Source organism: Clostridium sp. OM02-18AC, assembly GCF_003481825.1.
Taxonomy (GTDB): Bacteria; Bacillota; Clostridia; order Lachnospirales; family Lachnospiraceae; genus Brotaphodocola.
Genome location: NZ_QULW01000002.1, coordinates 115,344 through 172,406, shown reverse-complemented (window position 1 = coordinate 172,406; position 57,063 = coordinate 115,344). Strand labels below are relative to the sequence as shown.

Sequence of the window (57,063 nt, the reverse complement as noted above, 5' to 3'; positions counted from 1 at the left end):
GACCAGGAAATGCAGAATTGTGCCGAAGGCTATGCTGCTTTCGTTATGGAAGAGTACGGCAAAATCAAGCAGACCTGTTCCGATGCAGATGTTCTCATCGAGCAGAGAGTCAGCTTCGCCCAATGGGTGCCGGAAGGCCTCGGTACTGCCGATTGCATTATCCTTGCAGACGGCGTGGCAGAGGTCATTGATTATAAACACGGTCTTGGCATTCTGGTGAGTGCCGAAACCGAGGAATTCGGCGGCAATCCACAGCTGATGTGTTACTGCCTTGGTGTTATCCAGATGTTTGACGGCATCTATGACATTGACACCGTAAAGATGGCAATTTATCAGCTGCGTCGGGATAACATCAGTATTCACACTATGACAAAGGCGGAGCTTCTCCGTTTTGCGGATGAGGTGCTTGCACCTACTGCACAGCTTGCCTTAAAGGGCGAGGGGGATTTCAAAGCCGGAAGTCACTGTCAGTTCTGCAAGGCAAAAGCCACCTGCCGCAAGCGTGCCGAATACAACCTGGAGCTTGCGAAATATGACTTTGCCATGCCCGCAGAACTGGAAGATTACGAAATCGATGCAATCCTTATGAGAATCGACCAGTTCACTTCCTGGGCAGCCGATGTAAAGGAATACGCATTAAACCAGGCTTTGCTTGGTACGGACTACGGTCACTTTAAGGTGGTCGAAGGCCGCAGCAATCGCAAATATGTAAGTGACGATGATGTTGCATCGGCAGTCCAAAAAGCCGGATATGACCCATACAAGAAAAAGCTCCTGGGTATTACGGCAATGACCTCGCTTCTCGGTAAGAAGAAGTTTGAGGAACTGCTTGGCAATCTTACTTATAAACCGCCGGGCAAACCAACATTAGTTTCTAAGACGGACAAGCGTCCGCCAATGAAAAATACAGCAGAAAATGATTTCAAAGAGTAAAGGAGACCACTATTATGAAAACTTTCACTAACCCTACTAAAGTCGTAACCGGCATCTGCACCTTCAGCTATCTTAATTGCTGGGACCCGAAGTCGATTAACGGCGGCACCCCTAAGTTCAGCGTTTCGCTGATTATCCCTAAGAGCGATACCAAGACCATTGAGAAAATCAAGGCAGCAATCCAGGCAGCCTACGAGGAAGGTCAGGCAAAGCTGAAAGGCAACGGAAAGAGCGTTCCGGCTCTCTCCGTTCTCAAGACTCCGCTTCGTGACGGCGATGCAGAGCGTCCCGATGATGAGGTCTAGGTCTACAGAAACAGCTACTTCATCAACGCCAACTCCGCTACTGCTCCCGGCATCGTAGATGCTGACCGCAATCAGATCATTGACCGTTCGGAGATGTATTCCGGTGTTAAGGGTCGTGCTTCCATCAACCTCTACGCCTTCAACTCTAACGGCAACAAGGGCATTGCCTGCGGTCTGAACAATCTCCAGAAGATTGCAGACGGCACTCCTCTCGGCGGCAAGTCCCGTGCAGAAGATGACTTTGCAACTGCGGAGGATGAGGATTTCCTCAACTAATAACAATCGCAACTATGACAATCCGGGTGGCAGGGAAACCTGCCGTCCACTATCAGAAAGGTAAGGTGACAACCTATGACAATGGAACTTGTAAACACACTGATTGACGCATCCATCCGGGGTACACTTCTTGGAATCACGATGTTTTTCTGGGGCTGTGCTTTGATTGCAGTATGGAAATGGCTCTTCGGACTTGCAAAGAGGTTCTTCCACTGGCTCTGCCCCAACTTCCGTAAAAACAAATCTGACAAGCAGTAATCCACACGGGGCGGCAGCCGAGCAAGCTGCCGCCCTTATTCTTATAGATCGGAGACAATCATGAACGATAAAATTATTTCACTCAGTATTGACCTGGAAACCTACAGCAGTGTGGACTTGAAGAAATCCGGGGTATATCCCTATGCGGAAAGCTCGGATTTTGAGATTCTGCTATTCGCTTATGCGGTAAATGAGGGCGAGGTGCAAGTCGTAGACATTGCCTGCGGGGAAAAAGTCCCCTATGAGATTTTGCAGGCACTGACCGATGATACGGTTACGAAATGGGCATATAACTGCCAGTTCGAGCGTGTGTGCCTGTCTTACTGGCTGAGAAGAAATTATCCGCAGTATTTCAGCAGCTACAGCATTGCGGAGGACTCCGTCGGAAACTATCTTGACCCGACTTCGTGGAAATGCTCCCGTATCTGGGGAGCCTATATGGGACTTCCATTATCCTTGAAGGGTATTGGTGCTGTCCTGAAACTTGACGAGCAGAAGATGGAGGAAGGCTCTGACCTTATCAAATACTTCTGCAAGCCGTGCCGCCCCACTAAAAAGAACGGTGGCCGTACACGGAATCTTCCAGCACATAATCCAGAGAAATGGGTGCTGTTCAAAAAATATAATAAGCGCGATGTTGAGGTGGAGCTTGCTATCAAAGAAAAGCTGGCAAAATTCCCTGTGCCGGATTTCGTATGGGACGAGTATCATCTCGACCAGGAAATCAACGACCGCGGCATCTTACTGGATATGCATTTCGTAGAACAGGCAATTACAGTAGATGCACAGACCAAGGTGTATCTCCGCAGTAAAATACAGGAGCAGACAGGACTTGAGAATCCCAACAGTGTAGTCCAGATGAAAGGCTGGCTTTCAGATAACGGTGGGCAGGCAGAATCTTTGGATAAGAAAGCCGTAAAAGAGCTGATCTCCAACAGCGAGGAACATATCGCTGATGTGCTGTCCTACCGACAGCAGCTCGCTAAATCTTCTGTCAGCAAATACACCGCCATGCAGAATGCTGTCTGTGCCGATGGCAGGGCAAGGGGTATGTTCCAATTCTACGGTGCCAATCGTTCCGGGCGCTGGGCAGGCAGACTGATTCAGCTGCAGAATCTTCCGCAAAATCATATGGACGATCTGGAAGAAGCACGAAACCTTGTCCGTGACGGCAACTTTGCCGCTTTGGAAATGCTCTACGATAACATTCCAAATGTACTGTCGGAGCTGATCCGCACCGCCTTTATTCCCAAACCAAGATACAAGTACATCGTTTCCGATTTCAGTGCAATTGAAGCTCGTGTGCTTTCTTTCCTTGCCGGGGAGCAATGGCGTGTTGATGTATTCAAGGCGGGAAAAGACATCTACTGCGAATCGGCATCACAGATGTTCTGCGTTCCTGTCGTGAAAAATGGCATCAACGGTCATCTACGACAAAAAGGCAAAATTGCAGAACTAGCTCTTGGCTACGGCGGCTCTGTCGGTGCTTTAAAGGCAATGGGTGCTTTGGATATGGGACTTTCTGAGGACGAGCTGCAGCCGCTGGTAAATGCCTGGCGTTCTTCCAATCCTCACATCACGCAGCTATGGTGGGATATTGATGCAGCGGTCAAAAAAGCTGTGATGTACAAAACCTCTGTGCAGTCACACGGTTTCAGGATTTATTACAAAAGCGGTATGCTGTTCATTGACCTTCCGTCCGGCAGACGGCTTGTGTATGTAAAACCCCGTATGGGTACAAACCAGTTCGGTTCTGACTCTGTTACCTACGAGGGCATCAATACCGGTAAGTGGACGAGAATCGATAGCTACGGTCCCAAATTTGTGGAGAACATCGTTCAGGCGGTCAGCAGGGATATTCTCGCTTATGCAATGAAAACCCTCTCGCACTGCTTCATCTGCGGCCATGTACACGATGAACTCATCATCGAGTGCAGTCCAGACGTATCGCTCTCCGCGGTGTGTGAGCAGATGGGTAGAACCCCTCCGTGGATTAGTGGCTTGCTGCTCCGGGCAGACGGGTACGAATGCAACTTTTATCAGAAACAGTAAAAATACGGCAGCAGTGCTGACCTTGGTTTGGTCAGTACTGCTGCCGCATTTCTGTTTAGGATTGCTCAAATATCTTCACAAATTCCTCTTCACTGTTTTTAATTTCTGCTACAAATTCCTTGTATTCACCAACATCGGTGGGGATTTTTAAACCGTGCTTTATAATGCTTACATCATCCCTCGGCGTTACATTTTCCTCATAGGTAGAACCACAATTCATCCTAAGCTTCATATCATCCGCACCTTTTGATTCTGGATAGAGATAATATCCGACTTTAGCATCAAAGCGAAACATATACGCCAGCACCTGCAAGTAGTCTCGGTTGCCAATATTCTCTGTTGGTTTATATTTAGCATCGGCAATCAGGCGATTTGTATTGCTCTTGCTTATAAAATCTGGATAGATCAAACCATTATTTCCTTCAAATAATCGCTGTGCCCCCTTGTCGTCCTTATTCATCGGATGATAGAATTTTTCACCAATCAGCAAATAAAGATACTCTTCCCACAACCAGGCACCATCAACTAAAATACCATATATTTGCTTGGAACCTGTACCAATTTGATGCTTTTGGCGTTGGAGGATTAAGATGCATAAACGCTGAAGTGAAAGATATTCTCTGTAATATGCATGATGAACCATATTCCGTTTATTCCGTTCTATAATTTTAGCTCTACTATATGGTTCATATTTTGCCGTCACATCAATGACAAGTTTTACTTCTTCCTTTGCTTTTGCAAGAATCTTGTTCCCATATGGTTTATGCTTGATAAACTCAATCGTATGTCGGACTAATTCCATCAGAGCATTATCATAGGAAAACTCTCGCTGCGTATATGCCACGTTTCCTGTAAACGGGGTGTTTAATCGAATCTGCCTTGCAATATCAATAGTTCCTTTTACATTTCCATCATTATATCTGCGGCTGATATATTCTTTATACAGTCCCTTTCTCATCGCAGATTTAAGATAATAGGGGAACAGAAACAACAAGAAATTGTAGATGCGGTTATCCTGATCCGCATCTGTTTCCAAATCCACAAGATTAGGAAATGCCATAACTTTTTCAAGTAAATATTGGAAAAAGTAATCACTATCTCCGCTAAAGCGTGATTCGATAATGAGTCGTTCATTTCCGCAGCCAAGGAACCCCATTACATTTCCCGACACATAATTATCATTCACGCTTTGCAATATTACCTGATCGCGTGTTATATCGGCTGCGTCCTTTACTATTTCAGGGAAAACAAATATACCTTCTCGTTCCAGCTGTTCTAAAGTCTTATCTACAATTTTGTCGGAAAGAGCTTTTATATCAGCAAAGGATTGTTTTTTCTGCTGTGAATTATCCTTAATCCTAAGCAGTTTCATTTTCATCACCGTCAGCTGGTTTCTGATAGCCATATGCTCTTTCGAATTTTGTCATAATTCCCTTTTCATCGTACATTCCCTGTATGTACTCTTGCAGAAGTGGCTGTAGATAATCCGTCCATAATCGTTCAAAATCAAGGGTCTTCAGCTTAAGAAAATAGGATGCACCGATCTGATAATTTTCATTCAAATCCTCTACTTCGGCAATGGCCTTGTTGAGTGCAGTCATCCTCTTGATGGCCTCGGCTTCCAATTCTTCATTATCCAGAGAAGCTAACATCTCAAGCCTGGCATCTGCCTTAATTTCCACAAAACGAAATCTTCTTCGCATTGCAAAATCGAAGCTATCCACAGAACGGTCAATATCATTCATGGTGCCGATGATGTACACATTTTCCGGGATATAGAATTTCTCATCCGGATTAGAATGCATATTTGCATATTGCGTAGAGATTTCACCCGATTTTCCCCGATACCCAGGATCAATAGCAAAGAACAATTCCCCAAATATCTTGGAAATCTCACCACGGTTTATTTCATCAATAATGAAAATGTACTTCTTCAGTTTTTCCAATCTGATAGGTGTCTTGGGTGCTGCAGCCTTCTTTGCCTTGATTGCTTTGTAGATAGCGAAATCATACGAAAATCCCTGTGTGGCAAAAGACTTTCCCAAAAATGTTGTAATATCCTTTATTTTTTCAAATTTCTGCCCGGACTCAAGCATCATTCGGACTTCATCTAAATTCAGTGAAAGCCTGTTAACAGTTGCATTACCCGGAATAGAAATATTAATATGGCTGTCATCCACGCTGGTTATAGTGAATTCGTTACCATTGATTGTCTTAAATGTATCCACGCCCAATTCGATACCTGAAAAGAACTCTGTCATGGATTCCTGAGCAGAATGTTCCTTTTCGATTGTTTCCTTGGATTTTAACGAGTCTTCATAATTTTTCCTTGCACGAGCCACGAATTTTTTGAAAATTCCATCCTGAAGTTCGAATCCCATCGTTCCGTCATCTTTGACAATTGGGCGCAAGCCTTCTACAAAATCAGCATAATCATAGCTTGGATGAAACTGCACAAATTCTACCTGTTTCTTCTGCTCGTCAGAAAGTAGCGTATAATCATCAAAATATCCATCACTAATGATGTCTGCTGCAATTTCCTTTGCAAGATAGGACTTACCTGTACCAGGCGCTCCTCTGAAAATCAGATTTTTTGATTCGATCAGCATGGAAGAATATTCGTTTCTGTATCCTTTGAACTGCTGCACAAGTTCCTCTTGAACAGCGGATTCCGTTTCTTCCGCTTTATTTTCCTTCTCGTCTTTTTCACGATATGTCAGGACAAATTGATCTCCACGATTTCCGAAACGCTTCAAGCACTCCTGCACAAAATAAACCGTAGAAAAGATATTCCAGCTATATATAACAAACTGTCTACCATTATCATAACCATAGGTGAGGTACTCGATGGTATTTCTATGCTTTTTGAATTCATCCACACTTGAATAAATGCCGCAAATCATTTCCTTTTCCGGATTATATTTGCAAACTGGAAAGCGTTCTTTATCTTCTACAGACATGGCAGATATTTGCTTTTCAAATACCTGAAATGCGATACGTGGCAGCGTCTGGTTTGTATTTCTTCGTTCGCCTTTGCTGTACGAACGCTTGATAATATCCCCATTTTCCTTTCTGAAATATGCATCGAGTGGCTTATAATTATCACCAAGGGATAGATTGTCCATAGTAAACCTTTCATCGGTCGATTGGACACTATCAGCAGTAATGAGCAATTCATACTTTTCCTGCCTATCTTTTCCTGAATCCATGCATCACCCCCCTGCTTATACATCATCATTTTCCATATGGTGCCGGTTCTTCAGCAACCATACTCAAATATTGCTTAGAATGATTTGTTGAAATAGTTGCTCTTTCACTCAAATCTGCAAGCTCTGCATCAAACTCTTTCATACGGTTTTCCTGATTAAAGAAATGGAGTCCCCAAATTCTGTAGTCATTGTCGTCCACAAAAGTGGTAGTTGGCACAGCATCTGCCTTTAACTGGAGCAGAAATTTTTCTTTCCACGCATCCTTTTCGAGGAGTTGTGTGCCCTTTGGCTCGATAAAAATCTGGAGTTGCTCAAATCCATCTGTTTTGTCCCTTTGCAGGAAAAGGACATAGTCAGGCTCGAAACGTTCACCATCTTCAAACGAATAGATGTGAAATTCCCGCTCGTTTCTGACAAGATAAATGCGGTTATACACCTTTCTTAAATCATCAACATATCCACGGAAGTAAGCGACAAATGCCTTCTCTTCCGAGGTTCCGTAGTTATCGGTATAGACAAACCAGTCCTCCGTGGTAAGATCGATTTTCCAATCGCTCTTTACGGACGGATCATTCTGTGAGATACCAACACCTCCATCGTGTGGATCGGTATAATTGACCGTCTTGTTGCGAAAAACATCTCTGATGTTCCTTGCCCTGAATGTCTTCGTTCCTCGGTATGTTTCTTCAATGCCGGAAATGGAACCCGCAATCTTTCCGAGTACATAGAAAACGGCCGAATAGAGAGTTTCCATAGTCGGATGCGCATCCTTGCTCTGAATGTCGATGCGGACAGCACCGAGGTATTCATTATCCGTGATGAACTGCCTCGTGGATGTAACATTAGGGAAATAGGAACGCAGGGTATTAAACTTAAAAATCGGGTATTTCATCAAAGCCTTGTTAACAATTGCATAATTAATGTCTGCGATTTCCTTGATGGTCATATGCGCTGTCTTCAAGTTGAAGGCAAGGTCGACACCCTGTGAGGTTTCTATCATAACAGAATCGATGCCGGAGGCTCCCGTTGCCGCTTGGAAACGATATATATCATCCCTTACGGTCGGCGAAAGGCCACGCACATCTCTTCTATCTTTTACCTCCCTGTCATTTAGGAAGATTAAGCCCTGTCGGTATATGTCGGTGGCTTTGAAATCATCTTTAAGAACATATTCACGCTGCACGATTTTGTCGGTATCCAGACCAATTTCACGCAGGGCATTACGCAGCTCCGTCACATAGCGATGGTCATTCTGACAATGATAATAGAGCGTCTCGCAGACACGCATTTCGCAGGTTATATCCTCGTCATATTTTCTCTGAAACTTCGGCTGCTCATCATCAAGCTGAAATGGGCAGTATCTTGCACCACGTCCGATTAGCTGTGCTTCCGCTATCGTGGCGGGAGCTATTTTTTTGCCGCTGGACTGCCTCGTTTCATAAAGGCGGACGATATCAAACAGGTTGAGGACATCCCATCCCTCATCCAACTTCTTGACCTCAAAGATTGCACGGTAAGGATTGTCCTCATCTTCAAGAGAATTCAAAAGTATCTGTTTCTGCGTGGCATCCTTATCATCATTTACGGAAACGCAATGCTCCTCGGAAAAGTCATCACGGAGCTCTGCAGCAAGCGTATCAAAAGAAATACCGTTGTTAGCGAAATAAGCAAAGGCTTTGTGCATGACCTCATTATTAACAGCAGTGGAAAGACTGCGCAGCTGTGCGCCGGTCAGCTTTTTCACTGTCTCTATAAACTCAACCATAAAGTCTTTACTGTCTGCAATCTTCGCAGCCTTAAAAAGTACAACAGGCTTAATCCCGAGACGATGATCCTGAAATACCTTCAAACGATATTGACTGAGTACAAGTGCCTGCAAAGCCCTCTCCATGACGGTCAAATCGGAACGTAACGTGATGATGTCCTTGGAATACCTATCACCATAAAACTTCGCCAGAGCATAGTCGAAGATGATCTTGTTCTCATATGCCGTACGGATTGCTGGGTTAGCAAGATCGCAAGTCGCTGTAAACTCCAGCAGGATGTTTTCAGCATTTCGGCTAAAAATATTCTTTACGGTCTGCTCCCAAGAATGATAGCTTGACTCCTCATCTGCTGACATTTTCTTTTTAGTATCAACGTTCAGATGGTGCGCCTCATCGGAAATCAGAACCACCTTCTGTTCGTCAAAGTCATCAAAGGACATACCATTTTCCTTTGCCATCCACATATCCATATGGAGTCCCTGAGTAGTGGTAAAGCAGATGTTGATGGCATTCTGGTCTGAGTACTGGAAATTGTCTACTTGATTGATGCGGATGCGCTCTCCGTCCAGCACAATCTCATCTGCGAAAAGATACTTTGAGGATATCGAATTGCAGAAATTCTCCCGTGTCTTTTCAAGAATATTAGAAAGGTTAACAAAGAACAGAAAATTCCGATACCCCTGTTTGTAGAGATACAGCATCAATCCCGCCATAATCAGCGTCTTGCCGCTGCCTGTCGCCATGTGGAAAAGCACCTGCGTAGGCTTCGGACGTTTACTACTCTCGAAATGTGTAATAAAGTTTTCAAACGCCTGTTTCTGATACGGGCGCAGCTCGAAATTTGGATTCAGGTTCTCCGGAATGTAGGAGGGGAGAACAGCACTGCTACCGTATTCACGCAAGGCGTCTATTTTTTCGTATAAGAATGCCATCGATTATCCCTCCCTGTAAAAGCTCCTCGTGAACGCTTTGTCCTCGTCGGAGATGCCGAACTCCGCATCATCAATATCGCAGTAGTTCACATACAGGAGATTTTTGTCCAAAATCTCCATAAGGAACCGCTTCTTGTCATCCAGCGAAAGTGCGGCGTAATCATCAGCAGCCGCATCGATATCAGCCGGATTCACCTTGTAGCTGATAAAGCCGGACTTTACCATCCTACCGTAAATATCGGACAAGTCAGCATCATCAGTAGCGGCTTCGATTTCTTCCACAATTGTCTGGTTGAGCTTTGCCAGTTCGCAATAGACAAAGGAACCGCCACCTTGCCACTTCACAGCCTTTGAAACTCCGGTGCTATCCCCTTTAATGACAGATTCAAGGCGAACAGTTGAGTCATCGTCTCCATATTCAAGCTGCTCAACCCCTATATACCTACGGCCTATCTTGTGTGCAACTGCACAGGTTGTACCACTGCCAAGATGATAATCAAGGACAATATCCCCCGGATTGGACGCCATCTCAAGGATTCGGCGTATGAGTTTTTCAGGTTTCTTTCCGCCTTTTAATGTCACGCCGCCTTCCCTTGCGATGCCCTCATATGGTGTGTCTGTCCAGATGTTAGAAACCTGCATTGATGGGACGAGTTCACCATCCACCTCATGCAGTTTTTTTGAATAAAAGGCAATCTCACGACCTTTATGAACATAAACCGTGTATTGTCCTTCTCGCTCAACTGTGAGTATGCGTTCGGGTTTCTTTTTAGACTGGTCGCGTGCTTCCACTACTGCTTGCCCAGCGTTATTTCCTATTGCAACAGATTGGAATACACAATCTGCGTGCTCAAATGCGAATTGTGCAACCATCTCATCTACGACTGGTTTACCAAGTTCATCACGCATCGCCTTTGCATCATTATAACCATGCTCCTCCGCCAACACATCGATAATATCCCTGATTATCCACTCGCTGGCAGGGGCTTCCTTATTGACCACAACAGACTTGTAGTTCGCGTCATATCCACTTTCAACATATTGAGGATTGTATTTCCATGCCCGTTTGCTCTTGGCAAATCCTAAAATATACTCGGCAGTTTCAAAGACACCGGGGTTTACCGATGCAAATCCTGACGGGGATTTTGTCTTCACGGTGATCTTGTTGATGAAGTTTTCGACACCGAATATATCTTTGAGGAGACAGTGAAGTTCACCTACACCATCGTCGCTAATCTGAACGAACAAAGCACCATCGTTAGATAACAGTCTCCGCGCAATTTCCAGACGATTCTTCATGAACACAAGCCAAGAAGACAACTTGAAGTTGGAGTTATATGCGAAAGTATCCTCATCTTTCTTCACATTGAAATAATAGGGCGGATCTATGTAAATGCACTTCACTCTTCCTTCAAACACCTTCAGCAGAGAACTTAATGCGAGCAGATTGTTGCCACGGATGATTAAGTTGTCATTGTCACGAAATTCCAAGGTGTCCTCAATACCATCTGCGGTATATCTCTTAGCGCCTCCGAGCACTTTAGGCATCAATAGTCTATCCACCTCTCCAGGCACTAAACTCTCATTATAAAAGACCTCATCGCGACCTTGCTCATTCTTCGTCTGACCACCTTCAAGAACACAATCTTTATAGGGGAAGACAAGCTCCACTTTACCAGAAGCAGAAATCAGCGCACCAGTTTCATCGGCAAGCCCAATCTTATTCTTGAAACGGGTATAACTATCCGGCAGGAATTGCCGATTGTTGACCACCCAGGCAAAGCCTATCTTGTCAAAGACCTTCACACCATTGACTTCTGCAAAGAAGCGAGTGCGTGTTTCATCGTTCGTAAGAAGAATCTGGATAAGATTCTCATCCATCTTCATTGCAGCCTCATAGACCGCATTACGCAGGAAAGTGCCATCCTCGGCAACAAACCTCTCGTCTGATTTCAGTACCGTCAGTACGGTTTCATAAAAATTCGTCATCTTATTCTTCTCCTTCATCTATAAACAGCTCAGGTACGTTGTACTGGATTTCTTCAGTGTCTCTCCTCACTAGTTCGTTAGGGCATTCCAACAGCGCCTTTTTCAGCAGCTTTGGATTGTCCAAAGTTCCTCGTATATACTTATCGGCATTTCGTCGGATGTATTCGGTTGAGTCCCGCTTAAAACCACTTCGCTGCAGAATGATTCGCAAGCGGTTTGTTGTTCCATACTCAACAAATTCGTACCAGTCGTTTGTGAACGGTTCATTAGGGTGTTGGTGTTTGTATTCCTCTGAAAATTTAAGGAAGTAGTTTGATAATCGAAATAAAAGTACATCCTCAATCGCCTCCAGCGTATCGGCAATGATTATGTTTTTATGTTTCTGTGAGCCGTCGAAGGGTTCCCATTTATTGTAGTCGACTTTTACCTCGCGCTTTTTCTTGTCATAATCATCTATACTTTGCCCGATGATATGGCTGAGTCCGTGCCCCTGCATCCACTGGGTCAGGAGAACGGTATACCATGTCAGCTTGGTATATGTTCTTCCTTCTCCCGCACCGAGTGTCCATTTTTCATAGATACGCCACTTAAATGCCACTGCCAGTTTGTTGAGAAACGCAAGCGTTTCATAATAATCCGCTCCGCGTTTCGGATCTTTGATCTCAGGGTAAGCCAGCCCGTCGCGGATGAGTTTTGCGATACCCTGTATCTGATCATACGAGACATTGATATCATCCTCCGGCTTTTTCTCTGGCACGGAAAAATGCTCCCGGATTATTGACTCAGTTTCAGGTGTCAGATACGGGGTAAACTCCTGTCTAATGCGGCTGTTCCTACCGTCCACAATATCTCCGACTAGGATCAACATCGTTTTTCGCATCAACTCGTAATTGTCTTCGCTCTGACTCTTCTTGGACTTGTGTATTTCTACACTGCCGGAAAGAAGTGTATCGATGATGAGCTTTTTCTGATTAACGTTCAATTCAGCTTCTATGGACAGCTTTTGTGGCGGCACATCACCCTTCAGCAGATCTTCAAATTTTTGCAGGTCTTCTTCACGTTCCTGTTTTTGAAGCCGAACAATAAAAACATTACCGTACAGATTGTATTTCGCACGACCGACACGGCCCACCAGATTCTTGAAGTCCACCTCGGAAAAGTTGTTTAAGCCCTTCTTGTAGCTTGTAATGAAGAGATTCTCCGCAGGAAGATTGACTCCCTCCAACAAGGTACTTGTGCAGAACATTGTCTTGATAAGACCTTCACGGTAATAGTCCTCAAGCTGCATCCTTATATTTGCAGGCAGATAACCGATATGGTATGCCACACCTCTTTCCACCAGTTCAGCGAGATAGTATTCCTTATGAACATCGCTGCGTATTGCCTCCGCAAATGCCTGTAGCTTTTTATCGCCAATTGGGATCTGCGTATCCGCATAGTCCCTTGCAAACCGAATGGCATCATTCTTTGATTTGCAATAAACGATGTTGTGCCGCTTATCGCCAATTCGAGCAATCACCTCACTCAACGAGTATTGATGGCTCATTTCGTGCAGCAGTATAAATTTCTTTGAGTATGAATCGAAGATACGGATATTGCGTTCCCATAGATCAACAATGTATTTTAGCTGACTGACAGGAGCATATCTGCACGCCACGGTAGCTTCTTCACCGATAGCCAAATCTCCCTTTGATACCGTATCGAGATAGACCCTCGGATTTGGAATATTCGGTGAAGCAAATATGATATGCGTATTGTTATTCCGTTCCTCTAACTTGTTGATGACCTTATAATAGAACGCACTTCTCTTATCACCGGAAGATATTTTATGAGCTTCGTCTACAAACAAATAATCGATCATAAGATCAGGATCATCAATCAGAATGTAAAGCATTCGCTCAGGTGTCAGGACGAAAATATAGTTATGCTTCGTCTCTAATGCCATCGAACCGGAGGATGTCACAATACGGTAATCCGTTTCCTTCAATAGAGTGGTGAGACTCTCGATTAATTCGCTCGTAACCTCGTTTATCAGTGCTTTCGTAGGGATGAGCAAAGCGAAATTCTTCTTTGTACCTTCCATAATCTGTTGCTTAATAAACGCACGCATCATAAAGGACTTTCCCATAGATGTGGGGGCGGAATAGCTGAAATATGGTCTAGACAGACTGTCATATATCTCTTTTTGTGCAGGAAAGAAACGAGCTCCACCATCGGATGGCACAGACAAGTAATCCATGTTGAAGTGCATGAACACACGCTCAAGCAGAGAAGCATTTTCAAAATCCGGTGTCAGCCTATTCATGCCGAGGAAATTCCCTGTATTGGCAAGAACAGAGCCAAGATAATACTTCACCTGCTCATCTTGAGGATACATATCATAAAGCAGTGCAACCATTTCCTGTGCACGAGTCTTATGAATATCCGACAGGTTTGTGCCGCAGGATTTTGAAAGCACATCTGCAAAGGTCAGAGCATCCCCAATGTTGACAAGCTGTTCCTCCATCTCATCAAAACTAAACAGGCGTTTAGAATAGTTGATAAGGATATTGTGATACAGCTTTTGCAGATAAGCATTATCATCTATTCTCGAAAACAAATGCTCCCCGAAGGTGACATTTCTAAAATTGCTCATGCTTGACCTCCTCCGGATTGCAACAGCTTATCCATGATATCTTTTTTGTCTTCGTCTGCATCAGCGAAGGAAAGCAAATAGATATACATAGAGTAGCCGTCGAATCCATACTGTGTGATTTTTGCTTCGATGAATGGCACATTGTTTTGGATGTCATTCCTGACCTGCTCAAGCACATCGTTCTGATATTCGTTTACGGGTTTTCCGTTTGCGGATACTCCGCTCAGGCTGTATCCCACGAACATACCAAACGCAGTGGCAGGCTTTTGACCGTTCGTTTCGGAAGGCAGGATTATTGCTTCAAGCTGATCATAAATCTTCGTTGGGAAAGAGGCCGCAAATATGTTTGACTCAACAAAACGTCTCTCGTCTTTCTTTCTGTTCTTTAGTTTCTGTGCATCTGCAAAGGCTGAATCTATTGCCGTTTGCAAGTCTCCTTTTATCATCGATGTTCCGAGAATAACCTGACTAAAAGGAACAGTTTCATTAGCAGTAAGAAGGTGGATGCCGGAACTTTCACTCGTCATAAGACCGCCGTGATTTCCTATTTCAACCTTGCTCATCAATTTCGGAGCAACGAGAACCTGCTCCAGAAATATATACAGCAAGAGTTCTCCGAGCTCATTGCCGGTCGGTAATTTTCCGTCAGCGATGGCTTTTTTGATATACGCTATTGCATCGTAAGCAAGTGCCGAAATCTCATCATCTTCCATGTAAGTCTCAATCTGTGCCCTGGAATAGACGTAATACCCGATATTGTTGCGAAGGTGCCTCCACAGACCGTGATAGTCGAAATCATAATCATCAAACTTCAAACAGAAAATTTGAAAGTCGTGTTTTGCGGATATGGAAAGCTTTTCGCTTGACACAGGCGTAAAAACTTTATCAAATTTCCCTTTGCTCGTCAGAGGTATTGCTGCCACAGGTTTCGGCTTTATTACTTCGTAAAACTTGATTGTGTCGGCCATTGGATTATAGGCCGCATAAAAATCCTTCTTGATAGATTTTGTGAATGTGGACTCTATCATGTTATCCGTTTTTGCGACAGCATAGATAAACACATCTGCCAAGAATTCAGAAAGCACAAACTCATTTTTCTTCTTAAGGTCATTCTTCGTGAGATTGCCAATGGTACCAAGCTGGGTAGTGTCGGCGATTGTAGCATCTTTCAGAATGACATTTTTCAATGCAAGCACGGCATTTTTCTTACGCGCCTCTTCCATTGCGGGGATGATGGTCTGAATAAAATACCGCTCGATTACATGGGCATCTTTCTTCAGGGCCATTTGCATAACTTCGGTGGGCAGATTCTGCCCCGCAGAGTGAATCTTATTATAATTAGTGTATGAGTAGGTGACTTCATACCCATCGGCTGAAATATATGAAAAGGCTGTGGCACCTAACGGGCATAACGATAACATGATTTTCTCGCAGAAGGAATCAAACTTGCGTTCTGCGGGAATAGCGCACGATGTCATAATTCTCACATATGAGCCAATGCAAAGATGCTCCATTTGGCTACCTCCTTCCGCCATAAATTTCGTTCACCTCAAATCAACCTTTTTTGATTACATCAACGATATCGCCTATATTACAATCCAAAGCCATACATATTTTACCGAGAACCTCCATACTCACCGCTTTGTTCTTTCCCATCTTGGCGATGGTAGATGATGTGATGCCAGTTTTTTCCATCAGATCTTTCTTCATCAAATTCTTGTCTATCAACAATTTCCAGAGCTTGTTGTAGTTATATTCCATCGGTGATCCTCCTTGCTCGAACATTATCTTATATCGTTGTATGGTCATATTATAGTATAAATCTTCACATACATCAAGCCTAAATCGAAAACGTTCGTGTTTGTCTTTGATTTCTCAAAGTTAATCCATTGTTCTGACATAAATTCAGAAAATTTGCTTTCTATTGAACGCTGCATGGTTTAGCCAAATACAATACCTTTTTATTCCAGGGCTTCCGTAACAAGCGGAAACCCACTTTTTTATTCCGAAAATCTTCTGATTTTCTTCTTTTTTCGTTCGTTTTTTCCATTTGTAAAACTAACTAAAATATAAGCATCAAGATACAAGGAGGTGAAAACATGGTAAGCAATAAAAAACAGACTAGCAAGAATGTGGCTAAAAAAGCAAGTCAAATCCTTAGGGACGGACGATACAGTCAAAAATCAAAATCTGTTGCAGGCAGTGCCTTAGCGCAGACCAAACCGAGCAAGGGCAAAAAATAATATCTTAACTCGATGGACGGCAACTTATTTTCCAATATGTCCGCCATCCCCCCTTTTAGTGAATCTCGTTATAAAGGTGCATCATTTGATCAATGCTGGCTCACACCCTATAACAAACAACTGAATACGAACAGCGAATCGATGAGCAGAGGAGCTGCAATCTGGAATGGAGAATATCTCCATGCGGACTGCGGTACGGATTTTTATTGCCTTTTCGCTGATTTGTCATGGATACCTCCATTCCCCACACCGAATGGAGGTATTTTTCATGACAAACAGAGTAAATTCAATCACACGCAACTATAACAACGAACCACTGAAGCCGGGCGAGGTCTTAGTGCCAACCATGTATGATGCAGCTTTTGCAAAGGCGCATTGTACCAACCCTGACTGCATCAAGATCATCACAATTGCAGGCAGAAACTTCAAAGTGCTGTACATGGCAGTTCCTGAGTCCGTTGCCAAAGCTGCTCGTAGCTCCTTTAATTTGGCACTGAACGAACAGCTCGGACATTACGCAGTACCAAGTTCCGTATCTATTGATCAGTTGGCTGACGATTACGATTTTGACCTTGCAACCGTACCGTCCCCGGAAGATATGATGATTGAGCAGGAGAACAAGGCAGAAACCGCCACATTATTTGCAAACCTTGTTCATCACCTTATCGACCGTTCTCCGAAGCATGGCCTTGCCGCACTACTTTTACTCAACGATGTCAAAGGTGCCGAATTCCACGAAAAAATGCACCTTGGTCACGATGCAGCAAACACCGTCCGCAAGCAATCTGCCGACCTTTTGAAAGCGGGTCTTGCGAATGTTGACATGGACAAGCTTCATATAAAGCAGTCCAAGCACAACGAGTATTACCGCACCGAGACATACCGCCTGTTGGATGCACTCTTGAAGCTGTACAACGCATAAAAAACGAATCTCCGGGGCAGCATTTGCCTCGGAGATTTTTATAATTTGATCGTAAAAATATACATCAAAAAATATCATACCTTAGTATCAAAACACCTTAACCGGAATATCCTCCTCCGGCTTCTTCCCGGAAAAATAATGTCCTTCAAGATACTCATTAAATTTCTCCCTGTGGATCATCCACCGGTTATCATTCCTCACAGCAAAGATGTTCTCACCATCTTCTGCGATTCGCCGCATTTTCTTGATTCCAATGCCGTAATACTCAGATGCCTCCAGTATCCGCAGCATATACTTTTCATTGATGTTTAATTTCTCTGCCATACAGCAATCAGCTCCTTGGGTTTTATGGTACTGACATTAACGCTCTACTCTGGGCAGAAGTCAACTTAATTTTCTCGATATGCGGAAATACTTTTTAACGGTATTATCGTTATAAAGTTTGCACCCACCTATAAAAATACCCGGATTTTCATCCGGGCACTTGTACATTTTTCTTTTTTAATCGTCTGAAACGTATACGAACAGTATGGTTATTGCTTTTACTCTGCCGCAGAAAGCCCCAGTTTGCCGCATTTATCTTTGATTTGAGGCATTTATCAAAGTCCTGCCGTGGCAGATGAATAGGACTTTTATCATTGTATTTTTCCTCCTGAAATGCTTCGTTTTGCCCTATTTTACGCACTTTTTTGGATTTCTTCAAGAGTTACAGTTTTCCGGAAACTGTAGTGAAAGTGGCAAAATACGGCAGTTCGAGACCAAGTGTAATAGTCTGTAGTAGTCAATTGGTAGTCAGTTTAGGGGGGGTGCAGACTACCGAGGTTTTTGAACCTTTTAACGATTATAAAGATAGGGGGTGCAGTTTTTTATAAGTTGATATGTAAAAATATTATTCCCTTATGACACCAGAAATAATTTCCTCTAATTCTGGATACGATACGATAGGAAATGCTATTTTTTTATATCTTGAAATCAGTACCTTATTCATACACATGTATGGTATTACTTTATATTCTGCATAATCTGCTCACCCAAGTTGCTGAATAACCTGAGCAGCATTCTCTTGTAAGTCCTGTATGGAAGAGAATATAGAAAACATCGTAGTATTTGTAGTACACATTATCATCATGGACGAACTTCAAAAACTTTTTCATCTGGTCCTTGGTTATTGCCTGCCTGGTATGTTCGGTATTTACAATAACTCCCGCCAACTCCTAATATTGCATTTTTATTATCACCTTTTCGTCTTTTCTCATAAGCATTTCTTATCTCATCTTCAGCACCTTCAAAATCTTCTTCCATTGTCTTTCCTCTTTCTTTATTACAACTGATCGTATTTTTCCGCTTTTCCTTTTGCCTTCTCTACCGGATACTTCGTCTCATTCTGAGTCATTTTCATATTCACAATCTCATCTGCATCAAGACCGAGTTTATCCAGCAGATTCTGACTGTACACCATTACGTCAGCCAGTTCCTCTTTGACATGCTGTAAATCATATTTCTCATCCGACCACTGAAAACACTCTAATAATTCTGCTGCTTCAATAACGATTGATTTTGCCAAATTTGCCGGTGAATGAAACTGATCCCAGTCCCGGTCTTCTGTAAATTTCCGGATTCTTTCTATCGTCTCCTGTTTCATAAATACTCCTCTTCTTTTGCTGCAGAAAGCAGCGCTGCCCGAAGCTCCGGATCACATGCATATATGTACATTCCATTTACTCCACGTGTCATGAGAACTCTCACTTCGTGCTGAATCAGGGTTTCACCAAATTTCTGTTTTGTTCCATCCGATAAAGTCCTGTTTCGAACTGCCTTTTCATTATGGCTGGCCGATGGATCAAATACAATCTTTCCATTTCTGTATTTTACGGAAGGTCCAAGAATTACTCCCGCATAATTTAAGTCAAATCCCTGAATCGTAAAAGTAGATCCCACTTCATTAATTGTCTGTGGCTGTTCTGCCCATGCTAATCCTTTTATACTTTGTTTTTCTTTTCTGGAAAGCCCGGTCTCCAGTTCCCTGTTCCATGGTTTGTGCCATTTTCCTATAAACACTTCCCAATATTTCATCATGCGATCTTCCGGCTTGTGATTCTTACTATATTCCCAATCATATGTTGCTATAACTCTTGATAATGCGGAATCATTCTCACTTGCCCTCTTTTTAATTTCCAGATCAAGCAATTCCGGTTTATCAAAAACTAAGATACTATATCCACCCGGCGTATTTGGTATCTTCTTTAATACTTGTTTTTTGGTAAACGAATCAATCCAATCCATGGTTTTTGCATCTACCTGCATACGCAGTTGTTTATCCAATACCATATAATTGTGCGCCATTTTCGCCTGTTTTCGGTATCGTTCCAGAGTCTGCGCTTCCCAAAACTGCTCTGTTGTAAGAATCTGATTTTCATCAAACATTACAACGGTCACTCGTGCCCTGTCAATAATATCCTTCAGCTGATTTTCTCCCCTGTATGATTGTTTGCCCTGAGTAAGCAGCAAGTGCGCTTCATCAATAAATGCTACATCTACCGGATCGTCCGCTGAATGATTATTAATAAACGTGGTAGGTTTACTAATAATGTTCCCATACTTTTCCGTCAAGCCCAGTTTTTCTGCAATTTGCTCATACACCGTGATCTGCTCGTCATGATTCACTAATAAATAGCAGTTCAATTCTTTATGATTTTCTTCTGCCTGGCAATACAGCTCGTAAAATGTACTGCTGTTAAGAACCGTCTTTCCTCTCCCAGATTATCAGCTTTTACAATATTCCATAAAATCTAATAGGACACTTACGTCTCCGGCCACAGCTTCCCCTCTTTATAATGCTTCCTGCAAAGTGCCACATAGCTTTCATTGGAACCAATCATAATCTGCGCACCTTCCCTTACAATTTTTCCATTTGCATATCTGGTATTGCACTGGGCACGTCTTCCACACCAGCAGACCGTCGGGACTTCCTCAATCACATCTGCAATCTCCATAAGACGCCGGGAACCCGGAAACAGATGGTTTAAAAAGTCTGTCCGCAGACCATAGCAGAGAACCGGAATTCCATAAAAATCAACGAGATCTGACAGGATATCGACTTCCCCCTCGGAAAGGAATTGCGCCTCATCCACCAGAACTGCATCCACTTTTTTCCCATGATACAAATGTTCCTCATGTTCCGGTTTCCAGTTTTCTGAAATTTCTTTTATAAAATCATCCACATATTCGGCCGGAGCAGAAAGACCCATACGGGATTTGATCTCACGTTCCCCATCTCTGTTGTCAGTCCTTGATTTTAGCAGCACGGCATATTGACCGCGCTCTTCATAATTGTAACGTACCATCAGGATGTTGGCAGATTTTGAGCTGCCCATCGCTCCGTATCGGAAATATAATTTTGGCATTTTTATCGTTTCTCCATCATTTATTTTCGTTTCTGGGATTGTCATATCCGTTCATTCCTGTGCTGCACGATCACAGAAAGTTCAGAAACTTGTGTTCTTTTTCATAAACCAATTCTATTATACTCTTAAAAAAGAAACTTCGTCAATCTTACATGCTTCTGCCAGATTAAATTGAAAATTTCAAAAGTAAATTCCACCGTCCGCTTATGCGGTGGAATTTACTCCTACATGAGTGGAGTTTAATCTTTCATATATTCGTGCTATGCTCATGAAGACCTTCTGACAGCAGTAGAAGGAGATCTCTATGAGTAAATATATTCCTGGTAACCAGAAACATCTTTCCCTTGAAGACCGTAAATACATTGAGCGTTCCCTGAATAACGGCAGCTCTTTTAAAGATATTGCCCGCTTCTTATGCAAAGATCCTACAACTATTTCGAAGGAAGTGAAACTCCATCGTGTAAGTGATTGGTATCATAAAGGATCCTTCCTTAACGCTCACAACTTCTGCATTCACAGATATCACTGCAGAAAAACAAATGTATGCAGGAAAATCATACTCTGCAACATTAAGTGTACTTCCTGTCCAACCTGTAACCAAACCTGTCCCGATTTCGTTAAAGAACAGTGTAACCGTCTTGATAAGGCTCCTTATGTCTGTAATGGATGTCCGAAAGCCATCCATCATTGTTCCATTGCTCATAAGTACCGTTACGATGCTGTCTTTGCAGACCGCAAATACAAGGAATGTCTGTCTTCGTCCAGGGCTGGCATAAACATGACAAAGCATGAACTGCGTCAAAAGGACATGGTCATTTCGCCTCTTATTTATCAGGGACAATCTCCCTATCAGATCATTACAAACCATCCTGAGTTGGATATGTCGGTCAGAACACTCTATTCCTACCTCAATGATGGCGTTCTTACGGCAAGAAATGTTGATTTGAAGCGCAAGGTAAAGTTTAAACCTCGCAAAGTTCATAAAACCCAGATCAAAGACCGTACTGTTTTTCAAGGCCGTCTGTTTTCAGATTTTCAAAAGCTGGAACTCGATCATTTTGCCGAAATGGATACCGTCCATTCTTCGCAGGAATCCAAACGTGTCATTCTCACCTTCTTTTTGACTCGTGAGAAGTTATTCCTGGCTTTCATTATGAACCGCTGCACTAAGGGCGCTGTACGGCTTATTTTTGATAAGTTGGAACATCAACTGGGAACCTATGATTTTCTCACTTTATTCAACACGATTCTAACGGACCGTGGATCAGAGTTCGGCGATCCCGATTCTTTAGAAACAGGATCTGAGGGTATTATCCGTTCAAGTATTTATTTCTGTGATCCCATGAGAAGTGGTCAAAAAGGTGGTATTGAACAGGCGCACACCATGTTGCGCATGGTTCTGCCAAAGAAAACCAGCTTTGAATTCCTCACTCAATGGGATCTGAGAACTATTGTGGACCATATCAACTCTACTCCCAGAGAAAGTCTTGGCGGTCGTACTCCATATGATGTCGCACTCGATAACTACGGCATTGACATTTTAAAAGCACTTCAGCTTAGGCCGATTCCACCCGACGAGGTCAATCTGACACCTAAGCTGATTCGCTTTAACCACTAACTTAGCATAAAAATCTGCTGTCAGACTGGAACTTAACAATTCACATTTTTTAGATGTGGCCTGTGGAATTTAGTCTTACACACCAGATATCCAGAGGTCTCTTTTCCATGTCACAAACTCAGATATTTTATGAGAAGTTAGCTTAATTATACCAGTTATCTAAAGATTTTGCTCATTATAATTCAATAAAATCAAGGAATTTTAATGTCCGGTGGAATTTACCACTGCACTGGAATTTAAAATTTCAAGTCAGCTGCCAGATTAAATTCAAAATATGTTTCGTGGAACGCAATTTCAATTTCCTAAGAAACAAAAAAGCGGCAAGACAATCTGCCTCACCGCTTACTTCCAACTTTTCCGTTTTTATTTTCTATTTTTCTGCAAATCTGCAAGATAGTCTATCGCAAACTGTACAAACATCGCCGCGCCCCGTTTCAAAGCGCTCTCATCCACACAGAATTTTCCATTATGATGACCATAGATGCAGCCTTTTTCCTCATTGCGGATTCCAAGGGATGGATAAATTCCAGGTACATGCTCCAGATAATCAGCAAAGTCATCGCTTGCGGTTACCTTTCCGGCATTCACCAGGAAATTCTCTCCATAAAGCTTTTTTGCTGCTTCCAGACCAATCTGCAATGTTTTTGGATCGTCATGGACGATTACACCGATTTTCGGAATATACTCCACTTCTGCCGTACAGCCGCACACGGCTGCTGCATTTTGTACGATTGAAGAAATCATATCTGGCAGTTTCTTTCTCAATTCATTTGAAAAGGTCCGGACAGTCCCTTCCAACCGTACTTCATCTGCGATGATATTGCGCTTCTGACCGCCGTTTATCGTGCCCATGGTAACGACCAGGGGATTTAACGGATCATTATGGCGAGAAACCAGAGTCTGCAGACACATGAGTACATTGCCGGCTGCAAGAACTGCATCGTGTCCGCGGTGCGGAGCGCTGGCATGCGCTGCATATCCGTGAATGATGATATTCAGATCGTCTGCACTGGCTGTTCGCGGACCGGGTTCCAGGTTAAAATACGGTGCTTCAATACCGGCTCCGACATGGCAGCCGTAAACTGCCGTGACCTCTTCCAGAACCCCTTGTCTGATACATGCCTGCGCGCCTTTTCCGCCCTCTTCTGCCGGTTGGAATAACAGGCGCACGGTTCCGGGAATTGCTTCCCGGATCTCCATAAAAATCTTTGCTGCCCCCAAAAGCATGGCCGCATGGCAGTCATGCCCGCATGCATGCATTTTCCCGGGAGTCTGGCTGGCATAAGGAAGACCGGTCATCTCCTGGATGGGAAGTGCGTCGATGTCCGCACGAAGCAGAACAACCTCGCTGCCATCCGCTTTTCTGCCTTTTATATCAACCCATAAGCCGGTATTTTCGTTTAAACGGTGCGGTGTCAGACCAAGACTTCTCAGTTCTTCCTCAATGCGGTCTGTCGTACCAAATTCCTCCCACGCTGTTTCCGGATGCTGATGAAAGTACCTTCTCAGTTCAATGATATCCTGCTCATACTTTTCTGCAAGTTCTGCGATGAGATTCATGCCTGCGCCCCTTTTTCTTTCTGAATCAGCTGATCCAGTTCGATCACAGACATAACATAAATCTTGATCGCCTCTAGGATCCCCTGGATATTTCTCGCCTCATCCGGCTGATGTACCCGTCCATGACCTGCCGGAAGGAAGGTTGCGCTCACACCATTGCCTCCGCCATACCCAACTGCATTTTTCAGTTTGCGGGCATAGGTTCCGCCGTCAATGATATACGGTTTTCTATCCGTATTGCCGGTAACCTCCTGGTAAACGTTCATGAGTGTCTGAACATAGTGGTCATCTTCCGGGATGTACATTGGATCATTGTTGGATACAATGCGGATCTCAAACATCTGTGAATCCACCGTTGCCTCCAGTGCATTCTCAATTCTCTCCCTGAAGTCCGTAACCGGATAACGGGCACTGAACAAAATGTTTGGAACATTCCCCTCTGTTCTCGCCATAACCGCAGAACATACCAGAGCACCTGACGGCTCATCCGACCAGTCGATACCAAGTGCGATGCCATCGGTATCGGAAAGCAGCTTTTCGTAAGCGGCTGCAATTTCGCGGTCATGATCCGGCAGTCCATCCACTTCTTTTAAGAATCGCATCAGCAGCCAGATTGCATTGACAGTGCCCTTCGGCATCGCACTGTGTCCACCTTTGCCCAATGCTGTGATACGGATCATTCCATCCTTTGCTTCTACACGGATATCCGGATGTGTCGCAACCAGGATTTTGCATACAGCAAACAGATTCTCATCAAATGAGATCAGCGCTTCCGCCTGTCCCGGTACCTTATTTTCTGCATCACCTGCAAAAACAGAATGGATTGCAGAAAAACCGGTTTTGGGCGCAATCTTAAACTTCAGATTTCCTTTTTCTCCATGGCACACCGGGAAAAATAGATCTGGTACCATGGAATAATCCGGCATCAGATGTTCCTTTGCAAATTTCTCTGCATCCTTCATTCCATGCTCTTCATTGCAGCCAAAATAAAGCATCACGCTGCTCTTTAAGGGAATATTCAGTTCCTGCAGGATCTTCATGGTATACATGCCAATCACTGCACCGCTCTTGTTATCGCCAGCTCCGCGGCCAATCAGAAAGCCATCGACCTCGGTCGGCTCAAAAGGATCATAGATCCAGCCATCTCCGGCCTCAACTACATCCAGGTGGGAGAAAATGCCGATCAGACCTTTATCATTCTGCTCACTGCCAAGAAAAGCAGTTCCATACCAGTAATCGTGGTTGTTGACCTGAAACCCCTTTTCTTCAGCCATCTCAAGTGCCTGATCCAATACTCTGGCACATTCCCTGCCGAATGGAAGACCATCTGCCCCCTCCCTGCTGACGCTTGGAAACCGCACCAGCGTTTTTAAATCTTCCAGGATTTCGGTACGGTGATCGCTGATGTATTGTTCAACCTGATTCATCAGTTCCATTTTTTCCATATCTTCAACCTTCTGTCATTTCATAAATATGGGAGCCATCTTAGCGGATCTCCCTGAAAAGGGCAGGCTCCCCGCCGCCTTGCCAGCGACGGAGAGCCGTTCTATCACCTATATGTTTTTGTTTCTTTCAAATGCACGAACCGTGTATTTGTTTGAAAACAGGTTTCCCGCTTATTTCTTCTCTGCGAAGTAAGCTCTCAGATAACGCTCGGTATCGCCCGGTTTCCAGTCAACCTTATTGCCGCAGTCAAGGCAGCTTGCCATGAAGCTGTAGCACTCGTATGCGTTGCCAGCCAGAACAGCCTTTACATCCTCAAAGTTGATTGCAGAAGAGATTGCCTTTCTTAAATCTACAGAATTGGAAACCTCAGAGTTGCCATGCAGATTGAAGCCAAGCATGTAAACACGGATGCCCGGGAATTTCTTTAAGGTTAAGTTGGAATCACCCTCTACAACATCGTATTTGGTGGAGTTAATGCCGTAGCAGTAGTCAACATCGCCGCTTCGTAAGGAAGAAAGTGCTGTGTCTTTATCAGAGATAAATTTATTTACCAGGGTTTTGATCTTTACGCAATCCGGCTCGTTGGTGCGGATATACGGGTTAGCCTTGAAGTTCATCTGGTAGTCGTTCATGGAAGTCAGAACGTAGGTACCGCTTAAGGACAGCTGGTTGTCAAAGGTTGCACCCTCTCTGGTGGTAACACCATCGCCATACAGTTTGTCTTTGGTCGCATCGTAGGTAGCAAAATCAACACCCTCGTTCATCTTCTCAACCCACTCACTGTCCACGATACCTGCGCCATGGAAAGTCAGTGCATTTAAGATCTGCGGATACGGCATAGCAGTGGTGCAGCGGATTACCTGATAATTACCAGCTGCATTGTCAACAGCGTCTCTGGAATCTACCAGATTGCTGATCGGGGTAATATCTTTTTCCAGAACGTCTTTTACGCTCTCACCGTCTGCAGTCTTCTTCTCTTCCAGTTCTGCAATGTCGGTAACCATCTCAACCTTATCCAGGTTGGTGTACATGCTGTAGGTCATGTGCATCGGGGTGGAATCTTTATCTTTTGCACGGTTCAGGGAGTATACTACATCTTCACCAGCAACTTTCACGCCGGAATCGTAAACATTTCCGTCTTTGTCGATTCTTGCAAATCCACAGTCATCTCTTAAGATGAAATAGAACTCGCTGTTGTCATCTGCGATCGCATAGTTGTAAGACAGGGAAGCATCGGTGCTTACAGACCAGTCTGGTTTTAAGGTCAGCAGATGGATGTACATGTGGTCAAGTGCATAACCGGAACTCTGGTCATCGGCACGGATCGGATCCCAGGTCGTAATGGTAGAACCAGTCTGGGTGATATTTAACGTTCTGGAATCATCCTGGGACGGATCTGCGTAATCGAAATCTTCCCATCTCTGGTTATTGTCAACGGTATCCGGATTCAGGACATTGCTGAATGCACGGCCGTTTACGCCCAGATAAACCGGGGCAAAGTAAGCTTTTTCTCCTACGCCGAGTTTCTCAACTTCACCATATGCCTCAGCATATTTGTCAGCGGTTACGGTTGCTGCATCGTCAATGAGTTTGTCCAGGTCTGCATCATTGACACCGGTGTAGTTGCTGTCGCCCTTGCTGTAGAATACACCGCGGATACCATAGTCCGGAGTACCTACCGGGTTTGCGAAGCTTGCCAGGGAAATATCGAAGTTACCATTCGCCTCCTGCTCACGGAAAGAAGCGCCGTCTGCTGCTGCAGTCATATTTACGGTGAAGCCTGATTTGGAGAGCTGGTCACGGATAACGTTTGCAACGTTCTCATCACTGCTGTTGTAGAGGAAGTTTAAATTTACGTCTCCAATCTCTACGTTTGCGTTTGGATCAGCCTCTGTCTCTCCTGCTGCCTCTGCTGCTGCCTTGGTGGTGTCGCTCTTGGTCTTTACGCCACATCCTGCCATGGAAGATGCAACGACTGTTGCGCACAATCCAAGTGCAACCATTCTTCTTTTTTTCATAGTATTTCCTCCTTGAAAAAAATTTTATATAAATAGAATCTTTATATACGCTTTAGCTTCTGCCCGGGAACTGTAACTTACCGGCTAACATCTCGTCCACACGGTGGCAGGCTACAAAGTGATCCGGCTGTACCTCGCGGAATACCGGGTTTTCTTTCCGGCACTGTTCCGTAGCAAATGGACAACGCGGAGCAAAACGACAGCCTGGCTTCGGATTTACCGGAGAACCAATCTCACCCTTTAAGATGATCTTCTCTTTCTTTTCCCGGATATTAACTGACGGGATTGCAGAGAGAAGTGCGATGGTATATGGATGGAGCGGATGCTTGAAAATCTCATTTTTGGAAGCTTTTTCAATCATCTGACCTAAGTACATAACACCAATGTTGGTAGAAATGTGCTTGATTACGGACATATCATGAGAAATGAACACATACGTCAGTCCCAGTTTTTCCTGAAGTTCCATCATCAGGTTAATGATCTGCGCCTGCACAGATACATCCAGTGCGCTGACCGGCTCATCGCAGATGATAAATTTGGGATTCAGGGAAAGTGCTCTCGCAATAACCACACGCTGACGGCGTCCGCCATCGAATTCATGAGGATACATGTTGTACATTCTCTTTGACAGTCCGGTGAGTGCCATTAATTCCTCAACTTTTTCTCTGCGCTCTGCTGCTGTTTTATAGATATTGTGAAGTTTTAACGGCTCTTCAATAATCTGGGAAATGGTAAAACGCGGATTTAAGGATGCATACGGATCCTGGAAAATAATCTGCATTTCCTTACGCATCTGGCGCATCTCTTCTTTATCGAAAGAACAGATATCCATTCCATCGCAAATAACCTTGCCGGCGGTTGGCTCATGGAGCCGCAAAATGGTACGGCCCAGAGTACTCTTACCGCAGCCGGACTCACCTACGATACCAAGGGTCTCGCCGCGTTCAATCTTAAAACTTACATCGTCAACTGCATGGAGAAGTCCGCCGTTGGCAACATTAAAATATTTTTTTAATCCAATAACTTCCAGTGTTGTTCCCATGGCTTACTCTCCTTCCTTTTCTAATTTTTCATCTACTTCATTGCCTAACGGGAAGAAGCATTTGAAACGGTGGCTGCCTTCTGTCATCGTCGGAGACTGTGTCTTGCAGATTTCCTGACAGTATTTGCAGCGCGGATGGAAATAACAGCCTGTTGGCGGTTCTGCCATGTTCGGAGTCATACCTTCGATCGGTACAAGCTTTGTGCTGTCCTCTTCCAGTTTCGGGATAGAGTCAAACAGACCGCAGGTATACGGGTGACGCGGATTCAGATATACTTCTTCGACCGTGCCGGACTCTACAATCTCACCCGCGTAAACGATTGCCACCTTGTCACAGGTTTCCGCAACCACACCAAGGTCGTGGGTGATCATGATCAGACCCATGTTGAACTTTTTCTTTAAATCCATCATGATATCGAGCACCTGCGCCTGGATGGTTACATCCAGTGCCGTAGTTGGCTCATCCGCGATCAGAAGATCCGGATTGCACAGCAGAGCCATGGTGATTACCACACGCTGTTTCATACCGCCGGAGAACTGATGCGGATAATCATCAAAGCGCTCCGCCTTCACGCCTACCATCTCTAACATCTCGATGCAGCGTTTCTTCGCCTCATCTTTGCTCATGCCTTTATTGTGACGGCGTAAAACCTCAACAAGCTGGTCGCCAACGGTCATGGTCGGGTTTAATGCCGTCATCGGATCCTGGAAAATCATGGAAATACCGTTTCCGCGGATTTTCTGGTTTTCCTTATCCGTATTGGTGATCATATTGCTTCCTTTAAAGTAAATCTCGCCGTCGGTAATTACCCCCGGCGGATCCGGGATCAGCTGCATGATTGCCATTGCTGTGGTTGTTTTTCCTGCGCCGGTCTCACCTACCAGACCGATACTGTCTCCTTCGTTCAAATCAAAGCTGATTCCGTTGACAGCATAGACCTCTTCCTCTTCTGTGATATAGTGCACATGCAGGTTTTTCACCTGCAGAATGCATTTTTTATCCTGCTGTTCCATGGTTGCCTCCTAATTATTTATTTCAGTTTCGGGTCAAGTGCGTCACGAAGACCATCACCCAGGAAGTTAAACGCGAGTACCAGAACTACAATTGCAAGACCTGGGAAAATAGCCATATAAGCATTGGTTTCCAGATAAGAACTTCCTGCCTTTAAGATATTGCCCCACTCAGGAATCTGCGGTGCAATACCAAGACCAAGGTAACTTAAGGAGCTGACTGCAGTAACACCGGAACCAATACCAAGTGTTGCACGAATGATCAGCGGAGCCATGGAGTTCGGAAGAATATGGTTAAAGATAATAATCTTATCCTTTGCTCCACATGCTCTTGCTGCCTCAACAAACTCAGCGTCGGAAAGAGTCATCACGGATGCACGGATGGTTCTTGCATATCCTGGAATTGCGCCTGCACCAAGTGCAATGGTAATATTCAGGGTGCTCGTACCGAATGCTGCAATGATTGCGATTGGGAGCAGCAGACCCGGGATTGCCATGAAGATATCCAGCACACGCATGATGATATTGTCTGTACTGCCGGAATAGAAACCTGCAATTGCACCCAGGATAATTCCTACTACAATCGAGATTGCGGTAGAAATGATACCTACTGTTAAGGAGATTCTGGCACCAAATACAACGCGGGTAAATACGCAGCGGCCATAATCATCCGTACCGAACGGATACGCCAGGCTTGGATTCTGAAGGATCAGGGAATAATCATTATCTACTGCAATGCTGTAATCAAATGTCATAATCGCGCATACAGACAAAGTAAGCAGGAATACAATGATGAATGCTCCAAGTACTGCCATCTGGCTGCGGAACAGACGTTTTACTACATCGATCCAGCCAATGGATACGTAATCATCTTTGGTATAAGCTTTGCGGAGCAGGATCAGGCCCAGTAAAAGGGAAAACAGATTACCGGTCGCTGTCGTCAGGATCAGTACAATGCCCAACGGGATCATGCACTTATCCGCACGGTTTCCTTTCACATGAGCAACTACCAGCGGAAGGCTGACTGCATGAATGAGGATCACGACTGCCAGAACGCCCATTCCAAGGAAGAATGTGTCACACACATACGGCTTGAAAACATTCAGGGCAGATACCATGATGATCAGGACTTCCACCAGAAGCATATAGCTTGCAACCTGATACTCCAGATTTTTCTTTTTCTTGATCAGCATCAGGCCGGCAACTGCACAGAAAATATTGCCGTTTACGATCGTTGCAATCAGCACGATACCAAGAAGACGCAGGACTGTGCTGATCTGATTATTTTTGATGATCTGTTTATTAACCAGTGTTCCGATTCCAAAGGCGATCAGTGCCTCTGCCAGAAATACTCCGGCTACTGCTAACGGCAATGTTCCAAAGGTCCGTGTTTTTAAATCGAACGACATGAGTACAATCACAAGGGCCAGACACAGGGAAGCACCTGCCGCAAATGCCAGAGATCCGGGCTCCTGATGACGGTTCAGCTTTCTCTGGTTTGCTTTTTTCACAAAGAAATTTTCGCTTTTCATGTTTCTCCTCCTCCCTTACTGGCTCTTCAGTCTGGACTTGATACGCGGGTCTAAGTATACATACAGAAGATCCACGGCCAGGTTCACAAGGCTGATCACGATGGATACGTATACAACACCGCCCAGGATAGCCGGAATATCCGGAAGGAACTGTTTCTCGATGATGTAGCTTCCGATACCTTTTACGTTGAATACTTTCTCAATGATAGCAGATCCGCCGAGGGTTCCGCCAAACTGTAAGCCTGCAACGGTTACGATCGGGATCATGGCATTTCCAAGTGCATGCTTCAAAATCACGCGCATGTTGCTTAAACCTTTTGCTCTTGCTGTTACGATGTAATCCTGACCTAAAACTTCAAGCAGTGCTGAACGGGTGTTACGTGCCAGGCTGGCTGCCAGATGCGTTCCAGATACGAGGGCCGGCATCAGCAGGGATATCTTATTTCCTTCCACATAAGAAGCCGGAAGTAAGTGTGTGTTGATCGAGAAATTCAGGATCATGATCATACCAAACCAGAATGCCGGAAGGGACAGACCAACCAGTGCAAGGAACATGAAAATGTAATCGAATGCGGTATTTGGCTTAATAGCAGAAATGATACCGATCGGAATCGAAATCACAGCTGCAATAACAAATGCATAGACACTCATTTCTACCGTTACCGGAAACTTTCTTAAAATAGCTGCCATAACATCCTCATTACCCTGATAAGAGTTTCCAAGGTTGAATGTTGCCAGATTCTTAAAGTTCCGGAACAACTGGATAATATATGGCTGATCCAGACCATGCAGATGATTGAAATCTGCAACCTGCTGCTCAGTTGCATACTCACCAAGTACATTCAGCGCCGGGTTGGATGATGCAAAATGCAGGATCGTAAATACTACCATAACAACACCGAACGCAACAAAGATCATCATGATCAGACGTTCAAATATGTAGCGGGTATACGGGTTTGCAAAAATCAGAAGCAGAATGTACATTGGGAATGATGTAATTACCGATAACATCAAAAGTCCCTGATTGTTTAAGGCTCTGCACAAAAACTGGATAAAGGACTGACGTCCGTGTTTTCCTTCTTTTGTGTACATTGCCTGGAGTCTTGCCTCAAGTTCTGTCTCGGTATCTTTTGCGATCTGCTTTTCCAGTTCTTTCTGGAACTGTGAGTTATCTGTACTCTTTCCAAAATGCTGGTACTTGCTGGTCAGATAATACCGGGCATCCTTGCGAATCCGCTCCAGCGTCCCATCTTCTTCTGCACTCTTTCTGACCGAATCCATATCTGCAGTGTATTCTGCAGATTCTTTGCCCCGGTTCATCAGGAATGCGAGGAACGCTACCAGAATGGTCGGAAATCCGAGTATGATCATCGCCAAACGATACATCGGTTTTCCAAAGGCGCGACTCATCAGTTTGTCTAATTTGTCTTTCATCTTCTTTTATCCCTCCAGACCTTTTTCCAACGTGTTCTATTCAAGCACATGTTGTATTGTTGAGAATATCTTAACAAAAAATTACCAATATGTCTAATATACAATTATAATGAATTTATATAAAAAAACGAATCAAACAGGTCAACATTTACATATTTTCAGCGAATTGTCTAAAAAAAGGCAATTAGAGATACCTTTCTCCAATTGCCTCTTTGCATATCATGTCTTAACAGTTATCACAACGGCAGGAATCTGTCATTCCCCTATTGTGATAGTAGTTCCTGGCGTAAGTACGGAACCCTTCTGCCACCTTATTAAAATGCCGATCTGTTTTCCAAAGAAGATAATAATGTCGGATGCAATCCTTTTCCTTAAATGGAATAAAAGCAAGCTGACGGTTTGCCCGGTTTTTCTCAATCTGACTTTCTGTCATAAATGCCACACCGGTTTTCGATGCCACTACCCCAGGCATATGGCAATGAAAACATTCTGTTGTTACATTTGGCACGAATCCGTATTTTTTGCAAAGCTCATCGGTAATCGTCCGGTGTTCATATCCCTTCGGCAGACTGATAAATTCTTCATTTTTTAAATCACACAGGCTGATTTCTTCACAGGAAGCATACGGGCTGTCCGAAGAAACAGCAAGAAAATACCGCTCTTTAAAAATTTCTTCCTCTGTAATTTCCGGATTCTGTCTCAAACAGCTGGCAAGCACATAATCAACATCTCCCCATAACAATTCTTCCTCGATTCCGTCTTCCATAATGTCAAACGAACGGATCCGGCATTTCGGATAAAGTTCCTTAAACCCAATCAGAACCATATGAGAAAACAGTTTGCTGACCAGTCCAAGGTTCAGTATCGCTTCACTCTTCTCACTCTCCGCGATCACCTCATTCTGCGCCCGTTCCAAAATTGTAAGCGCCTGATCTACCGACTCGAGATACATTTTTCCATATTTATTCAGACTAATTCTGCGCCCCTGACGGTCAAAAAGCGGAACTCCGATTTCGTTTTCCAGGCGGCTGATACTTACGCTCAGTGCCGGCTGTGCCACATTGAGCTGCTTAGCCGCATTGGTCAGATGCTCCGTCTGCGCAACGGCTTTAAAATATTTTAACTGGACAATATCCATGATAGCGCCTCCCCGTACAGTGCGCAAAAAGGCTGTTCCTGTGTAGGATCCCAGCCTCTTTGCATGTAATCTAACTTTTTTCTTTTATCAACTTGTTTTATTCTAATACATTTGATAAATTCTGTCAAGTTATGCGCGCATTGTGAATTTCCGTTGGTTTTCCAAAACGCAAGCCATTAGTATATTGATGATAGGAAAACAAATGGCAACGCTGTGCCGGTCTGAAAGTGAATCGGCAGAAAGGAATTCTATATGAGAAAATGCAGGCAGACACAAAACTTAAGAAGATGGGGTGCACTACGACGGATATGCTTATGTACAGAGATGGGACCTATGCTGCCGTATCGAATTATTATGCTGACGGCACAATCCGCTACACACTGGATCCAGATAATGGCTGTCTTCATGTCGATGCTGCCGGAAGTTATGACCCTTCTGCTTCCGGCGACTATTACCAGGCACCACGTGAGGCTTGTTGGGAATACGATGGAACATGGTTTTTCTATGATGCACAGGGGAACAAACTGATCAACGGAGTTACAACGGATGGCTGGTATACAGGTGAGAATGGGCAATGGAGACGTGAACTTGGTATGGCCTGCTTCACCCCTGGTATTTATCGCAATGATTGCACCCATGAGAACACGGAAAATGAAAAATGGGAATTCAGTGTGTATACCAATATGAGCTGGGAAGATTGGACTCTCCACGGTTCCTCTGATAAACGTGAAGTTGGACGCGTTGACTATACGTACATGGACTTCTACAACAATCCGATCTATACAAAAGAAGATATGGTTCTCTACAACAGGATCTGCTCATGGATCAATGGAAGCTGATTGAAAACCGAAGTTAGTCCGTTGTCCCCGCTTCGTATTCCTCCTGCCAGGGAGCGATACTCCGCTGGTTTCCGGATGGACTGCCCCGCTTCGCCCAGCATGGCAAAGAGGCAGTTGCTTCAACTTATACTATCAGCTCTATAACATCTGCCGTAAACGCATCATAGCAAATACCTTGCCAATCAAAAGCCGCTTTCGCGGCTTCGCTTAATTGCTCTTCTTCGGTTTTCGGATGTTCTCTGGTAGTTTTTCCGACCACGGAAGCAGATCATCTAAGAAAAATCGGTCTGTATCATCCATGTGCTTTGGAATCTCTGTCAGAAGATATTCAAAGTACTCGTATGGTTTTAAGTTATTCGCTTTTGCTGTTTCTGCGATGCTGTAAATGATAGCGGATGATTTTCTTCTGCAGAACGCGGCCAGCTGAATGCACCATTATCTAATCTTTTGTAGAAAAGCAGAAAACCATCACCTTCCCAGAGAAGACCTTTGGTACGATTTGTTCTCTTACCACAGAACAAAAAGAGCGTATTTTTATCGTAATCCTTCTGAATCTGGCATATAGATTCGGAGGGATTTCTAATATCGTCCGCAGTCTTAATCAGACCAATGCACTGACCCTAATATATACCCCTTAAATCCATGTCTTGGACCATGCGAAGTTCTTCTGCCATAGTTATACACCATCCTTTCTAATATATATATGATGGAGAATGGGATAGAAAATAAAATCGATTTTGAAGCGGATTGTAGTAGATACTGGTAAAAAGTTAGATTTTACATTGATTTACTGAAATTCTGCATGGGCAAAATACTATTTATTTGTAGGTTTTTAGTAAATTTAATAGATTCTTTCGTTCTGGTTTGTATTAATTGTGATACAATGATGGTAGCTGAATTGTAGCGTTTGCTTATGGTAAAGGAGGGTTTACTATATGAGCACATTTAAAACAAATGATGGTGTGGAAATCTATTATGATGTACGGGGAGAAGGAAGACCGCTGTTGATGCTGCCTGGTTGGACCTGTTCGACGAAGTTCTGGAAGCAGAATGTCGATGAATTGGCAAAATCTTGCAAGGTGATCACCATGGATTTACGTGCACACGGAGAGTCCGAAAAAGTTCTGCACAGCCATAGAATTTCTCGGTATGCCATGGATGTGAAGAATCTGCTGGACTATCTGGATATCAAAGATGTTACTGGACTTGGCTGGTCCATGGGCGCATCAATTTGGTGGAGCTACATCGAACTTTTTGGAAACGATAGACTAAGCGGACTGATTTGCGTGGACCAGTCTCCTGCTCAGTATATCGGACCTGATTGGCAATGGGGACAGAAAGGTTGCTATGATGTTGAGTCATTTATCAGATTGTGCTGTGGAATTCAAGCGGATCCAGAAGGCTCTGCAGCTGGACTGATCACTGGATGCTTAAATCATACACCGGATCCAGAAGATGCCAAGATGCTGGCAGCCGAAGCCAATAAGTGCCCGCCTTATGCACGCATTGAAATTATGCGTGATCATACAAATTTGGATTGGCGCGACTTTATCCCGCACATCAACCTGCCTACCCTTGTCTGTGTTGCCAAAAAGAGTAACATTTTCGACTGGCATGGTAGTGCCTGGGTTGGCGAAAACATTCCGGGGGCCAAGACTGTATTCTTCGAGGATTCCGGGCATATGCTTTTCTGGGACGAAGCAGATAAATTCAACAAAGAAGTGGCGGACTTTGTTTGCAACCACTGATAAATATGAAAAAGGCAGGACCAAAATCCTGCCTTTCTGTTCTATATAAATACTTATCGACTGTAACTTTTTCCTCGTTTTTCTATTCTCTGCGTCTTAGCACCAATCTTAATGTCCGGTGCGGAGCTTGCCAGCTCCAGATGCAAAGCGAACATACCCTTTTGCCTCAGCTGGATCGGTACAAATGAGGTCTTCCGCCGTACTTCCAGCCAATCAACAGTATATTCTATCCTTTTCCCATGTTTTGGAAATTCTCTTCTCAGCCCTTGCTTTGCTTCTTCTATCATCTCATCCATAGCATAAGTCGATGGTCTATTGGTGCGAATAAAACGATGCGGTGATGGCCGGTAAGACAGATTTCCTCCATCCAACACATACTTAATCTTTTCCATATCTTCAAGCAGCTCTGGATTGTGCTCATACTCCGGATAAGCAGGTACAGGCATCATGCGACCACCTACCATCAAATCAATACCGTCCTCAAAGATGTTATAATTGTCATCAGTCATAATCCCAATTGACGCAGCACCCAAGCGCATATCCGGCTCCGTCTCCTGATACACGAAAAAATGGCTTAAAACTAAGGGATTATCGCATCGAAGAAACAGTGGACTGCTCTCACTTTTTACACGCAAAATCTTTAAAACTGTCCATCGTTCCCTACGGAAAATTTGGTGATCGGCAGTTAAAATTCCACAACGAACTGCTTCTGGATGGTCGTCCGGTGAGCGATAGAAAGATACTGTCATAACCAGACCATACCACTTATTATTATCCGAGTGCCTCAACACGGCATTGTAATCTTTCCATGGATAATCCGGTTCAGTTTTGTATTGCTGGCGGCAATAATCGAACACTTCCTCTCTGGTCATTTTCTACCTCTGGCATTTTCTTTTTCTGTTAATTCCTGATACATTTTCATTAGTTCAGCTACGCAACTGCTTTCCGTAGTAGTCCTAATATCAAAGCCGTAATGGATACCTGAATTGGATTTGCTTCTTCAAATCCGAAGCGAATCTGGCCCTTCTGCAACTCAGCCAATACCTTATTTTCAAGCCTACGAATGCTAATATATGTTTCCGTAAGGAAGTTACCACTGCCACATGCTGGATCTGTTGCCGTGTCTAATTTGATACAACATAACGGAGCGGAATATCTACCCCTTAACGATGCACCCGCACAGGTGCATTTTTGCACACCCCTCATAACGATGCCGTATGCACCGTTACGGAGTAAGGTATTCGGTTTTATCGCTGCCTGTGCGTACACTGTGTTCTCCTCGTAAAACTGGAATTTTCAAATTAGTCTTTGCAAATAACCTTTGAACCTTCACCATCGATTACAATTCCCTGACGGTTGTTAATTGGGCATAGATTCAAATCCGAAAATTCAGTCATTATTTTCTCAGTAACCTTCTTAAATGGTGCTGTAAGATAATGCGGAAGAACATAGAAATCAATCAAATCAAGCCCTGCATCATCTTCTTGTGAGTAGTCCTCCGGCTTTTCATCCATTTGTTCAATATATTGGATAGTTGGAGCGCATATAATCGCACCCGCCGATTCACCGATCATCAGTTTTCCCTTTGCCAATTCCTTCTTCAATAGCTCATTCGCTCCCGTTTTACGGAGCTGATCCATAAGAAAGAAAGAATTTCCACCAGTAAAATAGATCACATCCGCATCTTCAAAAACGGACTGTATCGTTAAATAAGCCTCCGTTGAAATATCAATTTCCGTTACGGTTGCTCCCAGTTTATTGAATAGCTTTCGAGCCGAGCCGACATAACCGGTGTAGCCTTCACGCAGCGAAGCTGTTGGAATAAATGCGACTTTCTTATTTTCAATTTCTTCCTTTATCAGACTTCCTACACTTGAAAAATGTGAACATAAAAATAGTTTCATCAATATTCTCCTTTATAAATTAGAATTTGTTTATTTCTTCTTTTTCGGTTTTGGAGCTGGCAGTTCGTCATACATAGAACCAAACAAACCTGCCAAAAATCCCTTATTATCAACTTCATCTACCAACAACATCTCTTTTGCTCCCTCATAGGGTAATTCATATGAAGCTGTCGGCATATAACTAATTGCTGATTTTACTGGTTTAACAAGTAATCTATCATCATAGATACCACCTACAATCTTTCCTCGATAATAAATAATAAATTCTCCCATCATAGCTCGATAAGTAATTTCTTCTAACTCAGATAGCTGCCCTAAAATAAACTCTAAATATTCTTTGCTTGACGCCATAATTTCACCTCAACTTATAATTTACTTAATAATATGTGCTGTAATAATTGTATAACCATATGAATTGATAGTGATTTTGACATTTTCAATTTCGCAATACCAATTTTTACCTTGTTTGTATATATGGCACTTTTCATCCAACACCTTATTTTTGCAATACTCAACAACATCTACTATATCTATTTTTAGATTTCTTTTAATTCTATCAACTCCCAGTTCAGTTGTATGAATTTTGTTAATATTATCGAGTAATATTTTTTTATCTTCCATTCTTCTTTTCCTCAAATTACGATTGAGATTTCACCTGTTTTAGGGAATTTAATAACTGTTATATTTTGTTATTAAATTCTCTGCAAACCCTTGAAAACACTGGATTTATCGCAGGTGAGCTTTCCCTTATTGTTTCCCTTGTGTTATATCGTCCCGTCAGCGTTTACGAACTCTGATAAGGGCAAATACAAGGGCAAGAAAAATCTATAAAACAGTATAACACAAAATAAAAGTGACATGGTGAACTGATTGAAATGCTTCTGATTTTTGTAACAAATGACTGATTGAATGATAAGGAGATTCTATACGATGAGAACAATATTTGCAGAATACAATCCACACAGAAACAGCATTGATATTTATACTTCTGCTGGTTATATGCTCCGCATTGACTGTTGGGAAGCCGAAAAGGATTTAAAAACCACACCCGGATCAGACTGTGCATTGAACGCACTTGCCATTGATAAACCGCTTGAATATGCAAAATTATATCTTGATGAAACAATGCAGATATGGGTAGATGCAGAAGATTCATTAGAACTATGGTGATTTTTTCAACAGCACTAAGGTTACTTTTTCCCAATCTCATTTATTGAGAATCGTCTTTTTACCGTGCATATATATTCAATATCTTTTTATCTATTATAATGAAATCAAGGGCTGGTCTAATGCCAGCCCTACAAAAATGAAAATTCACATAGAAAATAAATTTACAATTTTTCCGATATAAACCTGTTATCAACAAATACAAACATAATTTATATTATCGTATCTATTGATATGATATGTATTTCAAAGAGTTACCAGAAGTTTTTGAAAACTTTTCCCTTGTGATATTATCTAAAGCTCCTAATTTTATACTTTTCCCATGATGGAGCAGCTTATTTGACCGTATCTTTAATAGCTGTATTTTTGTAATTAGATGTAACACCACCGGATTTTCATCCGTTGAATCATCCGCATATTTAAGACAATAAGAAAGACCGGTGCCATTACCTCCTGTCCACAACATATTATCTGTTGTGAATATCTGATATACCTTCGGTGTTTCTGCCGTATAAAATGTCTTTTCCCCAGATGCAGGCGTTTTCATATTATTGCCTTTTTGTTGGCGGTACATTGAAGATACCGTATTTAGACCAGAACCAATGTGCATACTTCTGTTCCTCCAATCATTTTATCTGAATTGTAAATGTACTGCTTCTCTGACTGTTTTCAGTGTCCTTGAAATAGTGTCAAAAAGAGGTGCTATGGCAGACAAAGAGCAATCATCCGAGATAAAGACCGTTACGGATTTATTAGATGAAATCGAGGATGAAAATCTGTATCAGGCATTGCTTACGGTGGACAGGCGTACTCTGCAAATCGTTCTGCTGAAAATGCAGGGCTATTCCACAAAAGAGATTGCCCCGCTTGTGCATTTAACGACGGGTGCTATCTATGCACGGTTAGACCATCTCAGAAAAAAGTTGCAGAAGATTTTATAGGCATCTAATACAGCACGCTTTCTTATGGGCTATTGGGTGGGGGATAAAATTCTCCCGCCCAATTTTAGAATAAGTGAATAAAATCCCTGTCCATAGGGAATACTAAAAAGTTTGTGCAAAATCTTGACAGCCATATTGCCGCTATGGTATTCTAAAATACTAATGGGGAAATTGGAAGATTGAAAATTAAATAAGTACATAGATATAAAATTGAAATGTTGGTCAATCGACAAGGCTGACATGGGTTTTGAATTTCAAAGCCGCTACATAACATTGCGAATCAGATTGAGAGGGAATCCTCTTGTCGTTCGTGGTGTGGTGCAGCGGCTTTTTCATTTATCCAAAAGTCAAAGGTAATCAAATCCAGAACGGAGGTGGAAGCACATAGGATTTTCTTTTCGGAGGGTAAGGGCAGGTATAAAGAATGTCGCTGCACAGAAAAGTTGCCCTGCGGAGATGTCCGCAGGGATAGCGAGCATCGGATTGTGTCAGCCACAATCCCAATCCACAGCCTAAAGGCGTGTGGACTAACTTAGGGGACAGGTCTACGCTCCGCTTCGGTCGGCGCTAAGCGGACGTCCACTGGACGTCCAGCGCCCCTAGCTACCCCGATAAAAGAAAAAATAAGACTGGAGGATTAAGAAAAATGAGTAGAGAAAAATCAGAAAAAGTATGCATTACTTTTAGATTGAGCGAAGAAGAACATGAAAAATTAAAGCAGTATTCATCCGCCTGCGGTCTGTCCGCAGCAGAATTTATGCGTCAGTTATGCAGGGGAAATGCCCCACAGCCAATGCCGCAAACCGAGTTTTGGGAACTGCTAGGCAAGCTCTATGAAGTGCATGATGCTTTCAGAAAATGCGTCCCTTTCTATCCTGCCGCCGCTGAAATCTGTAAGGAGATTGAGCAGTTAGTGATGGATTTGCAGCAGAGATTTACTATGCCACAACCGTTTGATATGGAAAAATATGCAGGGAAAGGGGTAGTCTGATATGGCGGCAACGAGCCTCTGGCACATCGAAGGACGGTTGAAAGACCTGATTTCTTATGTGGAAAATCCAGAAAAGACCGTGCCGAATAAGGAGATGCAGGACTTCTTTGACGTGTTCTCCTATGTGAAAAATCCAGAGAAAACGGACAATGGAGAGTTTGTTTCCGCCATCAACTGTTTAAAAGAAACAGCGTTACAGCAGATGATTCTGACGAAAAAGCAGTACCAGAAGACAGGCGGGTATATCGCTTGGCACGGCTACCAGAGCTTCAAGCCAGACGAGGTAACGCCCGAACAATGCCACGAAATCGGCTTGAAACTGGCAAGGGAGATGTGGGGCGACAAGTACCAGATAATCGTTGCCACCCACCTTGACAGGGGGCATCTCCACAACCACTTCTGCTTCAACTCCGTTTCCTATCTGGATGGGAGCAAATATAATTACTCAAAATCGGAGCAGAAACGGCTAAGGGAAACGTCAGACCGCTTGTGCAGAGAGTACGGATTATCGGTGATTGAGAACCCGAAGAAAGCCCCTTCAAGACCGCTGTATCTGGATGAAAAGAGCGGCAAGCCGACACGCTACAACGTCTATCTGGAAGATTTGGCGGAGGCAATCAGCGGCAGTCGGGATATTCCGCACATGATGAGATACCTTACCGACAAAGGCTACGAGGTTGATTTTTCGGGCGGGCATTGGAAGATGAAGCTGCCGCAGTATAAGCATTTTACAAGATTAGATACGCTTGATGAACGCTTAACGCCCGATTTTATCCGCTCACATTTAGGCACAAGGGCAAGGTACGGGAACTATAAAGCGAGGATTTCCTACTCTCCCCATATGCCAGAGGAATATAAAAAGGCTTGGAAACCGCACCAGAAAACCACGGGAATCTTAGCGTTGTATTATTACTGGTGCTATCAGTTGGGGATATTCCCGAAAGGCACGGACTACAAGCCGACAAGCCCGCTGATGAAAGAGGAGCTTCGGAAACTGGACGAGATTACCGCACAGGTACGCTATATGTCAGAGCATGACATCTCCACCCTCTCCGATTTGCACGCCGACAGGGAGAAAAACCAGACGGAAATGGACATGCTTACCGACTATCGGCGGCACTTGCAGAATAAGATACGGCGTGCTTCACCCGCCGAGAAAGAAACGCTCCGAGAAGAAAAAAACGGAGTGACGGAGCAGATAACAGAACTGCGAAAGCGGCTGAAATATGCGGATGGAATTGAAAAACGCTCTGCCCACATTGATGATTGTTTAAACCAAATCCACGATACGGCTGAAAAACAGCGTTCAAACCAGAACGGGAGGGCAGGCAAAACAGACCGCAGGAGGGAGGAATCATTGCGATGAGCAGAAAGTCCGAAGAAGAAATACAGGCAATCATGGAGGAATACAGGGACGCCCCTATGGTAAATCCCGATAAAGTATATCCCCCTCTGCCGCCCGTCCAAAACGTCACTCCCCTTGTCCGTGTTCCAGAGCAGATGAGCTTTACCGAGAAAATCGGCGGCACGGAATACACCGTCGACGCCCATTTCCGAAAGGACGGGCGGGATTTGCTTTCCAAGCTTACGGATATTTTTATGCGTGGCATGCAGGGATATGAATGTTATAATGACGGGGATTGGAGTGGCGATGACGGAGCATAGCAGACCGCAGAAGAATTACCGCTTTAAAGCGTTGAAGTTTGAGGACAGGTATGGTACACTGTACCTACACTTCACAATACCGTGTCTGCTGTCGGAAAGGAGAACCTTATGAAAAGACAGCAGGAAAAATTTACCGCCTTGTACTGCCGTTTAAGCCAGGACGACGGACGGGAAGGCGAGAGCAACAGCATTGTAAACCAGAAAGAATATCTGATGAAGTACGCAAAGGAACACGGTTTCCCTAACCCGAAATTCTATGTGGACGACGGCTATACGGGTACGAATTTTGCTGGGGTTAGATAGCGATACTTTTTACATCTACCATGTTGCGGCGGTCATGGTTGACAACTTGCGTCGGCTCCTGCTCGGTATCAACCTGTCCGACAAAGCTATAATGGATTTCGATTTTCCGGGTGTTGGTTTCCCGGTCTAATTCATGTATCAAAATACGGTCGATAAACTCATGGACGTTTTCATAGGTCAATTCCTGTATGTCGCTGTATTTCCCGACAATCTGAATAAACCTTGATATATCCCTTTTTCGCTCGGTAACGGTTGCGATCTGCTGTTGTAACTCGTCTATCCTTGCGGCAAGGGATTTCTTTTCGTCCTCATAGCCGGAAGTTAGAAACACAAACCGTTCATCTGTCAGTCTGCCTAATGCGTTGTCCTCATACAGCTTGCGGAAAAGCGTGTCAAGTTCGGTCATACGCGCCTGTGCTTTGAAAAGTTCCTTTTGCTGCTGCGCTAATGCCTTTCTCGCTTCCATGTCGCCGTACTCGGTAGCTTTACAGATAAAGTCCTGTTCGTGTTCCTTAACATACCGCAAAACCCGCCGCATATCTTCCAGCACTAAATCAAGAAGTACGTTTTTGCGGATATAATGAGAGGTACACTCGCTGCCTGTCCTTGCCCTGTTGCGCCATGCGCCGCAAGAATAGGAAAACTTGCGCGGCTCGATATTTACGCCCTGTTGGTAATACATCTTATGTCTGCAACCAGCGCAAAACAGCAAGCCGGAAAAAATATCAATCTCCGCTGCTTTTGTCGGGCGGTGGCGGGTAGCAATCCGCTTTTGCGCAAGTTCAAAGGTTTCCTCGTCAACAAGCGGCTCATGGGTGTTTGGGAAGAAATAGCGTTGTTCTTCTTCGTTCTTCCGGGTCTTTTTCGACTTGTAGGATACCTTGTGAGTTTTCGCGGTTATGGTATGCCCTAAATATTCCTGCCTTGCTAATATGTCATAGAGCGTTTTGTCCGGCCAAGTATAGGGGGCGATCATTGCCCGCTGATACCGCGCCTGTCCTGTACGCTGATAGCGCAACGCTCCAATCGTCAAGACTTTGTTTTCCGCAAGCCATTTTTGGATTTCGCACATACGCACGCCGCTAACAAACATAGCGAAAACCTGTTTGACAATCGGCGCGGTTTCCGGGTCGGGTATAAGGTGGTGGCGGTTGTTCGGGTCTGGGATATAGCCGTATGGATATTCCCCGTTGACGCGCTCGCCTTTTTGCGCCTGTGCCTGTTTAACTGCGCGGATTTTCTTGCTTGTGTCGCGGGCGTAAAACTCGTTAAACCAGTTCCGCAAGGGGGTAAACTCGTTATCCTCCCGCGCTGTGTCAACTCCGTCGTTGATCGCGATATAGCGTACTCCGTTTTCGGGAAATACAATCTCTATGAGTTCGCCCGTTTTCAGATAGTTTCTGCCAAGACGGGAAAGGTCTTTGGTAATGACCGTCGCCACTCGTCCGGCTTCCACTTCCTGCAACATCGCTTGCAGCCCCTCGCGCTCAAAACTCACGCCGGAAAATCCGTCGTCCACAAAAAACTTTGTGTTCAAAAAATGGTGTTCGTCCGCATAGCGTTGAAGTATCATTTTTTGGTGCTGTATGCTTCCGCTTTCTCCGGCTTGCATATCCTCTTGACTTAAACGGCAGTAAAGGGCGGTGATTTTATTCGACTGTAACATTAGTCCTCCTTTCCGACAGCCGAATAAACAGGTATAATGTGTTGCTATCATTATACCATATCCCGCCGCCTAATGCACTACTCGGACGCTAAAAATCCCGGATTTCCGGGCTTTTTCTGCAAATCCTTTACAATGAGTTTCTCAATCTTTTTATGGATTGTATCGGTTGCCTTTTCACTCGGCAACGCTTGAACAAGATAGGTGATTTTCCCTATTTTGCGTTCGGTTGTAATTGTCTGTTTTTTATCCATTAGAAAAACCTCCTTTTCCTGTATGGATAAACTATATTCGTCAAAAGGCAAAAACGGGCGGTTGTTAGCTGCAACCTCACGGGAGTTTCACCCCGGCCCATGCTTATGGGTGCGCCGCGCAATACTTTGAGGGTGTTCAACGCGGGAGTATCATTGTGCCGCCTTGTATGTCGTCGCCCACAAGCTGCTAAACCTGTTTTACGGCGCGGTAGTTCTCGCTCGGCTTTTCCCCTATGGGGAAAAGCTGTCATGGCGTACCCGCCGACTGGCTCGGTACAGACGGAATGTACCCGTTTGCCTGTTATGCTGCGCACCAAAGGCCGCTTTCTTTGTCAAAGAACAATAGGCTTTGTCGGCCTGCAAAAGCACATCAACAGCGGATATGCTTTTGCGGAACGACAAATAGCCCATAACGGGAAGCGTGGAAAGGGGACACGCTCCCCGCATGGGCTAAAAGATTATCCTACATGAAAAGCAAGGGTGCGGGTAATAAGGCGCACTTGCAGCCTGTTACGCATTTCCTCGTCCACATAGGAATAGGTATTGCCCGCGTCGTCTTTCAGCGTGCGGGTACAAAGTTTCGCTATGTAACCCTCGTAGTGCTTCAAGATCGCGCACATGGCGGTTGTGTCGCCGTTTGCCGCTGCGGAAATGACAGGGAACGGCAACAGATTTTCAGACTTCCTAACGGTATTCATCATCTGCTTTTCCCTCCAAATACTGTTTGATTTTCGCAAGCGCGGATTTCCTGTGCCGGAAAACCGTCGTGCGTACAACATTCAGCAGTTCGCCAATTTCCGCGTCGCTCATATCCAAGAAGTAGGACAAAAGGATAATGTCGCGTTTCCTTTCGGGCAAAGCGTTAAGGGCTTCGGCAAGCAGTTCATTTTTGACGAGTACATCAAAGCCGGACACTTGAAAACGGAAATAATCGCTTTCGTATTCGTCCGTTGTGAAAAGCTGCGCGAGTTCGCTTTCGCTCAAATCCGAAAAAGTAACTTCGCGTGCTGCGCGTTTCGCAAGAGTGCGGCGGTGGCTTTTCGCTTCGCCGACCAAAGTTTTCTTTGCTAATGCGTCGTACTGATGTTGTATTCTTTCCTTGTCGGAAGAAGATAGCTCCATAGAGTTCACCTCCTTCCCGCGTGGAGTAGAGGACGGGAGTTAAGGGCTTGTCCTCTCTGCCCCTTTCGCTCCGTACCCGTTCGGGAGATGGCTCTTGAGTGCGCTTTTCAGAAAAAAGTTGAAAAAAGCAAAATGCGCCCGTCCGCAAGACGCGGACGGGCGCAAAGGAAATGTAAGCAGTAGCTAAATGTATTGACAGTTCACATTCATAGCCGGAATATCCCGCTTGCGGAGCATAGCTTTTTTTGACCGCAAAGCATTAGGCGGGTTACAGTAAATAAAAATGGACACGGCGATACCTCCCCGATACCGCCGTATCCTTAAAAAAGGGCGACTTTAATACACTACCCGCAATCCATTCTATAATAGGGAACAGCGGCTTTTGCGCAATATTAAATAAAAAAGCCGATAACACATAGGTTTTTTGACCTAATGCGTTATCGGCTCTGCGTCTATGCGTCTGGCACTTTTAATCATTTTTTTTTGAATTTATTATATGTGTTAGCTAACTGTCCACAAGCCGCGTTAATCTCTCTGCCATGAGAAACTCTCATAGTAACTTCAAGTCCTGCTTGCTCTAATTGATGTTTGAATGCAACTATTTCCCGTTTCTGTGGTGCTTTAATTCTTGAATTGCTTGTTGGGTTGTATTGTAACACGTTAATCATAACTTTTTTGCCCCGAAACCATTTTGCAAGTTGTCTTACATCTGAGGGCCGGTCATTTATACCCGGTAAAAGCAAATACGCAAAGACAATTTTGCGATTATGCCTTTCAGAATAGGATAAGGCTTGCTTAACAACATCTTCAATAGCATATATGCGCATGTGAGGAATAATACGATTTCTTGCAGATTGTGTTGCTGCGTGTAAAGATATTGTCAACTGAATTTTAAGATGTTCCTCGCGCAATTTTTTTAATTGATCGACCGGACCAACTGTTGATATGGTAATGCCGTCGGTTGGAAAGTTGAGCCCATATCTATCTCGGAGAATATGGATTGCTTTTATCAAGTTGTCATAATTGAATAAAGGCTCTCCCATACCCATAAAAACGATACGGTTTACTTTTCGACGCAACAATATAATCTGTTGTACGATTTCTGACGATGTTAGATTACGAACAAAGCCATTTCGCCCGGACTCACAAAAAATACAACCAACAGGACAACCGACTTGTGTGCTCACGCAAACAGTTCCACCATCTCGCCGCTTGATAAAAACCGTTTCAATGTATTTGTTGTCTTTCAGTTCGTAAACATACTTTTCAGTATCACTGCTTTTGCAAATATTTTTTACCAACATTGATAGATTTTTTTTGCGTGGTAATTGCTTATATAATTCTTCATATAAGGCTTTTGCTTCATTCTCGCCAATAACTTCCGACATTTCTTTGTAAGTAAATCCGTATGGATCATTCCGTACTTCCGCAGGCGTATATTTAGGTAAACGTTTCATTTTTATATCCTTTCTTCTAAATAATAAAAGTTTGTTTTTCTGTATTTTTGATTACAATCTCTAATTTTTCTACATCAATGATATGCGTCAATTTGCATTTAGGGCAGAAAAGAGGAAAATCTTTTAATACAGTATTATGAAATACTTGAACTCTCGTCTTTCCGTTACAAATCGGACATTTTATCCAATATTTTTTAAGCATTATATTTCACTCGTCCTTTTTACACAAAAAAATGCAGGTCAATCCTCAACATGAGCATTGACCTGCATTTATAATGCACAGAGCAGTACAACAAAACTAAGGCATAGCTTGCACTATGTCTATACTATATCTATACGTCGTTAGTTTTTTGTATAGCATCCGCAAAATAAGCATGACAAAAAAGCCCATGTTGAAAATGGGAAAATCCTTTTTTTCAATGCTTATCTAATACGCATGCTATGCAACATAAACGCCGCCTCCTTTTACATAAATTTTATTTTATCAGAAAATCAGTCTACTGTCAATACACAACAGGAAGTATTTAACCTAATGATATGAATTGTGTGGACATATCCAAAAAGAAAGGTGAACTGTAAAATGTAACAGGGTGAATGAAAATGGCAAAAAGACCCGTACCATTGTACGACTTTAAGGCTTTCGGGGCAGCTATAAAAGCCGCGAGAAATGAATACGGCGAGAGCCGCAAAAAGGTAAGCGACGAGTTATATATTTCCCCGCGCTACCTTGCGAATATCGAGAACAAGGGACAACAGCCGAGTTTACAGGTATTCTATGACCTTGTAACCCGGTATCATATTTCGGTAGATCAATTTTTCTTCCCGAACAGCAATGCGGAGAAATCCACCGGGCGGCGGCAGCTTGACGCGCTGCTGGACGGTATGAGCGATAAAGGCATACGGATTGTAACCGCAACAGCAAGGGAGATAACGGAAGAAGCAAATGCAGGAATACGGCGTTGTCAAAAAGAACGTCGATAGTATTCTTTACCCGTCCCAAAGCAGGGCGCGGGAGCAGGAGCGATAAGGCGCAAAACATGGGGTGGCAAGTGGAATGTTAAGGGCTGAAAACGCCTGTGTTTCTGCGGCTTCCAGCGCATGAAAACGACATAGACGATAAAGTATATTCAAACCCGCAAAAACGGCTTTCTAATTGTCCACGCAAGGACAAAAAAAGAACAGGGGCGCGGTGCCGGAAATCGGCAACCGCGCCCCTGTTCTCTATGGGCTATTCCTCGTCGGTCAAGATAAACTCCCTTTCGGAAAACTCGCTGTCCGTCATGGCTTGCAGCTTGTTCACCGCTGCGGCGGCAAGCTGGCGCATATCCTCGTCCATGTAGGGCATGGCGGCAAGGATATTTTCAAGCGTTGTTTCCCGGCTGTCCTCGGCGTAGATCGCAACAATGTTTTCTTCCTCAATGGTAAAGCGGGTATTCATGCTATCAAACCTCCAAATCCTTTTTATGCTCTTTCTGTTTATCTTTCGGCTGCTGCGCCGCCTGTTTCTTGTATTCGTCCAGCTTCTTCAAAATGGACGGTTTTTTCTGCGGCTGTTCCCGTTTCTCGGCTTTTACCGCTTTTGCAAGGTCGGTAACGGAAATCGCTTCCCCCGCCTTTGCCCGCTGCTCAAAATCTGCAACGGTGGGCGTTTGCGGCGTATTGTTGATAAGCCCGTCAAAATTGTTGTCGTTCTGCTCTATGGTGTCCTCGACGTGCTTTAAGGGATTATCCCGCTGCGGCTGCTCGGCGGCTATGGCATAAGCCTGTGTGCCATTCCCCATAATGAGATACTTCCCGTCCTCCGACGCATGGTGAAAACCAAATCCCGCCGCTTCGATCTGTTCACGGCTCATATCGGTAATATGAAAATTGCCCCTCGGCGTTCTAACGGTTTCACCCGTCAAAAGGCTGTCGGGGGTCGCTTCCGGCTGCTGCTTTTCAAGCTGCCCGTCCTTGTAGGAATATCCTTGCGCCGCGATTGCTTCAAGGGTCTTGCCCGTAACGTCGCCATAAATCCGCTTGTCTGCGTCAACCAGCATTTGCAAAGTGTCTTGTACGGTGTCGGACAAGGCTTGCTGCTGTTCGGGCGGCAGCTTGTCAAATACGGGGGTCTGCTGCTCCTGCAAAAACTCCGGCACTTGCTGAAAACCGATACTGTCTACATAGTGGGCGGTGTCCTCGTCGTTCTGATGAAGCACAACAATGTCGGAAACGGAAGTCTTTTGAATATATTCGGTTGTATAATCAATCTGTTCCTGTCTGCTCCATTCTTTCGGCAGGGAAAATTCAAATGAGCGTCCAAGCTGTGCATCTGCATTTTTTTCTATCTTCAATACCTCATTCCATAGACGCTGTTTCTGAAATGTGATTTTAAACTTTTCCAGTGCGGCATCTTTATCATCCGCTCTTTTATAACGGATAGACTGTTGAAACCTTTTTATATTTTCTTCCGGTACATGCAGCCATTCAGGAGGTGCATTTTCGCACATCATCAGACTGGTGTAGACGACTTCCTTTTTGGAAGTATAGTAACTGATTCTGCCTGTTTCCTCATTCTTCATCACATCTCCATTAAGATATGCCGATGCGGATATGACAGATTTTCCTTTACTGCGCCCGACAATCTTTACTGTAAAGTGAAATATCGCCATGATACGATTCCCCCTTTCTGCCGTATCCGGCATTGATTTCCGACAGCATCTTCTTCTGGTTTGGCAGAAGTGAAGCTGTCGGAACGCCCTCTGCGCAAGAGTGCCCCCTGCGGCATGAGCAGGTCTGGCTGAAAGCCCCGCCGACGGAACGAGCCCGGCAAGCGTAAGCGCAGACCGGTTGCCACTTGTGGCAAACTTATAAGGACGACCTCTGGTTGTCCATAAGTGCGCCCTTCATTCAAAGGCAATGAAGGGAATGGAAAAACCACTCCCTCCGCCATTACACTTCCTCCATATCTGTAAGTGGCTCTTTCTGCATCGCCTTTGAGAAAAACTTTCCGTTTGTTTCCTGCCTTTTTAAGAAGCCTATCAACTTTGGTAAATCTTCCTCCTCAATCGGACAGCCAAGAACCGATTCCACCGCACCGCCAATCTGACAGAGCCTGTGGGTTCGTTTTTTACTTTCCTCGGCTTTCTTTCTCTTTTCCAGTTCCTTTCGCTGTGCAATGAGCTTTTTGGTAGCTTCGATGCTTTCCTGTTCCTTTTTCTCTAATGCACGTATTCTTTCTTCATAAGTCTTTGTTGATTTCGCCATATCGTCTTCATCCTTTCTCTTATAATCAAATCTTGCTCTGCTAAGATTTGGCACACGATTCTGGTCAGCTCTGTTGACATAATTCCAATCAGAATCGTGGTGCATCCTTGCGGAGCATTATCTTGTCGATGTTTTTCCGACAAGATAAACATTAGTTCCCGGTTGCATATCAGGAGAAGCACATGGTATAATCCTCTTGCGTGTAGGTATATCATGGCTTCGGTCTGATAGAACCTTTGGCGGTTTCGTAGGAAGCCGCCTTTTTAAGTTGCCACATTTCTTGTGACAGTTTTTACATTTCCTTTATCCCTCAGATCTCGCCCCTCGTTGGCTTCCATGAACTTTTCCAGAATGTCAGTTTTAATAAGGACTTTTCTTCCGACTTTTAATACCGGAAGTTTCTTCCATTCAACCAGCTTTCTCAAAGTGTTTCTGCCAATTCCTGTATAGTCGGCTGCTTCCTCGATGGATAATGCAATCTTTCTTTCCGTCATCTTGTCACCTCCTTATGAATTGCATTATGCAATTTCTGTTGTGCTGTTAGTATAGCGGTTTTATATTGTGTTGTCAAGCGTTATGAAATTTTAAAAATAATTATTATATTGCATATTGCAATTATGTGAGGTACATGCTATAATTCATACATACCGAAAAAGGAGGCAATCAGCATGAAAGATAAAGAACTACGCAAGCTGATAGGCAGCAGGGCAAAACAGCGTCGTCTGGAATTAAATCTGACACAGCCTTATGTTGCAGAGAAGATGGGAGTTACCGCTTCCACAATCCTGCGTTATGAGAATGGTTCGATTGACAATACCAAAAAGATGGTGCTGGAAGGTCTTTCGGAAGCACTTCATGTATCTATTGAATGGCTCAGAGGGGAAACCGATGAATACGAAACCGATATTACGGATAAGAAAGAATTACAGATTCGTGATGCAATGGGCGATATTCTCAAACAGTTACCTCTCGACCTTAGTAAAAAGGAAGATGCTTTTTCCAAAGATTTACTGCTGTTGATGTTAAAGCAATATAACCTGTTTCTGGAATCATTCCAGTTTGCCTGCAAGAATTACAAGGGCAACACGAATGAAGCTGATATTGCAAAAGTAATGGGGTTTGAATCGAATGATGAATATAACGAGATTATGTTTCTCCGGGAGATCACCCACACTGTTAATGCCTTTAACGACATGGCAGATATCGTAAGGCTTTATTCCAAGAAACCGGAAATGGCAGAACAAAGGCTTGAAAATCTTTTATCAGAAGTTTTGTATGAGGATTCCGATTCGGTATAGAACGACAACCGGAGTTATGATATACTTACACGCAAGAAGCATTTCATCAGTTCCGATTGTCTGATATCGAAAGGAGACACACGATTATGGCAAAAGGATCTGTAAGAAAAAAAGGAAAGAAATGGTACTACCGCTTCTATGTAGAAGATGCAAGCGGCAATCTGGTTCAGAAAGAATACGCTGGAACAGAAAGTAAAAGTGAAACGGAAAAACTGCTCCGTCAGGCAATGGATGATTACGAAAGCAAGAAATTTGTCGCAAAGACAGATAATCTTACTGTAGGAGAACTTCTTGATATGTGGGCGGAAGAAGAACTGAAAGTCGGAACACTCAGCAATGGTACAGTGGAAAATTATCTTGGTGCAATCCGTTGTATCAAGAAACATCCGATTGCAGAACGCAAATTAAAAACCGTTACTGCTGAACATTTACAGGCATTTCTCGATCTGCTTACATTCGGTGGGGAATTTCCAGATGGAAAAGTGAGAAAAGGATACAGTAAAGATTACATCCATTCCTTTTCAGCAGTATTACAACAGGCTTTCCGGTTTGCAGTATTTCCAAAACAGTTGATTACTTTTAATCCTATGCAGTATATTAAGCTGAAAAAACAGGCAGAGGATGTGGATTTATTCTCAGATGATGAGGTAGAAGAAGGCATACAGCCTATTTCCCATGAAGATTATGAGAGACTGATAGAATACCTCAAAGTAAAGAATCCACCTGCAATCCTGCCAATCCAGATCGCATACTATGCGGGACTTCGTATCGGTGAAGTTTGCGGATTGACATGGCAGGACATCAATCTTGAAGAACAATGCCTGACCATTAAAAGAAGTATCCGCTATGATGGCACAAAACATAAAAACATCATCGGACCGACCAAGCGAAAGAAAGTAAGGATTGTTGATTTTGGCGATACTCTGACTGAAATACTGAAAACCGCCAGAAAAAAACAGCTTAAAAGCCGGATGCAGTATGGTGAACTTTACCACCGCAATTTCTACAAGGAAGCACAGGACAAAAACAGAGTGTATTATGAATATTATCATCTGGACGGAACCGAAGAAATCCCGGTAGATTACAAGGAAATCTCCTTTGTCTGCCTGAGACCGGACGGATGTCTGGAACTGCCAAGCACACTCAGCATTGCCTGCCGATCAGTTGCAAAAAGGCTGGACGGATTTGAGAATTTCCATTTCCACCAGTTGCGACACACCTACACAAGCAACCTCCTCTCAAACGGAGCTGCCCCAAAAGATGTGCAGGAACTGTTAGGGCACTCTGATGTCAGTACCACAATGAATGTCTACGCCCACTCTACAAGAAAGGCAAAGCGGAACTCCGCCAGACTTCTTGATAAAGTGGCAGGCAACGACTAAATAAAAAATTCCCTTATTTCCCTTGCTGATTCCGCATAAGGTCAAAAATAAGGGAAAATACATATCATTTCACTATTTAAGGGGCTGGAAAGCCCGTAAAATAAGGAAAGTTCAAGAAATCTCTCCACAAATTACGATTTATCCAGTTAAGAAAACTGGAAGTTGTCAAAGAGAATTGTTCCAGTATTCCACAGTATTGCCATTCACATCATAGAATGTAATGGTTCCCGCATTTATAGGCAAAACAATCGCAAAAGGTTTATTGCTGTCAATGTCAAGCACATGAATTGTGTTGCCGTCATCTATTTCAAGCTGTGTTACCTGTTGCTGATTCATAGAAATAAATGCTCGCTCATTATATCCTTCTACGGTGTACTCGGCAATTCCTCTTTGAACCCCCGAAAGGTTTCCACCCCCACGGAAAAAGTATCCAAAGGAAAGACCAGGGCGGTTGAGATAGACGGAAAAAGAATGGTCACTCAAATCCTGAGGGTAAGAAATATATGCAGCCATCGTGCTGGAAACGCTTCCATCGACCGTCCAATCATCCTTAATCTTCTGCGACGAACGAATATCTGTCTCCAGCTTAGATGAAGTCACGCCGATCTCATTGTTCGTATAAAGAAAACAAACAAATAAAATACAAACAAGAACAACCCCTATCACAATTTTAAGAAATATTTTTTTCACGCTATCAAAACTCCTTGTCAAGTTCCGATTTTCTTAATTCTACAAATTGAAATTCTACTTCTATTTTTCAATAGCCCTCTCGAATCCCAGATAACGACTTCCCTGGAATGTCAGCTTTCCTTCGTCTCCTTCTGCCAGCATTCCATACTCTTTTCCATATACAGAAAATTCCATCCGATCACCGCTTTCCACCTCAAAAGTAACATAATAAGAGGTGCTGGTGGTAGTATGATACCCGTGAGTTCCTGAAGTGTCTCCTCCAACCGGCTCGTTGTGATGTGTCGTATTCTGTCGCTTGGCAGCCACCCTGGCTTCCACCGTTAAACGGGGAGAATTATTATTTTTATTCCAAGTTCTTATTCCACTTATGAAGGTAAATAGGATCATCCCAAATATCAGTAAAAACATAACTGGAAAAATCAAATCAAATAAATCAAACATCATATTCATAAACTCTCCTCCTGTAACTTCCGATTTGCAGCTTCTATTCTACCTTATTCGTATGGCGGCGGGGAATGATCCCCGCTTTGCAATCGCCCGCGCATGGTTGCAGGTTACGCCATCTGTCCACCCTTGTAGCTTTGCAGCCATACACATACAGCAAGGGGGATTTTCTGTTTCTATTCTACCACACATACGTGCTGTCTCATAGAAAATTCGGAGAGAATCTGGGAGAAACCAAACATTATTTTTCTTCTTCCTTTTCTCACCTATCTATTTTCTGTTTCCAAGTAGCCGCTTAAACACCGCATAATTGTTTCCACTCGGATTTACTGTTTGATCCCGCTTCGGACAGTACACGGCAAATTCCACGGTATCAAAATCGTATTCAAACTCAGCCAGTACTTCTTTATAAGCCCGTGCCACAACCTCCGGCGGATTCTGGAATGCCCCGCATCCAAAAGCTCCGAGTATCAGCACCTCTGCACCATTCTCCTTTGCTATGGAAAAAAGACGCTTTGCACGTTTTTTATGGATTGCAAGCAGTTCCATCGGCTTCACCGCAATTGCCTTGGATGGCTCCGGGTTCCACTTGTTGTTTGGATTCGGGCGGAGATTTGGGGCTGCAATCGTAATTACATCCAGACTCATTCGCTGACTTTCCGGGAGCATCTGCATTCGGTGATCATCCTTAAAAACCACAACATCTGGTGTGTAGATCGCATCATCATTATAGGTTGTATTCACCTCTCCATTCCGCAGCATGCTATATCGCCTGGTTTCATTAAGTATCACGTCCTTGTTTTGTATCTTGTATATAGAATAGCAGGGATCGTAAAGATAGGCAATGTGATTTTGTGGAATTGGTTGGATGTATCTTTATTATATAGGAAAGCCGTCAGCATCTCTTCCGCTGGCGGCTTCTGTTATCCTTTACTATACAAATTTCACACACAAGCAAGCATTTTTGTATCAACGCCAACTCTTACAAACCGCATATTTAAGCCATTTTTCGATGGTGTACAAATCTATTTTTGTACACCTATTTTAGTGTACAAATTTTTGTATAGTAAACATTTTTTCGAAAAGAGCTTAGATGTCCTATAAACCAGACAGTATCTCTTCTATAAAATTAGCAATTTTCCCCTCGATACAAGTTTTGTACAACGACTGTACAAATTTGTATACGAAGGTGTAAAATCTGGTAACAACTTATGCTATCCACTCTATAACATCTGCCACAATAAAAGCGCAAAGAAAAAGTCCGGAAACCCGCATAAACGCTGGATTCCCGGACTTATATCGTCTTCTATTAAATTGTACTAAGCTGTCAATTTTAGAAGCGGATCAAATGCGAAATTCGCATTAGTTACCCATCTGCTTTGCAACTTCCTCTGCAAAGTTCTCCTCTTTCTTCTCAAGGCCCTCACCGGTCTCGAAACGAACAAAGCCCTTCACAGTGATCTTAGCGCCGTTCTCTTTTGCTACCTGAGCTACGTACTGAGCTACGGACTGCTTGCCATCCTCTGCCTTTACGTAGGTCTGGTCTAACAGGCAGATCTCTTTCATCTCTTTGTTGATACGACCCTGGATCATGCCCTGGATTACTTTCTCCGGCTTGGAAGCTTCCTTCGGATCGTTCTGGATCTGAGCCATCAGGATGCCTTTCTCGTGCTCGATGAACTCAGCGCTAACCTCGTCACGGCTGGTGTACTTCGGATTCAGAGCTGCGATCTGCATAGCGATGTTCTTGCCCATCTCTTTTACAGCATCGTTAACAACATCGGTCTCAACGTCAACTAAAACGCCGATTCTGCCGCCAGCATGGATGTAGGATACAACAACACCGTTCTCCTCTACAACCTGTTTGAAACGACGGATGTTCATGTTCTCACCGATGATGGAGATCTGGGAAGACAGAGCCTCTTTTACGGTCAGGGTCTCGTCTGCTACCCACTTCTCAGCCATGAAGGTGTCCATGTCTGCTGCGGTAGTGGTCAGAGCCTGTGCTGCAACCTGTGCAACGTAAGCCTGGAATTTTGCATTCTTTGCAACGAAGTCGGTCTCAGCGTTAACCTCAACAACAACAGCCTTCTTCTCGTCGTCAGTCATAGCGGTTGCTACGATACCCTCTGCTGCGATACGGCCAGCCTTCTTCTCTGCGCCAGCAAGTCCTTTCTCTCTTAAGAACTCTACTGCCTTGTCCATATCACCGTCGGTAGCTGCAAG

57 protein-coding genes and 6 pseudogenes (2 of these 63 running past the window's edge) are annotated in these 57,063 nt (G+C 43.8%); 18 read left to right on the top strand and 45 right to left on the bottom strand.

All coding sequences use genetic code 11. The features are described 5' to 3' along the window. The 4 genes and pseudogenes from DXB18_RS02460 to DXB18_RS02445 all read left to right on the top strand — a co-directional run. On the top strand, positions 1-933 hold the 3' portion of the coding sequence (locus DXB18_RS02460) for a DUF2800 domain-containing protein (RefSeq protein WP_118705805.1). The gene continues 204 nt to the left of window position 1, outside the view; the window shows 933 of its 1,137 coding nt (coding positions 205-1,137); its start codon lies off the left edge, out of view; the stop codon is at positions 931-933. A 14-nt stretch (positions 934-947) separates the two neighbouring features. Continuing rightward, a pseudogene (locus tag DXB18_RS02455) lies at positions 948-1,514 on the top strand (DUF2815 family protein). 75 nt (positions 1,515-1,589) lie between these two features. Then, complete coding sequence (locus tag DXB18_RS02450; RefSeq protein ID WP_118705803.1) at positions 1,590-1,772, top strand: hypothetical protein; 183 nt, start codon at positions 1,590-1,592, stop codon at positions 1,770-1,772. Between the two features lie 60 nt (positions 1,773-1,832). Further along, positions 1,833-3,824, top strand: coding sequence for a DNA polymerase (locus DXB18_RS02445; protein WP_118705801.1), 1,992 nt, complete (start codon positions 1,833-1,835; stop codon positions 3,822-3,824). Positions 3,825-3,879: 55 nt separating this feature from the next. Here the strand turns inward: DXB18_RS02445 and DXB18_RS02440 are convergent, their stop codons facing one another. The 7 genes from DXB18_RS02440 to DXB18_RS02410 are packed head-to-tail and all read right to left on the bottom strand — an operon-like array spanning position 3,880 to position 16,116. Beyond that, positions 3,880-5,202 carry an McrC family protein gene (locus tag DXB18_RS02440; protein ID WP_243103105.1) on the bottom strand — a complete coding sequence of 441 codons (1,323 nt, stop codon included), beginning with the start codon at positions 5,200-5,202 and terminating at the stop codon, positions 3,880-3,882. After that, positions 5,183-7,033 (bottom strand): AAA family ATPase, encoded by a 1,851-nt coding sequence (locus DXB18_RS02435; protein ID WP_118705797.1) that lies wholly within the window; start codon positions 7,031-7,033, stop codon positions 5,183-5,185. The genes DXB18_RS02440 and DXB18_RS02435 overlap by 20 nt, the downstream gene beginning before the upstream one ends. Before the next feature lie 25 nt (positions 7,034-7,058). Then, a complete protein-coding gene (locus DXB18_RS02430) occupies positions 7,059-9,731 on the bottom strand; it encodes a DEAD/DEAH box helicase family protein (protein WP_243103102.1) in 2,673 nt (890 codons plus the stop codon). Positions 9,732-9,734: 3 nt separating this feature from the next. Next, a complete protein-coding gene (locus DXB18_RS02425) occupies positions 9,735-11,720 on the bottom strand; it encodes a site-specific DNA-methyltransferase (RefSeq protein WP_118705795.1) in 1,986 nt (661 codons plus the stop codon). A 1-nt stretch (position 11,721) separates the two neighbouring features. Beyond that, positions 11,722-14,355 (bottom strand): DEAD/DEAH box helicase, encoded by a 2,634-nt coding sequence (locus DXB18_RS02420; RefSeq protein ID WP_118705793.1) that lies wholly within the window; start codon positions 14,353-14,355, stop codon positions 11,722-11,724. Then, a complete protein-coding gene (locus tag DXB18_RS02415; protein WP_207665752.1) occupies positions 14,352-15,890 on the bottom strand; it encodes a DUF1837 domain-containing protein in 1,539 nt (512 codons plus the stop codon). Before DXB18_RS02415 ends, DXB18_RS02420 begins: the two co-directional genes overlap by 4 nt. A 19-nt stretch (positions 15,891-15,909) precedes the next feature. Further along, positions 15,910-16,116, bottom strand: coding sequence for a helix-turn-helix transcriptional regulator (locus DXB18_RS02410; RefSeq protein ID WP_118705791.1), 207 nt, complete (start codon positions 16,114-16,116; stop codon positions 15,910-15,912). Positions 16,117-16,454: 338 nt separating this feature from the next. Between DXB18_RS02410 and DXB18_RS16080 the strand changes: the two genes are divergently transcribed. Both DXB18_RS16080 and DXB18_RS02405 read left to right on the top strand, forming a co-directional pair. Continuing rightward, positions 16,455-16,598, top strand: a complete 144-nt coding sequence (locus tag DXB18_RS16080) for a hypothetical protein (protein WP_182430439.1) — start codon at positions 16,455-16,457, stop codon at positions 16,596-16,598. Positions 16,599-16,866: 268 nt separating this feature from the next. After that, positions 16,867-17,520 (top strand): hypothetical protein, encoded by a 654-nt coding sequence (locus DXB18_RS02405; RefSeq protein WP_147355208.1) that lies wholly within the window; start codon positions 16,867-16,869, stop codon positions 17,518-17,520. Between the two features lie 87 nt (positions 17,521-17,607). On the opposite strand, the gene DXB18_RS02400 is transcribed toward DXB18_RS02405, so the two are convergent. From DXB18_RS02400 to DXB18_RS02375, 6 genes and pseudogenes are all read right to left on the bottom strand, one after another. Further along, entirely contained in the window at positions 17,608-17,844 is a 237-nt protein-coding gene (locus tag DXB18_RS02400) for an excisionase (protein WP_118705787.1), read from the bottom strand. Positions 17,845-17,992: 148 nt separating this feature from the next. After that, entirely contained in the window at positions 17,993-18,223 is a 231-nt protein-coding gene (locus DXB18_RS02395; protein ID WP_118705785.1) for a hypothetical protein, read from the bottom strand. A gap of 422 nt (positions 18,224-18,645) precedes the next feature. Continuing rightward, positions 18,646-18,822: a hypothetical protein gene (locus DXB18_RS02390; protein ID WP_182430438.1), complete on the bottom strand. Its 177-nt coding sequence runs from the start codon at positions 18,820-18,822 to the stop codon at positions 18,646-18,648. 19 nt (positions 18,823-18,841) lie between these two features. Next, positions 18,842-19,162, bottom strand: a complete 321-nt coding sequence (locus DXB18_RS02385; protein ID WP_118543059.1) for a nucleotide pyrophosphohydrolase — start codon at positions 19,160-19,162, stop codon at positions 18,842-18,844. Continuing rightward, positions 19,159-20,265 (bottom strand): annotated as a pseudogene (locus tag DXB18_RS02380) (DUF2075 domain-containing protein); the annotation flags it as partial. The gene DXB18_RS02385 and the pseudogene DXB18_RS02380, both read right to left, overlap by 4 nt. A gap of 56 nt (positions 20,266-20,321) precedes the next feature. Beyond that, positions 20,322-20,924: a thymidine kinase gene (locus tag DXB18_RS02375; protein WP_118543061.1), complete on the bottom strand. Its 603-nt coding sequence runs from the start codon at positions 20,922-20,924 to the stop codon at positions 20,322-20,324. A 304-nt stretch (positions 20,925-21,228) separates the two neighbouring features. On the opposite strand from DXB18_RS02375, the gene DXB18_RS02370 reads away from it, so the two are divergent. Next, the gene (locus DXB18_RS02370) at positions 21,229-22,542 is read left to right on the top strand and encodes an IS30 family transposase (RefSeq protein ID WP_118705781.1); all 1,314 of its coding nucleotides are present in this window, start codon (positions 21,229-21,231) and stop codon (positions 22,540-22,542) included. 363 nt (positions 22,543-22,905) lie between these two features. On the opposite strand, the gene DXB18_RS02365 is transcribed toward DXB18_RS02370, so the two are convergent. The 8 genes from DXB18_RS02365 to DXB18_RS02330 all read right to left on the bottom strand — a co-directional run bounded on the left by DXB18_RS02365 (position 22,906) and on the right by DXB18_RS02330 (position 33,723). Next, the gene (locus DXB18_RS02365) at positions 22,906-24,102 is read right to left on the bottom strand and encodes an amidohydrolase (RefSeq protein ID WP_118705779.1); all 1,197 of its coding nucleotides are present in this window, start codon (positions 24,100-24,102) and stop codon (positions 22,906-22,908) included. Continuing rightward, positions 24,099-25,547, bottom strand: coding sequence for a Sapep family Mn(2+)-dependent dipeptidase (locus DXB18_RS02360; RefSeq protein WP_118705778.1), 1,449 nt, complete (start codon positions 25,545-25,547; stop codon positions 24,099-24,101). The genes DXB18_RS02365 and DXB18_RS02360 overlap by 4 nt, the downstream gene beginning before the upstream one ends. A gap of 171 nt (positions 25,548-25,718) precedes the next feature. Beyond that, the gene (locus tag DXB18_RS02355) at positions 25,719-27,566 is read right to left on the bottom strand and encodes an ABC transporter substrate-binding protein (RefSeq protein WP_118705776.1); all 1,848 of its coding nucleotides are present in this window, start codon (positions 27,564-27,566) and stop codon (positions 25,719-25,721) included. Positions 27,567-27,618: 52 nt separating this feature from the next. After that, a complete protein-coding gene (locus DXB18_RS02350) occupies positions 27,619-28,608 on the bottom strand; it encodes a dipeptide ABC transporter ATP-binding protein (RefSeq protein ID WP_118705774.1) in 990 nt (329 codons plus the stop codon). A gap of 3 nt (positions 28,609-28,611) precedes the next feature. After that, the gene (locus DXB18_RS02345) at positions 28,612-29,622 is read right to left on the bottom strand and encodes an ABC transporter ATP-binding protein (protein WP_118705772.1); all 1,011 of its coding nucleotides are present in this window, start codon (positions 29,620-29,622) and stop codon (positions 28,612-28,614) included. A gap of 17 nt (positions 29,623-29,639) precedes the next feature. Next, on the bottom strand, positions 29,640-31,151 hold the full coding sequence (locus tag DXB18_RS16455) for an ABC transporter permease (protein ID WP_118705770.1): 1,512 nt from the start codon (positions 31,149-31,151) through the stop codon (positions 29,640-29,642). A 15-nt stretch (positions 31,152-31,166) separates the two neighbouring features. Next, complete coding sequence (locus tag DXB18_RS02335; RefSeq protein WP_118543066.1) at positions 31,167-32,585, bottom strand: ABC transporter permease; 1,419 nt, start codon at positions 32,583-32,585, stop codon at positions 31,167-31,169. A 226-nt stretch (positions 32,586-32,811) separates the two neighbouring features. Further along, a complete protein-coding gene (locus DXB18_RS02330; RefSeq protein WP_118543067.1) occupies positions 32,812-33,723 on the bottom strand; it encodes a LysR family transcriptional regulator in 912 nt (303 codons plus the stop codon). A 314-nt stretch (positions 33,724-34,037) separates the two neighbouring features. Here DXB18_RS02330 and DXB18_RS02325 point away from each other — a divergent pair, with 314 nt between their 5' ends. After that, positions 34,038-34,562 carry a hypothetical protein gene (locus DXB18_RS02325; RefSeq protein WP_147355207.1) on the top strand — a complete coding sequence of 175 codons (525 nt, stop codon included), beginning with the start codon at positions 34,038-34,040 and terminating at the stop codon, positions 34,560-34,562. 124 nt (positions 34,563-34,686) lie between these two features. Here DXB18_RS02325 and DXB18_RS16700 read toward each other — a convergent pair whose 3' ends face one another. Together DXB18_RS16700 and DXB18_RS02320 are read right to left on the bottom strand one after the other, a co-directional pair. Then, positions 34,687-34,821, bottom strand: a complete 135-nt coding sequence (locus tag DXB18_RS16700) for a hypothetical protein (RefSeq protein ID WP_279220816.1) — start codon at positions 34,819-34,821, stop codon at positions 34,687-34,689. Further along, on the bottom strand, positions 34,770-34,940 hold the full coding sequence (locus tag DXB18_RS02320; protein WP_347560838.1) for a transposase domain-containing protein: 171 nt from the start codon (positions 34,938-34,940) through the stop codon (positions 34,770-34,772). Before DXB18_RS02320 ends, DXB18_RS16700 begins: the two co-directional genes overlap by 52 nt. A 557-nt stretch (positions 34,941-35,497) precedes the next feature. Between DXB18_RS02320 and DXB18_RS02310 the strand changes: the two genes are divergently transcribed. Continuing rightward, positions 35,498-36,310, top strand: coding sequence for an alpha/beta hydrolase (locus tag DXB18_RS02310; RefSeq protein WP_118705764.1), 813 nt, complete (start codon positions 35,498-35,500; stop codon positions 36,308-36,310). A gap of 53 nt (positions 36,311-36,363) precedes the next feature. On the opposite strand, the gene DXB18_RS16450 is transcribed toward DXB18_RS02310, so the two are convergent. The 5 genes from DXB18_RS16450 to DXB18_RS02285 form a co-directional block, all read right to left on the bottom strand. Then, the gene (locus tag DXB18_RS16450; RefSeq protein ID WP_243103099.1) at positions 36,364-37,182 is read right to left on the bottom strand and encodes a hypothetical protein; all 819 of its coding nucleotides are present in this window, start codon (positions 37,180-37,182) and stop codon (positions 36,364-36,366) included. Positions 37,183-37,240: 58 nt separating this feature from the next. After that, positions 37,241-37,516 carry a DNA methyltransferase gene (locus DXB18_RS16830; RefSeq protein ID WP_347560837.1) on the bottom strand — a complete coding sequence of 92 codons (276 nt, stop codon included), beginning with the start codon at positions 37,514-37,516 and terminating at the stop codon, positions 37,241-37,243. A gap of 95 nt (positions 37,517-37,611) precedes the next feature. Continuing rightward, positions 37,612-38,214 carry a Type 1 glutamine amidotransferase-like domain-containing protein gene (locus DXB18_RS02295; RefSeq protein ID WP_118705762.1) on the bottom strand — a complete coding sequence of 201 codons (603 nt, stop codon included), beginning with the start codon at positions 38,212-38,214 and terminating at the stop codon, positions 37,612-37,614. A gap of 30 nt (positions 38,215-38,244) precedes the next feature. Then, a complete protein-coding gene (locus DXB18_RS02290; RefSeq protein WP_117567916.1) occupies positions 38,245-38,565 on the bottom strand; it encodes a TfoX/Sxy family protein in 321 nt (106 codons plus the stop codon). 21 nt (positions 38,566-38,586) lie between these two features. Then, positions 38,587-38,835, bottom strand: coding sequence for a DUF3781 domain-containing protein (locus tag DXB18_RS02285; protein ID WP_118705760.1), 249 nt, complete (start codon positions 38,833-38,835; stop codon positions 38,587-38,589). 309 nt (positions 38,836-39,144) lie between these two features. Here DXB18_RS02285 and DXB18_RS02280 point away from each other — a divergent pair, with 309 nt between their 5' ends. Further along, positions 39,145-39,384, top strand: a complete 240-nt coding sequence (locus DXB18_RS02280) for a DUF6061 family protein (RefSeq protein ID WP_008115692.1) — start codon at positions 39,145-39,147, stop codon at positions 39,382-39,384. 223 nt (positions 39,385-39,607) lie between these two features. Here the strand turns inward: DXB18_RS02280 and DXB18_RS16825 are convergent, their stop codons facing one another. Then, positions 39,608-39,991 carry a hypothetical protein gene (locus tag DXB18_RS16825; protein WP_230328618.1) on the bottom strand — a complete coding sequence of 128 codons (384 nt, stop codon included), beginning with the start codon at positions 39,989-39,991 and terminating at the stop codon, positions 39,608-39,610. Between the two features lie 94 nt (positions 39,992-40,085). On the opposite strand from DXB18_RS16825, the pseudogene DXB18_RS02270 reads away from it, so the two are divergent. The 5 genes and pseudogenes from DXB18_RS02270 to DXB18_RS02250 form a co-directional block, all read left to right on the top strand. After that, positions 40,086-40,322: pseudogene (locus DXB18_RS02270) on the top strand (sigma-70 family RNA polymerase sigma factor); the annotation flags it as partial. A gap of 646 nt (positions 40,323-40,968) precedes the next feature. Beyond that, positions 40,969-41,313: a hypothetical protein gene (locus DXB18_RS02265; RefSeq protein WP_071132116.1), complete on the top strand. Its 345-nt coding sequence runs from the start codon at positions 40,969-40,971 to the stop codon at positions 41,311-41,313. Position 41,314: 1 nt separating this feature from the next. Then, the gene (locus tag DXB18_RS02260) at positions 41,315-42,679 is read left to right on the top strand and encodes a relaxase/mobilization nuclease domain-containing protein (RefSeq protein WP_071132117.1); all 1,365 of its coding nucleotides are present in this window, start codon (positions 41,315-41,317) and stop codon (positions 42,677-42,679) included. After that, entirely contained in the window at positions 42,676-42,978 is a 303-nt protein-coding gene (locus tag DXB18_RS02255) for a hypothetical protein (protein WP_071132118.1), read from the top strand. The genes DXB18_RS02260 and DXB18_RS02255 overlap by 4 nt, the downstream gene beginning before the upstream one ends. Positions 42,979-43,086: 108 nt before the next feature. Then, a pseudogene (locus DXB18_RS02250) lies at positions 43,087-43,266 on the top strand (recombinase family protein); the annotation flags it as partial. Between the two features lie 7 nt (positions 43,267-43,273). Here DXB18_RS02250 and DXB18_RS02245 read toward each other — a convergent pair. The 6 genes from DXB18_RS02245 to DXB18_RS02215 form a co-directional block, all read right to left on the bottom strand. Next, the gene (locus tag DXB18_RS02245) at positions 43,274-44,947 is read right to left on the bottom strand and encodes a recombinase family protein (RefSeq protein ID WP_002604471.1); all 1,674 of its coding nucleotides are present in this window, start codon (positions 44,945-44,947) and stop codon (positions 43,274-43,276) included. 77 nt (positions 44,948-45,024) lie between these two features. Continuing rightward, positions 45,025-45,198 (bottom strand): transposon-encoded TnpW family protein, encoded by a 174-nt coding sequence (locus tag DXB18_RS02240; protein WP_002604472.1) that lies wholly within the window; start codon positions 45,196-45,198, stop codon positions 45,025-45,027. A gap of 458 nt (positions 45,199-45,656) precedes the next feature. Then, complete coding sequence (locus tag DXB18_RS02230) at positions 45,657-45,899, bottom strand: helix-turn-helix domain-containing protein (protein WP_002604473.1); 243 nt, start codon at positions 45,897-45,899, stop codon at positions 45,657-45,659. Continuing rightward, a complete protein-coding gene (locus DXB18_RS02225) occupies positions 45,883-46,320 on the bottom strand; it encodes a sigma-70 family RNA polymerase sigma factor (RefSeq protein ID WP_002604474.1) in 438 nt (145 codons plus the stop codon). The genes DXB18_RS02230 and DXB18_RS02225 overlap by 17 nt, the downstream gene beginning before the upstream one ends. A gap of 473 nt (positions 46,321-46,793) precedes the next feature. Further along, a complete protein-coding gene (gene rlmN, locus DXB18_RS02220; protein WP_002584956.1) occupies positions 46,794-47,777 on the bottom strand; it encodes a 23S rRNA (adenine(2503)-C(2))-methyltransferase RlmN in 984 nt (327 codons plus the stop codon). Positions 47,778-47,793: 16 nt separating this feature from the next. Then, positions 47,794-47,979, bottom strand: a complete 186-nt coding sequence (locus DXB18_RS02215; protein WP_003431289.1) for a cysteine-rich KTR domain-containing protein — start codon at positions 47,977-47,979, stop codon at positions 47,794-47,796. A gap of 398 nt (positions 47,980-48,377) precedes the next feature. Between DXB18_RS02215 and DXB18_RS02210 the strand changes: the two genes are divergently transcribed. Next, positions 48,378-48,758 (top strand): helix-turn-helix transcriptional regulator, encoded by a 381-nt coding sequence (locus DXB18_RS02210; RefSeq protein ID WP_118705861.1) that lies wholly within the window; start codon positions 48,378-48,380, stop codon positions 48,756-48,758. A gap of 247 nt (positions 48,759-49,005) precedes the next feature. Here the strand turns inward: DXB18_RS02210 and DXB18_RS02205 are convergent, their stop codons facing one another. The 6 genes and pseudogenes from DXB18_RS02205 to DXB18_RS02180 form a co-directional block, all read right to left on the bottom strand. Next, positions 49,006-49,215 (bottom strand): transposon-transfer assisting family protein, encoded by a 210-nt coding sequence (locus DXB18_RS02205; RefSeq protein WP_002584960.1) that lies wholly within the window; start codon positions 49,213-49,215, stop codon positions 49,006-49,008. A 4-nt stretch (positions 49,216-49,219) separates the two neighbouring features. Then, positions 49,220-49,993, bottom strand: a pseudogene (locus tag DXB18_RS16820) (YodL domain-containing protein); the annotation flags it as partial. Beyond that, positions 49,994-50,428 (bottom strand): annotated as a pseudogene (locus DXB18_RS16815) (MobA/MobL family protein); the annotation flags it as partial. After that, a complete protein-coding gene (locus DXB18_RS02195) occupies positions 50,404-50,709 on the bottom strand; it encodes a hypothetical protein (protein ID WP_005345966.1) in 306 nt (101 codons plus the stop codon). The pseudogene DXB18_RS16815 and the gene DXB18_RS02195, both read right to left, overlap by 25 nt. Then, a complete protein-coding gene (locus DXB18_RS02190; RefSeq protein ID WP_014080633.1) occupies positions 50,709-51,023 on the bottom strand; it encodes a hypothetical protein in 315 nt (104 codons plus the stop codon). The genes DXB18_RS02195 and DXB18_RS02190 overlap by 1 nt, the downstream gene beginning before the upstream one ends. Positions 51,024-51,286: 263 nt before the next feature. Further along, on the bottom strand, positions 51,287-51,517 hold the full coding sequence (locus DXB18_RS02180; protein WP_008115699.1) for a helix-turn-helix domain-containing protein: 231 nt from the start codon (positions 51,515-51,517) through the stop codon (positions 51,287-51,289). A gap of 174 nt (positions 51,518-51,691) precedes the next feature. Here DXB18_RS02180 and DXB18_RS02175 point away from each other — a divergent pair, with 174 nt between their 5' ends. After that, positions 51,692-52,321: a helix-turn-helix transcriptional regulator gene (locus DXB18_RS02175; RefSeq protein WP_003505395.1), complete on the top strand. Its 630-nt coding sequence runs from the start codon at positions 51,692-51,694 to the stop codon at positions 52,319-52,321. An 86-nt stretch (positions 52,322-52,407) separates the two neighbouring features. Then, positions 52,408-53,703 (top strand): tyrosine-type recombinase/integrase, encoded by a 1,296-nt coding sequence (locus tag DXB18_RS02170; RefSeq protein ID WP_014080634.1) that lies wholly within the window; start codon positions 52,408-52,410, stop codon positions 53,701-53,703. 165 nt (positions 53,704-53,868) lie between these two features. Here DXB18_RS02170 and DXB18_RS02165 read toward each other — a convergent pair whose 3' ends face one another. From DXB18_RS02165 to tsf, 4 genes are all read right to left on the bottom strand, one after another. Beyond that, complete coding sequence (locus DXB18_RS02165; RefSeq protein WP_118543074.1) at positions 53,869-54,393, bottom strand: hypothetical protein; 525 nt, start codon at positions 54,391-54,393, stop codon at positions 53,869-53,871. A gap of 60 nt (positions 54,394-54,453) precedes the next feature. Beyond that, positions 54,454-54,834 carry a DUF2500 domain-containing protein gene (locus DXB18_RS02160; protein ID WP_118543096.1) on the bottom strand — a complete coding sequence of 127 codons (381 nt, stop codon included), beginning with the start codon at positions 54,832-54,834 and terminating at the stop codon, positions 54,454-54,456. Between the two features lie 273 nt (positions 54,835-55,107). Beyond that, complete coding sequence (locus DXB18_RS02155) at positions 55,108-55,629, bottom strand: TIGR02452 family protein (protein WP_279220815.1); 522 nt, start codon at positions 55,627-55,629, stop codon at positions 55,108-55,110. 570 nt (positions 55,630-56,199) lie between these two features. Then, positions 56,200-57,063, bottom strand: the 3' portion of a protein-coding gene (tsf, locus tag DXB18_RS02150; RefSeq protein WP_118705750.1) for a translation elongation factor Ts. It continues 75 nt past the right edge of the window; 864 of the gene's 939 nt are visible here — the last part of the coding sequence; the start codon falls outside the window, past its right edge; it ends in the stop codon at positions 56,200-56,202.

Excerpts from the sequence above, each read along its gene's own strand:
- DXB18_RS02410 (WP_118705791.1), bottom strand. The coding sequence starts at position 16,116 with ATGGAATATAACTACAACAAGCTCTGGAAATTGTTGATAGACAAGAAT.
- DXB18_RS02290 (WP_117567916.1), bottom strand. The coding sequence starts at position 38,565 with ATGGCGTCAAGCAAAGAATATTTAGAGTTTATTTTAGGGCAGCTATCT.
- DXB18_RS16080 (WP_182430439.1), top strand. The coding sequence starts at position 16,455 with ATGGTAAGCAATAAAAAACAGACTAGCAAGAATGTGGCTAAAAAAGCA.
- DXB18_RS02390 (WP_182430438.1), bottom strand. The coding sequence starts at position 18,822 with ATGGAAGAAGATTTTGAAGGTGCTGAAGATGAGATAAGAAATGCTTAT.
- DXB18_RS02435 (WP_118705797.1), bottom strand. The coding sequence starts at position 7,033 with ATGGATTCAGGAAAAGATAGGCAGGAAAAGTATGAATTGCTCATTACT.
- DXB18_RS02375 (WP_118543061.1), bottom strand. The coding sequence starts at position 20,924 with ATGCCAAAATTATATTTCCGATACGGAGCGATGGGCAGCTCAAAATCT.
- DXB18_RS02265 (WP_071132116.1), top strand. The coding sequence starts at position 40,969 with ATGAGTAGAGAAAAATCAGAAAAAGTATGCATTACTTTTAGATTGAGC.
- DXB18_RS02420 (WP_118705793.1), bottom strand. The coding sequence starts at position 14,355 with ATGAGCAATTTTAGAAATGTCACCTTCGGGGAGCATTTGTTTTCGAGA.
- DXB18_RS02230 (WP_002604473.1), bottom strand. The coding sequence starts at position 45,899 with ATGATGAATACCGTTAGGAAGTCTGAAAATCTGTTGCCGTTCCCTGTC.
- DXB18_RS02405 (WP_147355208.1), top strand. The coding sequence starts at position 16,867 with ATGACAAACAGAGTAAATTCAATCACACGCAACTATAACAACGAACCA.
- DXB18_RS02210 (WP_118705861.1), top strand. The coding sequence starts at position 48,378 with ATGGCAAAAAGACCCGTACCATTGTACGACTTTAAGGCTTTCGGGGCA.
- DXB18_RS02205 (WP_002584960.1), bottom strand. The coding sequence starts at position 49,215 with ATGAATACCCGCTTTACCATTGAGGAAGAAAACATTGTTGCGATCTAC.
- DXB18_RS02195 (WP_005345966.1), bottom strand. The coding sequence starts at position 50,709 with ATGGCGGAGGGAGTGGTTTTTCCATTCCCTTCATTGCCTTTGAATGAA.
- DXB18_RS02215 (WP_003431289.1), bottom strand. The coding sequence starts at position 47,979 with ATGCTTAAAAAATATTGGATAAAATGTCCGATTTGTAACGGAAAGACG.
- DXB18_RS02370 (WP_118705781.1), top strand. The coding sequence starts at position 21,229 with ATGAGTAAATATATTCCTGGTAACCAGAAACATCTTTCCCTTGAAGAC.
- DXB18_RS16825 (WP_230328618.1), bottom strand. The coding sequence starts at position 39,991 with ATGCACATTGGTTCTGGTCTAAATACGGTATCTTCAATGTACCGCCAA.
- DXB18_RS02255 (WP_071132118.1), top strand. The coding sequence starts at position 42,676 with ATGAGCAGAAAGTCCGAAGAAGAAATACAGGCAATCATGGAGGAATAC.
- DXB18_RS02350 (WP_118705774.1), bottom strand. The coding sequence starts at position 28,608 with ATGGGAACAACACTGGAAGTTATTGGATTAAAAAAATATTTTAATGTT.
- DXB18_RS16455 (WP_118705770.1), bottom strand. The coding sequence starts at position 31,151 with ATGAAAAGCGAAAATTTCTTTGTGAAAAAAGCAAACCAGAGAAAGCTG.
- DXB18_RS02330 (WP_118543067.1), bottom strand. The coding sequence starts at position 33,723 with ATGGATATTGTCCAGTTAAAATATTTTAAAGCCGTTGCGCAGACGGAG.
- DXB18_RS02385 (WP_118543059.1), bottom strand. The coding sequence starts at position 19,162 with ATGAAACAGGAGACGATAGAAAGAATCCGGAAATTTACAGAAGACCGG.
- DXB18_RS02345 (WP_118705772.1), bottom strand. The coding sequence starts at position 29,622 with ATGGAACAGCAGGATAAAAAATGCATTCTGCAGGTGAAAAACCTGCAT.
- DXB18_RS02335 (WP_118543066.1), bottom strand. The coding sequence starts at position 32,585 with ATGAAAGACAAATTAGACAAACTGATGAGTCGCGCCTTTGGAAAACCG.
- DXB18_RS02180 (WP_008115699.1), bottom strand. The coding sequence starts at position 51,517 with ATGACGGAAAGAAAGATTGCATTATCCATCGAGGAAGCAGCCGACTAT.
- DXB18_RS02160 (WP_118543096.1), bottom strand. The coding sequence starts at position 54,834 with ATGTTTGATTTATTTGATTTGATTTTTCCAGTTATGTTTTTACTGATA.
- DXB18_RS02225 (WP_002604474.1), bottom strand. The coding sequence starts at position 46,320 with ATGGAGCTATCTTCTTCCGACAAGGAAAGAATACAACATCAGTACGAC.
- DXB18_RS02240 (WP_002604472.1), bottom strand. The coding sequence starts at position 45,198 with ATGGATAAAAAACAGACAATTACAACCGAACGCAAAATAGGGAAAATC.
- DXB18_RS02415 (WP_207665752.1), bottom strand. The coding sequence starts at position 15,890 with ATGGCGGAAGGAGGTAGCCAAATGGAGCATCTTTGCATTGGCTCATAT.
- DXB18_RS02175 (WP_003505395.1), top strand. The coding sequence starts at position 51,692 with ATGAAAGATAAAGAACTACGCAAGCTGATAGGCAGCAGGGCAAAACAG.
- DXB18_RS02295 (WP_118705762.1), bottom strand. The coding sequence starts at position 38,214 with ATGAAACTATTTTTATGTTCACATTTTTCAAGTGTAGGAAGTCTGATA.
- DXB18_RS02310 (WP_118705764.1), top strand. The coding sequence starts at position 35,498 with ATGAGCACATTTAAAACAAATGATGGTGTGGAAATCTATTATGATGTA.
- DXB18_RS16830 (WP_347560837.1), bottom strand. The coding sequence starts at position 37,516 with ATGAGGGGTGTGCAAAAATGCACCTGTGCGGGTGCATCGTTAAGGGGT.
- DXB18_RS02190 (WP_014080633.1), bottom strand. The coding sequence starts at position 51,023 with ATGGCGAAATCAACAAAGACTTATGAAGAAAGAATACGTGCATTAGAG.
- DXB18_RS02445 (WP_118705801.1), top strand. The coding sequence starts at position 1,833 with ATGAACGATAAAATTATTTCACTCAGTATTGACCTGGAAACCTACAGC.
- DXB18_RS02285 (WP_118705760.1), bottom strand. The coding sequence starts at position 38,835 with ATGGAAGATAAAAAAATATTACTCGATAATATTAACAAAATTCATACA.
- DXB18_RS16450 (WP_243103099.1), bottom strand. The coding sequence starts at position 37,182 with ATGACCAGAGAGGAAGTGTTCGATTATTGCCGCCAGCAATACAAAACT.
- DXB18_RS02440 (WP_243103105.1), bottom strand. The coding sequence starts at position 5,202 with ATGAAAATGAAACTGCTTAGGATTAAGGATAATTCACAGCAGAAAAAA.
- DXB18_RS02430 (WP_243103102.1), bottom strand. The coding sequence starts at position 9,731 with ATGGCATTCTTATACGAAAAAATAGACGCCTTGCGTGAATACGGTAGC.
- DXB18_RS02245 (WP_002604471.1), bottom strand. The coding sequence starts at position 44,947 with ATGTTACAGTCGAATAAAATCACCGCCCTTTACTGCCGTTTAAGTCAA.
- DXB18_RS02280 (WP_008115692.1), top strand. The coding sequence starts at position 39,145 with ATGAGAACAATATTTGCAGAATACAATCCACACAGAAACAGCATTGAT.
- DXB18_RS02260 (WP_071132117.1), top strand. The coding sequence starts at position 41,315 with ATGGCGGCAACGAGCCTCTGGCACATCGAAGGACGGTTGAAAGACCTG.
- DXB18_RS02360 (WP_118705778.1), bottom strand. The coding sequence starts at position 25,547 with ATGGAAAAAATGGAACTGATGAATCAGGTTGAACAATACATCAGCGAT.
- DXB18_RS02355 (WP_118705776.1), bottom strand. The coding sequence starts at position 27,566 with ATGAAAAAAAGAAGAATGGTTGCACTTGGATTGTGCGCAACAGTCGTT.
- DXB18_RS02365 (WP_118705779.1), bottom strand. The coding sequence starts at position 24,102 with ATGAATCTCATCGCAGAACTTGCAGAAAAGTATGAGCAGGATATCATT.
- DXB18_RS02170 (WP_014080634.1), top strand. The coding sequence starts at position 52,408 with ATGGCAAAAGGATCTGTAAGAAAAAAAGGAAAGAAATGGTACTACCGC.
- DXB18_RS02425 (WP_118705795.1), bottom strand. The coding sequence starts at position 11,720 with ATGACGAATTTTTATGAAACCGTACTGACGGTACTGAAATCAGACGAG.
- rlmN (WP_002584956.1), bottom strand. The coding sequence starts at position 47,777 with ATGAAACGTTTACCTAAATATACGCCTGCGGAAGTACGGAATGATCCA.
- DXB18_RS02325 (WP_147355207.1), top strand. The coding sequence starts at position 34,038 with ATGTACAGAGATGGGACCTATGCTGCCGTATCGAATTATTATGCTGAC.
- DXB18_RS02450 (WP_118705803.1), top strand. The coding sequence starts at position 1,590 with ATGACAATGGAACTTGTAAACACACTGATTGACGCATCCATCCGGGGT.
- DXB18_RS02400 (WP_118705787.1), bottom strand. The coding sequence starts at position 17,844 with ATGGCAGAGAAATTAAACATCAATGAAAAGTATATGCTGCGGATACTG.